Source organism: Mesobacillus subterraneus (genome assembly GCF_023715485.1).
GTDB classification, from domain to species: domain Bacteria; phylum Bacillota; class Bacilli; order Bacillales; family Cytobacillaceae; genus Mesobacillus; species Mesobacillus subterraneus_B.
The window spans coordinates 1-57,671 of sequence record NZ_JAMBOF010000020.1 but is presented as its reverse complement, the minus strand read 5'-3'; the positions used below and the strand labels follow the sequence as shown (position 1 = coordinate 57,671).

The following is a 57,671-nucleotide window of genomic DNA, read 5'->3' as shown; positions in this document are numbered from 1 at the left end:
GCCTTTCAGTTCTGCGCGGATATCGTCCCGATCTTCGGGAATGATTGCCGTCCTGACGCTGGAAATATCAATTGATATATTTTCAATATCATTTGAAACTTTTGCCGAGTCTTCACCTTTTGAAAAATTAACTCCATTTCCTTCAAATAAGTAATTCATCGCAATGTAGGCCCCGGTGATTATTAAAAAAATAACTAAAATCCGCTTGATCATTTCATTTTCCCCTCTCAAATTATCTATATCTAGAATAAGGCATCTCCATGCTAACCCCAATGCACCTTGGATTTAAAATTCGCTAAGACTTGAGGCGGATTTGTTTCTAGGCGTTAAACCTTCTGATAATTATTGGACAGAAAAAGAGCCAGATTCCGTTTGTGGTTAAAGTTGGGAATCTGGCATCTTGTTGTATATAGTTTATGCTTTTGCTTCAAGTAGCTTGGCGATTTCAACGATTGTTTCAACGGACCTAAGCATATTATCTACAGAGATGTATTCGAATCGGCCATGGAAGTTTTCTCCGCCTGTAAAAATATTTGGGGTCGGCAGCCCCATATAGCTTAGCTGCGAACCGTCTGTGCCGCCGCGGATTGGCTTCACGATGGGCTTGATGCCGAGATTTTCCATCGCCTCGTATGCAATGTCGACAATTTCTTTTACCGGCTCGATTTTATCTTTCATGTTGTAGTACTGATCGTTCATTTCAAGCTCAACGCGGTATTCACCGTATGTAAGTCGTAGTTCATTGGTGATTTTCTGCATTAAGTCCTTGCGCGCCTGGAAGCTGTCTCGATCGAAGTCACGGATTATATATTGCAGTGTTGTTTCCTCCACATCTCCGTTGATCGAACTGAGGTGAAAGAAGCCTTCATAACCTTCTGTGTGTTCTGGTGCTTCTTCGGCAGGAAGCTTGCTGTTGAATTCCATTGCGATTTTCGCGGAGTTCACCATTTTACCTTTTGCCGTGCCAGGGTGGACATTTTTACCCTTGAATGTCAGCTTTGCACTGGCTGCGTTAAAGCTTTCATATTCCAGCTCACCAAGCGGTCCGCCGTCAATGGTATAGGCGAATTTTGCATTGAACGCTTCTACATCGAATTTATGTGGCCCTCTGCCGATTTCCTCATCCGGAGTGAAAGCCACACGGATTTTTCCATGTTTGATTTCCGGGTGCTTGATCAAATAAGCCATCGCCGTCATGATTTCTGCGATTCCAGCCTTGTTGTCAGCTCCTAGAAGAGTCGTTCCATCAGTCGTGATCAATGTGTGGCCTTTATATTGAGGCAGCTCCGGAAAATCCGCAGGTGAAAGGATGATATTCAATTCTTTGTTCAGAATGATTTGGTTGCCATCGAAGTTTTCCACAACCTGCGGATTGACATTTTTGCCGGTAAAATCAGTGGCCGTATCGACGTGGGCAAGGAAGCCGATTGTTGGCACTTCTTTATCGGTATTGGCAGGAAGTGTCGCCATAACATATCCATTCCCGTCAATCGTCACTTCTTCCATTCCAATCGTTTTTAACTCCTCAACAAGCATGTTGGCAAGAGTAAGCTGGCCTTCTGTCGATGGAGTGGTTTCACTGTTTTCATTAGATTGCGTATCAACTTTTACATAAGAAGTAAATCTTTCAATGATTTCATTCTTCATTTACCTGCATCTCCAATTCATGAGTATATTTTCATATTAACATAAATTTGTCTGATGAGAATTTGATAATCAATTGAATACCATTATTTGGTGTATAATTAAAAGCAAGGAGGCGGTTTGTATGGGTTACGTTATTACGGCAATAGTTTTGATTGTGGTGATTTATTCTATTTACAAGGTTATCCGCTATGGCAAATTACCGAGCAACAACTACACTCCATTTGATGATCTAACAGAGGGGAAGGCTGATAAGGATGATTGATATAGGTATAGTAGTCGTCCTGATTTTGTTTCTATGGTCGTTAACGAAAACACTAGAAAAATTGGCTGATAGAATCATTGAAAAACAGGATCAGCAACAAAGATTATTAGTAGAAATCAAAGCCCTGTTAGAGAAGCAGTAATCCATTTTATACAGAATATAATTAAACCGCTTTACATATATAAAAGTTAAGGCTACTATGAAGCTAACTGAATATTCGTTGTACTACTAGGGGTGCCCTGTTTTGGGCTGAGAGAAAAACATTGAGTTTTTTGACCCTTTGGACCTGATCTGGGTAATACCAGCGTAGGAAAGTAGTGAGAGATGTTTCTTTTCTTACATTGCTTTTAAGCCAGGTCCTTTAAGGATCTGGCTTTTTTATATTTTAAGGAGGTTTTTTAGATGGATTTGAAAAATCAAGTGGTTTTGGTGACGGGCGGCAGCCGGGGATTGGGAGCAGAAACAGTAAAAGCTTTTGCGAGGGAAGGGGCGAGGGTTGTAATCAACTATTTTCAGAGTGAAGAAAAAGCAAAGCAGCTGGAAAAACTTATTGGGCTGAATGCACTTGCAGTCCAGGCTGACGTCAGGGATCCGGACCAGGTCCAAAGCATGTTCATCAAGGCTAAGGAACATTTCGGATCACCAGTCAATACGATTGTAAATAATGCACTTGTGGATTTTAAGTTCGACCCTGTGGAAAACAAGGATGCTTTTTTAATTGGCTGGGAGGATTATCACCGGCAGTTGGAAGGTGCGGTTCGCGGGGCATTAAATACGATTCAGGCGGGTTTGAATGATATGCAAGAAATACAGTTTGGGAGAATTGTCAACATCGGCACAAATTTGTTTCAGAACCCTGTGGTCTCGTATCACGACTATACAACAAGCAAGGCGGCGTTACTGGGATTCACAAGGAATATGGCGAATGATCTCGGAAAGTATGGCATCACAGTAAATATGGTCTCAGGTGGTTTGCTAAAAACGACCGATGCAAGTTCAGCCACTTCTGAAGAGGTCTTTCAACTCATTGAATCATCGACACCGCTTCGAAAAGTGACAGATCCAGCTGAGGCTGCAGACGCGGTGGTATTTTTTGCATCACGATGGGGGCGTGGAGTTACCGGACAAAATTTGGTCGTTGATGGCGGCCTGGTGATGGATTAAGGAGGAGGAGGAGTTCAAATGGAAACAAGAGAGATTGCTGGATTGCTTGAAAAGGTTAGAAAGGAAAATCCGCTTGTACATAACATTACCAATGTTGTGGTGACCAATTTTACCGCAAACGGTTTGCTGGCTCTGGGTGCATCGCCGGTGATGGCCTATGCGTACGAGGAAGTTGCCGAGATGGCCAGGATGGCAGGAAGCCTTGTCATCAACATCGGAACCTTAAGGTCTGCTGTGGTAGAGTCGATGATTATTGCCGGGAAGGCGGCAAACGAACAAGGAGTCCCAGTCATTCTTGATCCGGTTGGTGCAGGGGCAACGGCATACCGAACCGAAACTGCACGAAGGCTTATGGAAGACTTAGAGATTTCAATAATCAGAGGAAATGCAGCCGAGATAGCAAATGTTGCCGGGGAAAAATGGGAAATCCGCGGAGTAGATGCTGTTGAATCGAATGGAGATGTTATCGAGCTTGCGATTTCCGCAGCTGAAAAATTGCAGACTGTTGTCGCTCTGACAGGCAAGGATGATGTCATCACTGACGGGCAATCAGCTTATGTGGTTCACAATGGACACCCCATTCTTACGAAAGTAACCGGAACAGGCTGCCTGCTTACTTCTGTAATAGGAGCATTTACTGCAGTCGAGAAGGATTTGCTCAAAGCCGCAACTGCTGCAATCACCACCTATGGAGTAGCAGCAGAACTAGCTGCTGAAAAGTGTGCTGATCAGGGGCCGGGAAGCTTTCAGATCGAATTCTTAAATCAGCTGTACCGAGTGAATGAACAAGATATCTTGCAGAAAAGTTCTTTTAAAAAAGGAGGTAACTTGATATGAAGAAAGCACTGACAATTGCAGGTTCAGACAGCGGCGGCGGTGCGGGCATCCAGGCTGATTTGAAGACATTCCAGGAATTGAATGTGTATGGAATGTCAGCGCTGACGGCTGTTACCGCCCAAAACACCATTGGTGTCCAGGGCGTTTTTCCACTGGAGGCAGAGGCTGTCGCGGAACAGATTCACTCTGTTGGAGTGGATATTGGCGCTGATGCCCTGAAGACAGGAATGTTGTTCAACGCAAAAATCATCAGAGCCGTCGCTGAAAACATAGAGCAATTCCGATGGGAGACGGTTGTGGTCGATCCAGTCATGATTGCAAAGGGAGGAGCTCCTTTACTGCAGCAGGAAGCTGTTTCAGCATTGAAAAAGTATTTGCTTCCACTATGCCTCGTTATCACGCCAAACATCCCTGAAGCTGAAGTGCTGACTGGTATGTCGATTAGAAACAGTGATGAGAAAAGGGAAGCTGCCAAACGAATTCATGCGCTTGGAGCAAGGAATGTCATCATTAAAGGCGGCCATGATGAAGAGTCTCAGGAATCAGTCGATTTGCTGTTTGACGGACGAGAGTTTGCCTGCTTTTCGACACCGAGAATTGAAACGAGGAACACTCATGGAACCGGCTGTACTTTTTCCGCGGCAATCACCGCCGAGCTTGCGAAGGGGTCATCGGTATATGATGCTGTATCACTCGCGAAGGATTTTATTAACGCAGCCATTAGGGACCAATTGCATATTGGAAATGGACATGGACCAACCAACCATTGGGCTTTTAACAAGAAAAAAGAAAGCAGGCAGACATCATGGCAAGAATAAGCGCGGCTCAAATGAGAAGTTTTCTTAAGGTCTATTTTATAGCTGGAAGTACAAACTGTTTGAAAAATCCTGAAGAAGTTTTGAGGGAGGCCATTAAAGGTGGCATTACTCTTTTCCAATATCGTGAAAAGGGTGAAAGCTGCCTCGAAGGGAAGGAAAAGCTTGAACTGGGCAAGAAACTTCAATGGATTTGCAGGGAGAACGGGATTCCGTTCATTGTGAACGATGATATTGAGCTGGCGCTTGAACTGGATGCGGATGGAGTCCATATTGGCCAGGAGGACGAAGATGCAGCGCAAGTCCGCAAAGCAATTGGAGATAAGATTCTTGGAGTATCTGTCCACAACCTTAAGGAAGCAGAAAAGGCGAAGCGTGCCGGTGCGGACTATTTTGGTGTTGGTCCAATTTTTCCGACTCTAACAAAGAAAGACACGAGAGCGGTCCAGGGAACGGCTTTAATAGAGGAATTAAAAGACTTTGAGATTCCAATTGTAGGGATAGGCGGCATCAACGCTGATAATGCAGTTGTCGTAAGGGAAGCCGGGGCAGATGGAGTTTCCGTGATTACAGCAATCAGCCATGCAGACAATGTGAAAGAAGCTGCATCAAAGTTAAGAGAAAAGGTCTTTCATTAAAGTTCATTACTGGAGGTTACCATGAGAAATACACAAAAGCTTACGTTAACCGCAATGATGGTTGCAATAGGTACATTAACAAGCCACATGTTGTTTATCCCATTGGGAATTGTAAAGGTTTTTCCGGTGCAGCATTTCATCAATGTCCTGTCCGCGGTATTGCTGGGTCCATACTATGCCTTAGCCCAGGCATTCGGCATTTCATTGCTTAGGAATTTGATGGGAACAGGCACTGTATTCGCTTTTCCTGGAAGCATGATCGGCGCGTTATTGGCAGCTTATTTGTATAAGAAAACAAAGAAAGTGGGATTTGCCTTCGCAGGTGAAGTAGTGGGGACGGGGATATTAGGCGCGATTGCCTGCTACCCGATCGCCATACTCTTTCTTGGAAAAGAAGCAGCCTTGTTTGGGCTGGTTCCGGCATTTTTAGTCAGTTCACTAATCGGGGCGGCAATAGGGTTTATCCTTTTGAAAATTTTTATGAAAAATGCGGCAGGCAGATTGGAGATTAGCAGCAAGGTGTAAAGGGGCCACTTGGAAATGATTTCATCCTATTGTCTTTGGCTGGTCAGGAGTCGTTCCCTCCTATATGATATGAATAGAATCATATATTCAGCTGAAAAGGGTGACATTTTTGAGCAAAGAGAACAAGCTTGGATTGGTAGTGGACGTGGAGACAACTGGATTGGGTCCTGATTCAGATGAAATTATTGAATTGGCAGTTAAACTGTTTTCTTTTCACGAAGAAACAGGGGAAATCATCGACATCATTGATGAAGATTCCTATTTGAGAGAGCCGCTTTCTAAATCAGCACAAAGCAATTATGACAGGGCTTATCGAATTCATGGAATCCATTATGACATGGTCAGAGGCAAGACATTTTTTGATGAAAAAATCATGGAATATTTCAATCGCACGGATGCAATCTTTGCCCATAACGCATCATTTGACCGAAGCTTTTTATTCAGGATGTATCCGGAAGTCAATGAGATGAAATGGTATTGCACGATGAAGAACGTACAATGGAAAAACCACGGCTTTCCAAACAGCAAGCTGCTGACATTGCTGCAGGCGCATAACATCTCAAAATACCAGACACACCGGGCCATGGATGACATTACATACTTGACAGAACTGCTGAAGCAGCAAAATCCCAATGGCGATTATTACTTAAAAGAAGTACTGGAATACGGTCCGATGCGAAAATACCAGCCTGCTGCTAAACAAAGAAGACGCATGTATTTCTAGATCATAAAAAGGTGCCTGGGAACAGGCACCTTTTTATGATTTAGAAAGTATAAATTTCACTTCGAGAATTGTCCAGCTCCAGCGCCTAGCCCCTCGAGACGCTTCGGTCCTGCCTATGAAGTCAAAGAACGACTTCACTGTCAGGCCCTCCAGCGCTTGTCGGGGCTGACCAAGGCGCTTGCGCTTTTCTTAATGTCTATAACACATACAGATAAACGCTTAAGAAATGAGCAAGGCTTCCGAGCATGATGAAGATGTGGAAAATTTCATGGAAGCCCAGGTATTTTGACCGGAGGAATTCGGGCTTTAATGCGTATATGACTCCACCAATTGTGTACATAACTCCACCAGCGACGAGCCAGAAAATCCCTCCTGGACTTAAGACAGAGGATAGAGGGGAGACCACGAAAATCACCATCCAGCCCATCACTATATAAATGGATGTCGACAGCCATCTTGGGCTTCGGAACCAGATCATCTTAAAAAGAATCCCACAGATTGCAGCGAACGTAATGATCCCAAATAAAGTCCACCCTGCAACGCCATTCAAGCTGATCAGGCAAAAAGGTGTATAAGATCCAGCGATCAAAACAAAAATCATCGAATGGTCGATCCGTCTCAGGAAGGCAATCACCCGGTCCTTACTGATGACCATGTGGTAGGTTGCCGATGCAGCGTAGAGAAGGATCATGCTAAGGCCAAATATTGTGACGGAAGTAATCGCAAGTGCTGAACCCGTAGTAAGTGAAGCTTTAATTACCAAGGCAAGCAGGCCGGCAAAAGATAGCAATGCTCCAGCTAAATGTGTCAGGCCGTTAATAGGTTCACGGATATAACTATTCATTATTATACCTCCATGTGTTGTTATGTAGTTTTTATAACTACTTATTATAATATAACTGTTATATCATGTAGTCAATGTTTACGTTTTTATTTTTTTGCTCTATAATAAAATGGCTATGTTAGAGCTTAATGTTGATGGGGTAAGCCTGGAGCAGAAATCAACAGGCAACCAATAAAATAAAGTTAATGAGGGGTTCACGTTGAATAATTTAGCAGACCTGCTTGCCGAGCTAGGCCTTGAAAACAATATTGCACTTAAGGAGATTCCAGGCATCGACCTATATATGGACCAGGTCATCCAATTGTTCGAGAAGAATTTTGGCAGCTCGACTAGGAATGAAGATGAAAAAGTCCTAACGAAAACGATGATTAACAATTATGCGAAAGGGAAGCTTTTCTTTCCTATTAAAAATAAAAAATATTCGAAAGAGCATCTAATCCTGATCAGTTTGATCTATCAGCTGAAAGGTGGCTTGTCCATTCAGGATATTAAGCAAACACTCGATGGAATCAACAAAAGAGCAGAATCCGCGGAGTTTCCGCTGGATCAGTTTTATCAAAGTCATCTGAATCTCCATCAGAAAAATCTTGAGATTTTTAATGAAGATGTACTGAAAACAGAACAAGAAGTGAGAGAAGAAGTGAAGAAGTTGGACGCAGACGATCCTGAGGAGCTAGAAACGGTGCTGTTGATCGCTTCTTTGGTCAATATAAGCAATTTTTACAGAAGGACAGCAGAAAAGCTCGTTGACCAGCTTGCAGACAAAAATAACGAAAAAGGATGAATGGCGTGTATTTGACATTAAAGGAAGCAGCAGAATACTTATCAATGCCCGAACCGCAAATTGAAAATCTTATTTTTCAAAAGAAAATCAGGGCGATTCATGATGGCGATCAATATTTAATTTATAAAGACCAATTTAACACACATATGAAGCAGGTAGAGAAATATAAAATGCTGGTTGAGGAAATATTGAATGAACCAGTGCCTGAGGATATTGATATCAAAGATGAGGATTAAACTTGATCCTCGCATAGAAAAACGCGAGAGGACAACGAGTGTCCTTTCGCGTTTTTTTAGTTTGCTGACTGTTTGAGACCTTTAACTTTATCTTCATGTTTAATCGGTAATTGTACGATCACTTCAGTCCCTTTTTCAGGCTCGCTGTTGAACTTGATCGTACCATTGTGGGATTGGACAATTTTGAAACTGACTGTCATCCCGAGTCCGGTGCCTTTTTCCTTGGAGGAGTAGAATGGCTCGCCGATTCTTTCCATCAGTTCCTTCGAAATCCCTATTCCCTCGTCCTTAACCCGAACTATTACGTGATTATCGGAGCTTTGCAGCGATATTAACACCACATTCTCAGCTGATGAAGCCTCGATTGCGTTCTTCACTATGTTGATAAATAGCTGTTTGAGCTGGTTTGGTTCGCATTCCAGCATTACATGATGGTCTTGGACCTCAAATTCTATATGAATATTGTGAAGGCTGGCCTCCGTTTTTAAAAGTGAAATCACATCGTGTAAAATAACCTGCAAATCAGCTTCAGTGTATTTTATTTGCTGTGGCTTGGCCAAAAGCAATAATTCGCTGACAATATGGTTGATCCTGTTTAGTTCGTCGATCATGATTTGATAATAAAGCTGATGCTTCTCATCTTCCATTTGCAGCAACTGGACTAACCCCTTCAAGGAAGTGAGCGGGTTGCGGATCTCATGAGCTACACTCGCTGACAGCTCGCCGACTACCGACAGTTTATCAGTCCTCCGCAAGCGTTCCTCGGTTTGGCGCAATTCCGTTATATCCCTTGAGCTGCAGATGATTCCTGCGATTCGGTCATTCACAATAATAGGGAGCGTGGTGCTTTGCAAAATGATTACATTTCCGTTTTTATGCGGAATCTCAAGCTCAAACGTTTGAGGACAATGATGCTCAACAACCTTTTCTATTTTTTCTAAAAGAAGATCACGATGGTCTGCAGGCAGTAATTCGGTAATGCTTCTGCCGATATAATCCTCCGGTTCAAAACCAGTGATTCTTTTAAACTGTGGATTTAGATTCTTGATTATACCGTTTAAGTCAAGCATCGAAACGATGTCTGGACTATATTCGAATAATGACCGATATTGCTGACGGCTTTCTTCAAGCAAGGTTTCCACATTTTTTCGCTCGGTAATATCCCGGCCGATGATGACTAGTCCCTGCCGGCTGCCATCTTCATTATATAGAGGAACTTTTATCGTATCAAAAGTCTTGATGCTTCCATCTGGCTGGGGAAGGACTTCTTCGACACGGATGATTCCGCCCGCCTCCCACGCCTCCTCGTCAGATGTTTCGCAGTATCTTAATGCATCACTGAAAAAACCGCTGTATTCAGCTAACTCAGAGTCCTTTTTGCCCTTATAATCAACATTTTCGATGTCGAACAGCTTCAGCCCGAAATCATTTGCTTCTATCCATCTTCCTTCACCATCTTTGAAATTGACGAAGTCCACCATAGAATTGATCAGGGTGGAGAGACGCTTTTCCTCTTCCCTTGAAGCGTTCAGTTCTTCCGTTTTACCGATGAAAAAATAGAAAAACCAGCCTGCAAGGACAACATAAAGCACTTCTTTCGAATGTTCAACCAGTTCGATGAAAGGAGAAGGAGCATATAAGTTTAGCAGATAGTTTGTCCCAAAAATCCAAACTATGCTGAGAATAAAAAATATCAATAAGTACTTCATTTTCTTCATGTTCTGGCTCCTAAGTAAGCAATCGATGCTTAAGCAAATTTAAATCGAAGGATTACTTGTATATATTAGCATAATTCAGTCCACTAAAGATGCAGATTATTTTTAATCTTATCATCCTTAAAATTTGGAAACTTTATACTTTCAATAATGAGCTTTTCGTCTACCTTGGTGTTTTTGAATCAGAAGTAAACACCGAATGCTGGATTTTTTTGTTTTATATTGAATTGTTTACTCAGTTTCTTTCTATTAATATTTTTAGCAAAAACAGAATCTATCTAAAAACAGGACTGGAGATTGCCCAGTCCTGTACGGCTATTTTAAAAGTCCCCATCCGTAGCAGAGAAGGGAATGTTCAAACGGTTTTCAACTGTCCGAAGACGCTGGTTCAATCTGTTCAGGCGTCGAGTATGCCTTTCATCATTCTGGTTGAGCCTCGCGATTTCCTGGTTGATGCGTCCGATTTCCCTATTCAAGCGCGTAATTTCCCTGTTTTGGCGGGCGATTTCTTTATTCTGTCTGTCTAACTCTGTTTTCTGCACTTGAAGCTGGCGTTCAAGCTGGTTGACTCTGCGTTCTAGAGCAGGCTGTCTTTGAAAGTCAATGGGATCCTGCTGCTGTGCGGAATAATTAAAATCGTAATGAGTATAAGGGTCAAATTGTTGTGGGCTGTAATAATAATGATACGGATTCATACTGGCACACTCCTTATTATAAAAATTCGCCTTTAGGCTGGCGAATAAATTCTTTATAAAATATGTAGGTAAACGCGGAGAGTGAGGGCTATCGCCTAAAAGAGGAAAATACTGGAGTTGAAGAGAATGATTAGAGCAGGTGGTGAAGGATTATGGGAATGTCCAATTATTATAAGGATTTAAGAGAAAAACTTGGCGGAGATTTGATTTTCATCCCAAGCGTCGCTGGTGTCAGAAATGAAACTGGAGAAATTTTGTTCCAGAATAAGGGGAATGGCGAGAAATGGAGTCTGCCAGCAGGCGCAATCGAGCTAGGCGAAGCGCCTGCGGAGGCTGTTGTCCGTGAGGTATGGGAGGAAACAGGCTTGCATGTCGTTCCTGACGAATTATTAGGCGTATTCGGCGGCAAGAATTTCCGTTATGAGTATCCAAACGGCCATAAGGTGGAGTATGTTGTTTTTGTATTTGACTGCATCGTTAAAGGTGGAGAACATAATCCGATTGACAGTGAAACGGCTGAACTGCGTTATTTCAGTGTCGATGATATGCCACAACTTGCGCTCCCTTATCCTAAAAGTATTTTTGCAGAAAGGGAAAACCAGAAGACGGTGTTTCAATGGGATGGGAAATGAGTGAGGAAATTTCAAATGAGGAAGGGTTAAATGGAAATCGTCAAGTTTATAGAAACTGGTGAAATCTCGGACATTGCTGAAAAGGCGTATTGCCATAACAGAACGAGAATTCTGGAACTATTGCCAAAGGCGGATATACAGCATGTTGGCAGCACAGCTATTCCCGGAAGTATTACGAAAGGCGATTTGGACATCCAAGTCCGTGTAAGTTCTGAGGATTTCGAATATGCCGTGAAAGTCCTATCCACCCTGTATGAATTAAACAGAGGAAGCACGAGAACTGATTTTTTTACAGCATTTAAGGATGATTCCGCCGTACCTCAGCTTGGAGTCCAGCTGACGGTAGCTAACAGTGAGTTGGATATATTCTGGAAAATCCGGGAAGTACTTTTGGCGAATGAACAATACAGGGGAGAATATGACGAATTAAAAAAGAAGTACAACGGCCGAGAAATGGATAATTATCGAACAGCAAAGGATGAATTTTTCCGCAGGGTGATGAACTCAGCGGAGTTTGCCAGTTTATAGGGGAAGTTGGATTGTGGATTGTGAAGTTAGAAAAGGCACCATTCATTACGAAATTTTAGGGAAAGGCTTTCCGCTCCTGATCCTTCATGCAATGAGGACAGACCACCGCTCCATGAAAGCGTGGATTGCACCATTTTTAAAATAACTATTAGATAAATTCTCGAATTTCATATTTACTGTGTTGGATCTGGCAGGACATATGCTTCAAATCAAGAATCGCGACGCAGTGCAAGCATTGCAAAAGGATAGGGTAACTAATAATGATTAAAAAAGAGCGCATCATCTGCGCTCTTGATTTTTATCCTTTTCTAAGCTCTTCCAACACGACTTGTGCTTCATATCCTGCAGCAAAATCGATGATTGTTGCCTCTTCGCCTCTTAGAGCTTTTACAAGATTATCAATCAATGAATCTGCAAGGGAGCTGTCCAGCTCTAAAGGCAGGATTTCCTCGCCAAGTTTGCCGCCTTCAAGCTGGCCCCAGTTCAGTAAGGATAATGTTCCTTTAGTTCCGTAAGCAGTGAAAGTAATCTCTTCCTTGCCGGCAATCTGGCTCATTCCGTCAATCAGCACCGGAGTACCGTCAGAAAGCTCCAAAATTGCTAAAATAGCATTCTCGCTCGCTTTAGGATTTTCAGGGAACTGAATTTGTACATCCTTTACTCTCACTTCACCAAAAATCTTCTGCAGCTGCTGGATGAAATGGACGCCAACCTCCAAAACATAGCCGCCCTGTTCCTTGCTTGCAACCCATGCATTTTGCTGCCAGGGACGTGGCCATTCAGGGAAGTGCATCTTCAATTGAACCCTTCTCAGCTCGCCAACATAGTTATCATTGATCAATTTCTCAAATGACTTGCTCCCGGCACTATAATTCAGCGGGAAATTCATCGCATTCACGACGCCCGCATCCTGTGCTTGTTTCAACAGGCTTGCAGCTTCTTCAACAGAATTTGCCAGCGGTTTCTCACATAAAATATGTATTCCTTTCGCGAGGACATCTGAAGCAACTGCATGATGAAATTTTGGCGGCACAGCTACATATACAAGATCCAAATCTGTCTGTTCGAGCATGTTGTTATGATCATTAAATGCTTGGACTCCTCCTAGCTCCGTTGCAACTTCCTTTGCTCTTTCCTCAAAAGTATCGCAAACTGCCGCAATCACAGTATCCGGATGACCCTCAAATCCTTTTATCAAACGCTGGCCAATCGCTCCAAGGCCAATAACTCCAACTTTTAACATGGGGAGACCTCCAAAGTTATAGTTCTTTAATTCTATTATACAAATTATTGTAAAAATTAAATAGTTTAGTAAGTCTAAATTTTAATTTGTCGAAATATAGGGCTTAAATAACGCTTATTTAGGTAGCGTATGGAAGATAACTAAGTAATTTGTATAATAATTTGATAATTAATAATATTGTAAATAGTTAGTTTAATTGGTAAGATAACATTGCACTAAATTTTATATGACTTTATTAATGGAGAGGGGTAGGAATTTGAAGAAAAATCTAGGTCTTAAGGTCCTGTCAAGCATTACGATGACTGCAATGCTTGCAAGCACGTTAACCTTTGCGTCTGCTGGACCAGCATCAGTACAAGCGGTTGGAAAAAAAGCAAGTTTTCAAGCCAAGGGCGCAGCACCAATCGATTTAGGCATCGCGAATGATGAAAGATTGATAGAAATGCTGAAGAAAAATGGCACCATTGCTAAAAATGCAACTCCTGCAGAAGCGGATAAAGCATTACAGAAATATTTGCAGAAAAGGGCTGCTGGGGCTTCGAAAGAGCAAGGGGAGCTACATAACCATGAGAAAGAATTAAGCAGTTCATTGAAAGAAAAGTTGAACACTACAGGCCTTGTCAATGGTAATGGAAATAAGGTTGGACATACAAAGGGGACAAGTGTTGATCCAGTACAGGAAGAAGGCTGGAATGGGGGACAGCGGGAAGATAATGTCCTCGTGCTGTTGATTGAATACCCTGATTTCAAGGCTACAGATATTAAACCGGGCGAAACGGATATGTATTATGATGAATACTTAAAAGAACATTATACAGATATGATTTTCGGGGACAACGGCTATAAGGGGCCAGATGGAAAGGATCTAATCTCTGTAAAGCAATACTATGAGCAGCAATCAGGCGGAAGCTATACGATTGATGGCCAGGTGGCAGGGTGGTACATGGCTTCAAACCCAGCTGCATATTATGGCGGCAATAATTCCTCTGATAACGACTCAAATCCTCGAGCCTTAGTACAGGAAGCATTATTGGCAGCTGCTCAAGATCCTACTGTTAATCTATTGGACTATGACCAGGAAGACCGATATGATTTGGATGGTGATGGTAATTACCGTGAGCCAGATGGTTTGATTGACCACCTGATGGTCGTCCATTCTTCAGTAGGTGAAGAAGCTGGAGGGGGACAATTAGAGGGTGACGCAATCTGGTCTCACCGCTGGAATCTTGATGGAGTTTATCCAATCGCAGAATCCCCAACTCCAGAAGTTGATTATTGGGGAGTAGGAACTATGTACGCATACGACTACACCATCGAACCAGCTAACGGGGCAGCAGGTGTATTCGCTCACGAATACGGCCATGACCTGGGACTTCCAGATGAATATGATACTGCCTATAGCAGTGCTGCAGGAGAGCCAGTTGCTTACTGGTCCATCATGTCAGCAGGAAGCTGGGCAGGAAAAGTTCCAGGAACAGAACCTACAGGGTTCAGCCCATTCGCAAGGGAATTCCTGAATGCTTCTATGCCAGGCAGCAACTGGTTGACTGGGGCAACCGTCGATTCTGATGAGGTAACAAAAAAAGGCACGGAAGTATTGCTTGACCAAGCTAACTCTAAAGGCACAAATAACGATGCTGTTAGAGTTAATCTGCCTGATAAAGTAAGGGTCATCAACACGCCTGCATCAGGTGAGTGGGAATATTTTGGTGGTAATGGTGATGAAGCCGATCACCAGATGGTTACTGAAGTGGATTTGACTAATGCATCAAATGCGACATTAGACTTTGATGCATGGTATAAAATTGAAGAAGATTGGGATTTTGCGATGGTTCAGGTTTCCACTGATGGCGGTGCAACATGGCAATCTCTATCAACTGCAAATACTAAATCTACTCTTGTTGAAGATGGATATCCTGAAATTAAAGAGAACCTTCCAGGATATACTGGATCAAGTAATGGCTGGATTCGCGAAACAGTTGATTTAAGTGAATATGCTGGACAAGAAATTCAGCTGCAATTCCGTTATATGACGGACTGGGGTTCAAACTTGGAGGGCTTCTTTGTTGACAATGTGAAGGTTACGGCTGATGGTACTGAGCTAGTTAATGATGGTGCCGAAGGTGAATCTGTATTTGCTTTGCACGGCTTTAATAAGCATGAAGGGCAAACTTCCACTGAACATTACTATTTGTTGGAGTGGAGATCACACAACGGTGTCGATGAAGGACTGAAGAACATCCGCCGCGGTGCCAGCCTCATGACTTATGATTCTGGTCTGGTTGTCTGGTATGTAGACAATGCATATGATAACAACTGGACAGGAGTTCACCCTGGAGACGGTTTCCTTGGAGTAGTTGATGCTGATCAAACAGTTAACAGATGGAGTGATGGTGGACTTGCATCATCTCGCTACCAAGTACATGACGCAGCGTTCAATCAAGGAAAGACTGAAAACATGTATCTTGACTATAAGAATTTATTGGGAATTACTTTGAAAGACAACGCAACGCAAAGCACACCAATCTTTGATGACAGTTCTAAATATACTTCTCCTGTTCTGCCGCAGTCTGGCCGCAATGTTACATCATACGGCCTGAAGTTCCGTGTACTTGGACAAAGCGATGATGGAACTGTGGGTAAAGTATTAATCTATAAGTAAGATGGTTACACTGACACTGCTGATTTTCTGGCAGTGTTTTTCTATGAAATAAGCCTTTCCCGCGAAGGAAAGACTCTTATTGCTAATCAATATCAGGCTGGAACCCGATCAACTTCGCTTTCTTATCAGCCTTAGGATCGGAATCCGGGAAGGTAATAACAGAAGCAATGTAATCCCAGCGCAGGAAAAGATGGGTCGTGCACGTTTCTTCTACTTGATTCTCTGCAGGAATTGCGGTCCCATCCTCTTGCTGGACCGGTGTTCGCTTGTAGCAAGGATTCTCGACCCAAATCCCCATATTCTCAGCATGCACCAATTTTACGAGATACCATTCATCTGGCTGGAAGATTCCCGTAACATCCCCGATCATATCCTCAGGAAAGTTTCTCAGTTTCACTTGAACTTTTTGATTAATATAAGCATCTAAAAACATTAGCAGTCTCCTTTCATAGATCACTCGTCCTTTACCTACTTCCTTTTTCAGCAAAAAATAAACATGAAAAAAAGGCCAATTAAGGCCTTTATAAAAATAACACCATCAATTCTTCATCAAAATAAGTATCCCCGATTTTGAGAGCTCTTTTATCCACACCGAAAACCTCGAAGCCAAGAGAAGAGTAGAGCTTTTTGGCAGGCTCATTGCTGGCGGTTACAGTCAGGTATACTTGTTCGATTGTTTCAAGTTCCGTCGCCTTTTTGATTGCCGTTTTCATCAGGAACTTTCCGATTCCTTGGCCGCGATGTGCCGGAGTTACATACATGGCGTATATATTGGCCCGATGCTTCATTTTCCGCTTACCTTCAGGAACAAGCGTGACCACGCCAATCAATGATTCACCTTCAATTGCACCGAAGGTATAGGCAAATTCACTTTCAAGCCTATAGCGATATTCAGGCTCATCGTATAGAATTTCCTCTTCATAGCTTGAACCAAATGCTTCAGGGTTCAAACGCAAGCCTTCGTGCCGGATGATTCGATACTTTTCAGCATCCTGTCCCTTCAATCTCCTAATTTCCATTTTAGTCACCTCTGAAAAAAATTCACTGAATACATTAGTTCAATATTCTTGTCCAGATTCCTTTTTTACCTTAGTTAATTTTCCATATTCTATTACGAATAGTAAATCTGCCATAAGATATCATTCCAAACGAGTTCTAATTAATTTAGTCCAGAGTCTACAGATTATCCCCAATCATCTATTTCCACAAAAAAAAACTCCCCGAAAAAATCCGGGGAGATCATTTATCCACATCTTAAAGCTTAAACGAGCTTTTCAGAGATACAATGCGGTTAAATACCTTTTTGTCTTCTGTTGTGTGCTTTGGATCGACATTGAAGTAGCCGTGCCGGAAGAATTGGAATTTGTCCTGAGCCTTGGCGTCCTTCATGTTTGGCTCGATGAAGCCATTCAGGATTTCTAATGATTTTTCATTTACATAGTCCAGGAATGATTTGTTGTCTGCATCATCAGCTTCTTCTTCTTCACTGTCCAGAATAAGCGGTTCGTAAAGGCGGAATTCTGCAGGCATTGCATGTGCTGCATCAACCCAGTGCAGGGTTCCTTTTACCTTGCGGCCCGTAAAGCCTGATCCGCTCTTCGTTTCAGGATCGTATGTGCAGCGAAGCTCAACTACTTCGCCATTGTCATCTTTAATCACTTCTTCACACTTGATGAAGTAAGCGTGCTTAAGGCGGACTTCATTGCCAGGGAAGAGGCGGAAGTATTTCGCTGGCGGGTTTTCCATGAAATCGTCCTGCTCAACGTAAATCTCACGGGAGAATGGAATCTTGCGCATGCCCATTTCCGGGTTCTCAGGATTGATCTCAGCATCAAGCCATTCGACTTCGCCTTCAGGATAGTTCGTGATGACGATTTTCAATGGACGAAGCACGCCCATTGTACGTGGAGCCTTTAACTTTAGGTCTTCACGTACGAAGTGCTCAAGCATTTGTTCATCAACAACAGAATATCCTTTGGAGACGCCAGCTGCTTTTACAAATTCCTGGATGGCTTCAGGTGTAAATCCGCGTCTTCTCAAGCCGGAAATTGTCGGCAGGCGAGGGTCATCCCAGCCATCGACATATTTTTCTTTAACGAGCTGCTTCAGTTTGCGCTTGCTCATGACCGTGTTTGTCAGGTTCAAACGGCCGAATTCGATTTGCTGAGGTGTTGCTTGCATTTCACATTCTCTGACAACCCAGTCGTAAAGCGGACGCTGATCCTCGAACTCTGTTGTACACAAGCTGTGGGTAACACCCTCGATTGCATCTTCAAGCGGATGGGCGAAGGCATACATTGGATAGATGCACCATTTATCGCCGGTGTTATGGTGTGTTGCATGGGCGATACGGTAGATGACCGGGTCACGAAGGTTGATATTCGGTGACGCCATATCGATCTTGGCGCGCAGTACCTTTTCACCATTGGCGAATTTTCCATTCCGCATATGCTCGAACAACTCAAGGTTTTCCTCAATAGATCTGTTGCGGTATGGGCTTTCTTTTCCGGGTTCAGACAAAGTCCCGCGATATTCACGTATCTCATCAGCCGATAAATCATCTACATATGCTAAGCCTTTTTTGATCAACAGGACTGCACGATTGTACATTTCCTCGAAATAATCGGAAGCAAAGAAAAGACCGTCCCACTCATAGCCCAGCCAGGCGACGTCTTCTTTGATTGAATCGACGTATTCCTGGTCTTCCTTCAATGGGTTCGTGTCATCGAAGCGAAGGTTCGTCTTGCCGCCGAATTCATCTGCAAGGCCGAAGTTGATAATGATTGATTTTGCGTGCCCGATATGTAAATAACCGTTCGGTTCAGGAGGGAATCGGGTCACGACTTTATCGCGCTTGCCGCTCTCCAAATCTTCTTTAATGATCGTTTTTATAAAATTAGAGTTCTCTTCCAATTCGTATCAGCCTTTCCTTTGATCAGTCTCATTATGTCTATTTTAATGATTACTATAATATATTTCCACTGAACTATATAGTAATAAGAAAAAGGCGGAAAAACAAGAGGGTTTAACCGTACTCCAATATAAAAAGGCGCCTTTCGAAAAGGCACCTGGATTTTATTTAGATAAAACGTTTTGAATGACTTCGTTCGTCAGGTTTGGGACAATTTCCAAAGAGTAATCCAATTCCATCCGTTCGTAACGTTTATGTGCGTCAAGCCCATATGGACCAATATTGATTACGGGTACGTTTAGTTCGCGGATGTCCTGATAGTCCACATGAAATTTCGACCCCCAGCTGGGATTGTTCCGGGAAGCGGCATCCAATGCCTCATCATCATCGCTTAAGGCAACGAAGCTCATATCTGAAATGTAAGGGAAGAAGCTGCGGACGACGATAGGCTCGTCATATTCAGGCTGCACCGTTACAACCGCTTCCTCTAAGGCCTCAATTAAATTCCGTTCGTCATCGGTTTCACCGGTAACTTCAATTCTAGGTGAATAAAGGGAAGAATAGAACACGATAATCGCAGGGCTCTGGTCCGGCATCCACTTCCAAGCCTCTTCTACGACTCTTGCTGCATACATCCTTAAATCCAGGCTGGCATCAAGCAGCAGATTATCCTTGAATTCAACCATATGCGCCGTATAATCGTAGCCATGCGCTTTGATCAGTTCCGCTTCCATTTCCTCATAAGTCATTATCCGAGGCTGCCATGCGAGCTCCTTGCAAGGCTCGCCGCTGATTTTACAAAAACGCTCATACCGTTCATGGTACAGATTCAAGGCATTTTCAAAAGCAATATGAGCATGTTCCTTCAATTTTTCCAAAACGTCCTTAGGTGTCCAGGAGTGGATGAAGAAATTGTAATAAACATAGGCTGCCAAGGCTGTTTGCACGGTATAGTTTGGCTTGAGGTCCATCTGCTTCAGCGAGACTGGCGGCATCGTGATTTCTCCGAAGGCTTCATTGCAAAGGTCAGGATTGTAATCGATCTGCCTTGTCAGTTCCGCTGCAATCAAGTTTGGGTCTAAACCTTCAAAGGTCGAACCGACATGTGTTTCAGCGCCTGTTATGAAAAAGGAGGGCAGCAGTTTACCTACTGTACCTTTATAGATATAGCGATTCTTGTCACCTTGGTGTCGGGGTGCGACAAAATCACTGTTGACCGCGGCGACATACTCGAAGCCATACTCTTGCTTCCAGGCGTTTAAATCTTTGACTGCAGAAAGGATGCCATATGAGCTATCTTCCTCATCACATTCCGATAAAAAGACTAGATTACCCTCAAGCTCTTCTGGATGTTCAGAATAATACTTCAGCAAATAAAGGTGGGAGGCAACGCCGCTCTTCATATCCAGCACGCCGCGGCCAAACATCCATTCACCGGATTCAGCATGTTTTTTGACGAGAGGAGGGAGGTTCTCCTTTTTTAGCTCAACAAGTAATGTATCAGGATCAAAGGCTAGGTCTGCAAGCTGTGTAAAATCATCGATCCCGACTGTATCAAGATGGCCCATCAAAATGACCGTTTTGTTGCTGTTCCCCTTCGTGCCTTTTACAAACGCCAGTACATTATAGCGCTCAAGCACATCATTTTGGGTTTGAGGTTTGATAACGTGGGTCGGATTTTCTATAAAATAAGGAAAGGAAGAAATCATCGTATATAGGGCCTGAGCGATTTCTTTCTCTCCGTTCGTATTGACAATGCTCCCGATTTTCACAAGCTGTTTTGTATAAAATAAAACCTCATCGCGGCAATCAAGCATCTAAAAGATCCCCTTTCGAAATATTCAGGTTTTTACTATCAACCTAACGTAAATTGAATGGAATTACAATGCCTTTTGGGTTGAAAATAAGAAGAAGAGACAGCTGCTGTCTCTTCACATTTCACTTTATATTTTAAATTTCCTAACCGATTCTTGCAGTTCTTCTGCCATATAGGAGAGTGAAGCAGCAGATGCAGCAATTTCCTGCATTGATGCTAATTGTTCTTCCGTTGCAGCAGAGACTTCTTGGCTTTCTGCATTCACTCCAGCCGTTATTTCCTCAATCCTGCTAACGAATTCTACTATTTGTTTTGCGCCATGTCCCATTTCTTCCATAGAAGCTGATACTTCATGGATCTGGTGACTTACATTGTCAACAAATGTCTGGATCTTTCGGAAAGAGGTACCTGCATGGTCAACTATTTGGATACCTTTTTCTACCTCATCTGATCCTTTTTCCATGGAGACTACTGCCTGGTTTGTATCTGCTTGTATAGATGCAATCAGATGGCGGATACTTTCAGTAGATTTCGCAGACTGCTCAGCCAATTTTCGTACTTCGTCTGCTACAACTGCAAAGCCTTTACCATGTTCACCAGCCCGTGCTGCTTCAATTGCTGCATTTAATGCCAGCAAATTCGTTTGGTTTGCGATTTCTGTAATAACATTCACTATTTGGCTGATTTCATTTGAACGTGTTCCTAATGTGTGAATGACTTGGCCCAGGTCGGCTACTGTTTCATTAATATTTTTCATTTGCTCAATGGATTTCTTGATGGATTGTTCACCCTCAGTAACTACTTCGTGTGCTACTGCAGCGGTTTCGGCAACTTGTTGGGCATTTTCCATAATTTTATCGATGCTTTCAGACATTTCGGTTACGACCTCGGTACTCTGATGAACCATATTTCTCTGGTTCTCAGTACCAGAAGCCACTTCCTGTATTGCATTTGCAACCTGCTCAGTAGCATGATTGTTTTGTTCGGAGCTGGCATTAAGCTGTTCGGATGATGAAGCAAGCTGGTCGGATTTTTCACCTACCTGATGGATTAAATCTTTCAATGCAAATATCATATTATTGAAGCTTGTACCTAATTTGCCGACTTCATCATTTCTCTTGATTAGGTATAATTTTGTCAAATCCCCGTTAGCCACAAGGTCGGTGACGACACGTAGTTCTCTAATTGGCCGTGAGATGGATTGAATAATAAAATATGACAATATTGCCCCGACTATAACAAAGATAGAAATCACAGCTAGGGTTGCTGTTAATATTGGCTGTGCTGCCTCATCTATTTCAGTTAAATCCATTGAACCGATAATCTTCCATCCTGTTAATTCATTAGTGTAAAAATCCATCTCTTTATCAATACCATTAAACTGATATGAAATATGTCCTTTTTCGCCGCCGAAGACCTTACTTACCCAGTCACCTTCAGCCTTATCGCCAGGTTTTTCAGAAGGATGGACAATGTAGCTTCCATCAGTTCCTAAAATCGCTGGATATCCTCTATCACCAATTTTAATTCCGTCTGTTATTTCTTTTAGCTCATTTAAGCTGATATCAATGCCAAAAACACCAGAGCCATCATTTACAACTTGAGCAACTGTAACTAACAGGTCGCCAGTTGCAGCATCAACATATGGGTTAGTAATAATGGGTTTTCCGTTACTGGAAATTGCATCCTGGTACCAAGGCCGCTGACGTGGATCAAAACCTTCTGGCAATTCTTGCTTCGGAAATAACAGCATTTCCCCGGTTTCTGTTCCCACGTATACAGAAACTGATTCTTCGTGAAGGTATTTGTATTGTTGGAATTTATTTAGGGTATTTTGAAGCTCTTTTTCAGAATATGATTTTCTGTTTAAAACTTCAGTGAAATACGCAGTATCAAACAGTTTAGGCTCGATTTTACTGTTCAAAAACTTGTTTAACAATTTTACATTTTCTTCAGAGCTTAATAGAATCTTCTTCTTAATTTCATCTTTTGAGTTTGTGAAGGACATGAATCCTACCATTAGCGTGGGTACGAGTAAGATAATTAAAAATGAAATAATTAACCTGTTTTTAATTGAGAGTGATTTTTTCTCCGTTATTGTTTTCTCTTCTTTAAGATCTGATTTCTGCCTGGTATTCATAAATGTTCTACTTTCCTTTCGTGTAGAATTTCCTGATGGGGAGATTTGTTGTTTTGCTGATTTTTATATCGGTTGGAGTGTTAAGTAATTCACTGGAAAAACAATACAAACAAAAAATCCCCCTCAATTCATTGAGGAGGATTCCAACTTTACTTTTTCTTTGCATTATTCGAAAGGACAGTAATTGTGCCGGCAGCAGCAGCTTCAACTGCTTTATACGCATTCACATAGCCTGCGCCTGCTTCGTGAAGCTGATACCCAGCCATTTGGTCAGCGGTCTGCACCATAAGGTCAAGTGCCATATCTGGTGTGAGGGAAGGGTTGGCTTCTTTCATTAATGCAATGACTCCTGAGATATGAGGCGTCGCCATGCTCGTTCCGCTTGAAGTTGTATAGAAAGGAAGGTGGAGCGGATCGATATAGGTCGCATCCGTTACCGTTCCGAGTACGTTCATCACAAGTCCTGTGGATGAACGTGTTGCAACGATATCAACCCCTGGCGCTGTAATGTCCGGGTGAAGATACTCATCACCGGCAACACCTCGTGATGAGAAGTCAGCTAGCTGCTTATCCTTCGTTCCTGCAGCAACACTGATTACCCATGGTGCTGCTGAATAAGGATTAAGGGTATTATCCTCCGGTCCTTCATTTCCAGCTGCGAAAACTACTGTCATTCCTGAATCATGTGCTTTTTTGGATGCAACATTAATTGGATGGTCAGGGGAATATTCGCCTGTTGAACCCCAACTGTTACTAATGACATCAATTCCGTATTTCTCTTGATTCTTGATTGCGTAATCAAAAGCTTCAAGCGACCAGAGGATATTGATTCCCTCGCCAACTCCCAGTCCGACTAATTTTGCTTCTGGGGCAACACCTTTGTAAAGTCCATCACTTGCCGTGCCGCTGCCAGCAATTGTTCCGGCAACATGGGTGCCATGGCCTGATGAGGTATCAGTATTCAGCTGGTTTTCAAGGTACAGCGGTTCATTGCCAAAAAGGTCGCCAACAACGAATTTCACGTTTTGGATGACCTTTTCGCCGTATTTTAAATCTTGGTGAGTAGCATCAATACCGCTGTCAATTACCGCTACAGTAACTCCTTTTCCTGTATAGCCAAGGTCGTTCCAAACGCTTTCCGCACCAATAAGCGCCCTGCTGTCACGAAGGAAATACTGTAAATCTTCATTTGAATAGATTGAAAGAATGTTCGTTGTAGTAAGCAATAGTTGATTGAGCAGGCTTACTTTTCCCTTGGCTGCTACCATAGGGAGTTCGCTGAACGCTTTTGTTTCAAATCCTAATGTCTCCAGGAGCTTAATATCTGAAAGCAAAGGCATATCATTATAAGTGATGATTACTTCGACCTCTTCAGAGCTTAACGGGTTGCTGAGCAGGCTTTGCAACTTCGGATCCAAGTCAACCGAAAGAAAGGCCGCCTTAGTAGTGGTGAAAGATGGAGATAGAATTAGACCGAATAACATAAAGGCTAATGCAATAACACTAAACTTTTTCATAACTTCCCCCTTAAATGTTAGAAAATTCTCACACCTATATTTATCCAAAGCAAGTTAGCGAGAAACACAATATTGAGAAAATATAGTTGGGAAAATTTTAAATGGTTTTATTATTGAAAGATCAGGTTTTCACAAACCCTTCAAAACAAATTGAACCTTCTGTGTCATTGGCGTTCAGGCAAAGGATTTATCAAAAAAAGAAGGAAAATGAAAGTGTAATTAAAAAGGAGGGAATACCATGCCAAAAGAAGTGTTCAAAGCCACAGCGGTTTTACAGGAAGGGTTAAAGGTTGACGTACAGGCGAGAAATTTTCACCTCACGATTGACGAGCCGCCAACTTTGGGCGGTACCGATGCGGGAATGAATCCTGTTGAACTGGTCCTAGGAGCTTTAGGAGCTTGCCAGTCAATCGTTGCCAAATCATATGCAAAAAAGTTTGAAGTAGAATTGGATGATTTTCGCGTGGAACTGGAGGGCGACCTTGATACCGACGGATTCATGAACAAATCGGATGTCCGCAGAGGGTATTCTGATATTCGCTACACATTTTACATCAAAACTTCTTCTCCAAAAGAAAATGTTGAAGCATTGATCGACTTTCTTGAGAAAACATGCCCGGTTGGGGATACAATCGCCAATCCAGTGAATGTTGCCAGGGAAAAAATAGTGATTGAATGATTGGAATCAGGCATTCCTGATTCCTTTTTTATATCGGAAATTTATAAAATTAAAGCCAGATTTCTTTGAAGAGCTTACTAAATCCAATAAGCAGCACAATCCGGAATATCAGTAAAAATCACATTTTTTTCCTTTTATTTATCCTGTATCCTGTGCTATTATTTAGTAATCCGAAATATGATTAATTGAATCTTCTGGTTCAGAAGATTTTTTTCTTTTAAAATGGATAGCAGTGAGCAGTAAAGGGGAGAAACAAATTTGTCAAAAATAAAAGAACCTTTATGGACTTCGTCCTTTATAAAATTGATGATAGGGAATCTTTTCATCTTCATGTCATTCCAAATGCTGATTCCAACCTTGCCACCATATATAAAATCAATCGGTGCCAGTGGAACAGAGATTGGCCTTGTTACAGCTCTGTTTTCAATCGGGGCGGTACTAAGCAGGCCGTTCATTGGGTTTATGCTAGAGTACAAAGCGCGAAAACCGCTTGTCTTGATTGGAGCATTGTTGCTTCTATTGATAACATTCTTATATCCGCTATCTCAGGTGGTTGTGATTTTCTTGGCTTTCCGGCTGTTGCACGGTCTTGCCTGGGGATGGTCGACAACGGTCAATGGAACTGCCGCAGTAGATGTAGTCCCCAATTCCCGGCTTGGTGAAGGAATGGGCTACTATGGTCTTTCAATTACAATCGGTATGATTATCGCGCCAAGTCTAGGAATATTTTTATTCCAGGTCACGTCATTCCAAAACTTGGTCTATATTTCAGGTGCGCTCGGTGTCGTCGCGTTAATCTTGCTCGGGACTGTTCATTATCAAACTCCTGAACTCGTATTGAACACGAAGAAAGAAGATTTAAAGTTCTCTTACATTGGTTCATTGGTTGATAAAGCCGGCAGTTTCCCGGCACTTGTTACTTTAATGATTTGTTTGGGATACGGAGCCATTGTCACTTTCATTGTTATTTTTGGTGAAGAGCGTGGAATCGACCAAATATTTTTATTCTACCTGACCAATGCAATTATGGCTTCGATTTCCCGCCCGATTGCCGGAAAATGGTTTGACCAGAAAGGGCCAAGAGGTCTAGTACTTACAACGATCTCTATTACTTTTATAGGGATGTGGGTGCTGTCTTTTGCCCATTCTAATCTAATGATTGCAGTTGCAGGAGTGCTATTTGGCGTTGGGTTTGGTTCTTTGATTCCTACACTCCAGTCCTGGACATTGTCTATGACAGCGCCGAATCGCCGTGGAGTCGCAAACGGCATGTTCTTTTCCTCGATTGACCTTGGAATTGGCATAAGCGGATTTGTTTTCGGCGTGCTCGCTCAGTATTTCCCGATTGCTTCTCTGTTCCAGATTTCCAGCTTTTTTATGGTCGTAGCCCTGATCCTGACAATTTTAGAGGGGCGCCGGACAAAAGAAGTCCGCCAGCCTAAGGAAGCCATTTGATAATAATAAGCTGAACAGCCAGTCCCTTCCAAGTGACTGGCTGTTTTTCTATTGTTGCTATTAGACTCTCTTTTGATTTAAACTGGTAAAGAAATTTATACTGTACGGATTGGTAAGTGAGGACAATTATGGAGAATCAGGATCAAACATTTGAAGTGATGCGGGCGTGCCTGCTCGCGGGTAAAATAATGCTTCAGAGCGGCGCTGAGACGTATCGGGTAGAGGACACGATGTCAAGGATGGCCTCGGCGTTCGGAATCGATAAGACCCACAGTTATGTGACGCCAACAGGAATCATTTTTTCAGTAGAAGGGGTAGGGCCCGAAAGGACAAAGCTGGTGCGGATTTCCGACCGAACAACGGATCTGAGAAAAGTGGCAATGGTCAACAGCGTTTCGAGGAAAATAAGCAGTGGCGAGGTTGGACTGGAAGAAGCTTGCAGGCTTCTTGGCGAACTTGAACAAGCCAATCTGACCTTCTCGTTTTATTTGCAGCTGGCTGCAGCAGCGATTGCGAGCGGCTGCTTTACAATCATGTTCCAGGGCAGCTGGCTTGATTTCATTCCGTCGATGGCAGCTGGCGGAATTGGCTACTTCCTGGTCGTTTATTTTCACAGGATTGTCCCGGTAAAATTCTTTGCGGAGTTCCTGTCATCCTTCTTTATTGGGATGGTATCATTCTTTTTTGTGAAATTTGGACTCGGGCAAGAGCTTGATAAAATCATAATCGGGTCTGTTATGCCACTTGTACCGGGATTGCTGATTACCAACGCAGTCAGGGATTTGATGGCCGGGCACTTAGTATCAGGATTGTCAAAAGGAGCAGAGGCGTTATTGACGGCGTTTGCGATTGGCTCCGGGATTGCGGCAATTTTATCTTTTTTATAGGCAGGAGAACAAGCCATGATATATATAGAACAGCTAGTAACTAGTTTTATCGCATCTGCTGCGTTCGGTATCATTTTTAACGCGCCTAAAGAATCCTTGATCAAATGCGGAGTTTCCGGGATGATCGGCTGGATTGTCTATTTCGCTCTTGATATCAATGGATTCGGAACGATTTTTGCCACACTGATGGCGTCATTCCTGATTGCCGTGGTCAGTCAGGTGTTTGCGAAGGCATATCGTACGCCCATCATTATTTTCAGCGTAGCCGGGATTATTCCATTAGTGCCTGGAGGACTAGCATATGATGCGATGAGGAATTTCGTTGAGAATGACTATAGTATCGCCATTGCTTTGGCTGCAAAGGCTTCGATGATTTCAGGTGCGATCGCAGTCGGGCTTGTTTTTTCTGAAGTAATCAACCAGGTGATCAGGCGTTCCAGTCTTGGTCCGGTAAAATAGTGGAAAGGCTCGTATGAAAATGCGAGTCTTTTTTCATGTCTAATCAAAAGGTGTTTTCTTGAAAATACAGAATTAATTAGATAGCCTTATATGAAAAGAGATGAGTATATGGAAATTTTATTAATTAGACATGGTGAATCAGAAGGGGATATCCTTCGTGTTCATGAGGGGCGTGCGGACTTATTGCTGACTGACCGCGGCCGCATGCAGGCAAAGGAAATGGCAAAAGTAGTAAAAGAGAGATATATGCCTGAAGTCATTTGGGCAAGCACATTAAAAAGGGCGAGGGAAACGGCTGAAATCTTAAGCCAGGAAACGGGAATTAAGGTAGTAGAAGATGATGGTTTACGAGAATTCAATAATGGAGTATTGGCAGGATTGCCATATGCCGAAGCGAAAATCCGCTATCCTGAACCAGAGGGCGGAAGGAAGCCTCATGAAGCGATTGAGGATGGGGAGTCTGAATTGGAATTCCGCTTCCGCGCTCAAACAGTATTTTCAAAGATTCTGGCCGAGAGTGAAGGCAGGAAGAGAATCGCGATTGTCTCCCATGGAGGCATGATTTCTAATTTGTTAAGAGCCTTCTTAAATCTTCCAGTGCTTGCTGATACCAATTTTCCAACTGGGGATACTGGTATCCACTTGCTAAAGATAAACGGAAACCAGAAGGTAGTTATGTTCATGAATGACTGCGGCCATCTGGCAAAGGTAGATTCGGAATTGATGGTATAACATAAATAAAGGCTTGTTTTCGCTTAGATTGTTGTTTTTCGAACTACGTTTTCATACCGTATAATTCTTCACCTCGTGCTCTTTTCGAGGAGGTTTCTGAATAGGGAACGCGATATAAAACCCGTAAAAATCCAAATGCCGATTTATACTTTTGGTTGGGAATCTTCAAATTTTACGAAAAGAGCCTAACTAAATTTAGCAAGAGCCCGAATCGTCCGGAATTCGGGCTCTTGCATTTATATTTTCACGATTGTACGCCCGCGATTTTCACCTTTTAAGATACTGGAAAGGACTTCAGGCAGTTCTTCTAAGGTCACTTCATTTTGGATTGTCTCTAGCAGACCCTCTGGTTTCAAGTCTGTAGCCATTCGCTGCCAAAGAATCTTTCTTGTTTCCATTGGACAATAAACGGAATCGATTCCAAGCAGATTAATTCCGCGGAGGATGAATGGGAAAACAGTTGTGGCGACATCTGTTCCGCCAGTCAGGCCGCTGACTGCCGCGGACCCGTTATAGTCAAGCTTGCTGAGAATCGCTGACAGTGTTTTGCCGCCGACGGGGTCAACTGCCGCTGCCCAAAGCTGCTTATCAAGCGGCTTGACTTTTTCTCCGACGAGATCTTCCCGGCTGATGATTTCCGCAGCGCCAATTTCCCTTAAGTAATCATGCTCCGTCTCTTTTCCAGTGCTGGCGACCACATGATAACCTCGCTTTGCCAGCATCGCAACAGCCACGCTTCCGACTCCGCCGGTAGCTCCGGTCACGAGGACCTTGCCTTTTTCGGGAGTAAGCCCATTTTCTTCGAGCCTGTGTACGGACAATGCTGCGGTGAATCCGGCTGTTCCGTATACCATTGCTTCTCTCAAAGTTAGCCCATCAGGCAAGGGCACGATCCAGTCTCCAGGAATTCGCGCGTATTCACTGAAACCGCCATAGTGGGAAACCCCTATTTCATAGCTAGTGGCGATTACCTCGTCTCCTTCTTTAAAACGGCTGTCATCTGAACGGACTACAGTACCTGCAAGGTCGATGCCGGGTACGAAAGGATATGACCTGACAATTTTTCCATTCGGGATGCTGGCAAGTCCGTCCTTATAGTTGACGCTTGAGTAAGCGACCTTGATGGTCACCTCTCCTAAAGGCAAATCCTCTAGATCAATCGTTTTTACCACTGCTGAAAAATCATCTTCTGTTTTGTTCACCATAAAAGCTTTGAAATTGTCCATAACTCCCCAACCTTTCTAGGCATGATAGCTTAAGTATAGGCAAAAACAACCCGGAATTCTAATAACTTAACTTACTCAAGGCTATCATTCTACCATTAATGAAATAGGCTTAATATGACTTTCGTTGCTGACAAAATACGAGGTATATCAACTACAATGGATTAATTCGCAGTGCAGTGGGACATCCATAGGGATAATTTGCGGATAAACCAAGGCTTCCATCAATTATCGTCACATAAAAGGGAATTATGTGACGATAAATCAAGACGTCCATCAATTATCGTCACATAAAAGGAAATAATGTGCGGATAAATCAAGGTGTCCATCAATTATCGTCACATAAAAGGAAATAATGTGCGGATAAATCAAGGTGTCCATTAATTATCGTCACATAAAAGGAAATAATGTGCGGATAAATCAAGGTGTCCATCAATTATCGTCACATAAAAGGGAATAATGTGCGGATAAATTAAGGTGTCTATCAATTATTGTCACATAAAAGGAAATAATGTGCGGATAAATCAAGGTGTCCATCAATTATCGTCACATAAAGGCTACCAAGCGTCCATTAACGAGAAAGAGTCTGCTAGTTGTTAAGTCCATCACGAATTTATTACGATTTTGTGTCCAGTTATTCTGGTGTGACGGACTTCACATATCTTTTATTCTGCCTCCCTTAAGATTTAGGTAAGTAAGGTTCATAGTGGAGGTTAGTGTTCGAAACGTTATCAAATCAATTTTTCACTATTCACAAAGTGTTTACATTTCAACCCATTTTTGACTGTTTTTCCATGATAAGATGAATTTTGAAATCGGAAACGATTTACAGGGAGGTAGCAAAGTTGTACAAATTCGAGAAATCCTTTTATTCAAAAACTAGCATGTATTCCTTTGGCGTTGTGCTCATTTTATTCTTCTCAATGTGGGTTTCGACTTCTAAGTTTGTCCATATAGATATGGCGCTCCTGGGCTATGCGATCTCATCTGCGATTTTTGCGATCGGGCTGACAATCAGGATGAGCTTCTGGATGTGGCGCAAAGCCACGAACAGGGTGGCAAAACGAAGCGTCAACAACCTTTTTAATAAAGAAAGATTGAAACGAAATTCAAAAGCTATTGTTATAACTTTTATCGATAATATCGTCTTGCAAAAATTCATATTCCAGCGTAGTTTGTACCGCGGTATCCAGCACTTCATGATTTCATGGGGCTGCATCATTTCCTTCGGGATCACATTCGGGCTTACGTTCGGATGGATGCGCTTTGATCTGATCGACCCTGAAACTTACCAAATCATCGTCTTCAATGTCCCGACGATGAAAATGGCGGCACACGGACTATTCGCTGAAATCGTCTATAACGGACTGAATATCGGCGCAATCATGGTATTGATTGGGGCAGCAATGGCGCTATACCGACGAATCACAAATTACGATGTAAAAGTTACCCAGCGGTTTGAATTCGATATTTTACCATTGTTGATTCTTCTGGCAGTAACTGTTACAGGCTTGATCCTGACTGTGCTTTATACATTCCTGGATGGCTGGATGCACCACTATATGTCGCTGATCCACCAGGTTACAGTCATTGTGATGCTCGTTTACTTCCCATTCGGAAAACTGTTCCATGTACCAATCAGGCCGCTGGCAACAGCCGTTCCAATGAGTTATCAAGAGGTGGTCAAAGTGGATACGAAAGCATGTAAAAGCTGCGGGCAGCCATACAGCAATGAAGACCAGATTGCAGATGTCCAGGCGATTTTAAAGAGCCAGAACTTCGACTTGCAGCTTTCAGACGGAACATACCTTTCAGATTACTGTACAGGGTGCCGCAGACGGATGCGTGCTATGAAACAAATGAACCTTGAAGCGCCAAAAGGCAACCCGTACGGACCAGTCAGTACAAATAACGGAATTCATATATCAGGCTTTAGCAAAAAACGCTCGGAAGATTTTTACGGAATAGACCAGGATTCGAAGGAGGAAACAGAGAATGAGCCAGTTTCTCGTTAAAGAAGGCGTGAAAAACCAGATTCGCAAAGGCGAAAAATTAGTCACAACACATTGCTGCTACTGTGGAATGCAGTGCGGAATGCACATCCGTGTCGATGAAAAAACCAATAAGGTTATGGGTGTTGAACCGCGTTATGACTGGGTTCTGACTAAAGGGAAAATGTGCCCGAAAGGCGTAACGGCTTATCAGACGATTGATCACCCGGATCGCATCAAGCGCCCTTTAATCAAGAAAAATGGCAAATTCGTAGAATCCTCTTGGGAAGAAGCGCTTGATTTAATCGAAAGAAAGTATAAAGAAATCCAGGGAACATACGGGAAGGATGCGCTTGCGGTATATGGCGGCGTATCCATGACAAACGAAAAATGCTACCTTGTCGGAAAGTACGCTCGTGTTGGGCTGGGAACTCGTTATATCGATTATAATGGCCGCTATTGCATGAGTTCTGCAGCAGGCGGATTCAATAAGACGCTTGGAATTGACCGTGGATCCTCGCTTCCATGGACTGAGCTCGAGCATAGCGACTGCTTCTTCATGGCGGGGTCTAACACGGCAGAATGTCACCCGACTAGTATCCAGTGGTTCTGGAAAGCCAAGGACAAAGGCGCGAAGCTCATTGTTGCCGATCCGCGTGAAACTGCAACTGCAAGAGTTGCCGATGTACACCTTGACCTTCTTCCAGGAACAGACTCAGCATTGGCTAACGGCATCATGCACCTTTTGATCAAGCATGATTATGTCGATCATGAGTATGTACAGGAACGTTGCAACAATTTTGAAGAATTGAAAGAAATGACTGCTAAATTCACGCCAGAATATACATCAAAAATTACGGGTGTTGCTGCTGAAAAAATCATTAAAGCGGCACACATTTTCGGTAAATCACCTCGCTCTGTCGTTATGTTCGCACGTGGTGCTGAACAGCAGACAGCAGGTGTAGATAACGTAAGTCTTTACACATCAATGGCTCTTTTAAGAGGACAAATCGGCAAGTTCGCTTCAGGTGTTGCCACTTTTACAGGACAGGGAAATGGCCAGGGTGGACGTGAACATGGTCAAAAAGCAGATTTGCTTCCAGGTTACCGCAAACTTACAGATCCAAAGGCAGTTGAGTATATTTCAGGAGTCTGGGGAATCCAGCCTGAAGAAATGCCGCAGCCAGGGGTTTCAGCATATGAAATGTTCCACCTGATGGAAGCCAAGACTATTCGCGGTTTACATGTCATTTGCTCAAATCCAGTAGTATCATCACCAAATATAAACTATGTGCAAGAACAACTTGAAAATCTCGATTTCTTAGTCGTAAATGATTTCTTCCTTTCTGAAACAGCTGAGCTTGCAGATGTTGTCCTTCCAGCGACAACATGGGCTGAGGACGAAGGGACGACTACGAATACGGAAGGCCGAATCATCCACATCCGTAAAGTGGTGGATCCGATCGGTGAATCAAAACCAGACTGGGAGATTATGAGTCTGATTGCTGAACGTCTCGGTAAAGGCCAGCACTTCCAATATAATGAGCCTAGAGAAATTTTTGATGAACTTCGTCTCGCATCAAAGGGCGGCAAGGCCGATTACTATGGTGTCACATATGAAAAAATTGATGAGCAGGACGGCGTCTTCTGGCCAGCACCTTCTTTAGATCACCCGGGAACACCTTCTATGTTCAAAGAAAGGTTCGCAACTGAAGATGGCAAAGCAAATCTTGCGGTATGTGACTACAGAGGACCTGCGGAAGTGCAGTCAAAGCAATACCCGCTATGGCTGACAACCGGCCGTGTCGTATTCCATTACCTTTCCGGGAACCAGACAAGACGCGTCGACTTCCTGAAAGAGCAATGCCCTGAGCCATTCGTCGAAATGCATCCCGAACTGGCAAGCCAGTACCAGATTGAAAACGGCGAAAGAGTGAAGCTTTCAACTCCGCGTGGCGACATGATCGCTCCGGTAAAAATAACAAAAGCGATTCGTAAGGATACGATGTTTGTCCCTTACCACTGGGGCAAAAAGCTGGCGGTCAACCAATTGACCAGCCCGGCACTGGATCCAATCTCAAGGATGCCTGAATTTAAAGTCTGCGCTGTAAAGCTCGAAAAACTGACTAAATAGGAGGAACGGCTATTATGAATAAAATTATGTACCTGGAATTTGAACGCTGTATAGGATGCCGTGCCTGCCAGGCAGCCTGCCGAGAGTGTGGAGACCATGATGCAAAAGAACGTAACTATGTAGAATATGTTGATTTTACCGAATCACGCCAGACCTTCCCGATGCTGTGCATGCAATGTAAAGACCCAGCATGTGCGCGTGTCTGCCCGGCCAACGCCATCCAGATCACGGAAGAAGGCGTGGTGCTTTCAGCGATGGAAGAAAAATGTATCGGATGCCGTAACTGTACATTTGGCTGCCCATTCGGTATCCCTAAATTCGATTTCGAAACGAACAAAATGTACAAATGCGATATGTGCTATGACAGAACACGCCACGATATCGCGCCAATGTGTGCGTCTGTTTGCCCGAGTGACGCAATTCGCTTCATCGATTTTGATGAAATGCAGCAATTGCGCAGAAAACGTACCCAAATGAACCTGGTTGAAGGCAAAAAGCCGCAAGAGGGCAATAAATGGGATTACGTACCTGAATTCTTCGGCGTTTATACTGATTCACAATCATAATTAAATGGAGCCGGCCGGAAAAGAGCGCTAAGTTCATTAGGGCCGGCTCTGTTTTGTTAAAAGGTAAGGAATTTAGCGAAAATGAGAATTTAATAGCGAAAATTTCATTTTTATAGCGAAAATCCAAATAATATAGCGAAAAACAATTTTTTATAGAGAAAAATTAAATTATATAGCGAACTGGAAATTCCCAACGATTTTTTCCAGTTTGGTTTCAACTAATTTCATTAAAGGTAGGGATTAATAACCCATCCAAAAAAAAGAGGTGCGTTCAAATGTTAAAAGGAAATGTACTGGCAATCACAAGCGGAAAAGGCGGAGTAGGGAAATCTTCTTTATCCGTAAACCTTGCGCTGGCATTGCAAAAGCTTGGCAAGTCAGTTGCAATAATCGACCTTGATATATACGGATTCAGTGTACCGAAAATCCTTAATATAGATTCAAAACCAAAAACATTTAACGGAAAAATCATCCCGGTAGAAGCGAACGGTATCAAGGTAATGTCCATGGGCTTCCTCGTGAAGGATAACGAGCCGATTGTGTGGCGCGGACCGATGCTTGGAAAAATGATTCAGCATTTTACCGAAGATGTGCTGTGGGGAGAAATGGATTATTTCATTCTGGATATGCCTCCTGGCACAGGGGATGTTGCCCTTGATATGCACCTGATGATTCCGCAAAGCAAGGAAATCGTCGTGACGACTCCGCATAAAGCAGCATCTTTCGTAGCAGAACGTGCCGGCGCAATGGCAATCAAGAGCAAGCATGATGTCATCGGTGTCGTTGAGAACATGTCTTACTTCAAACCTGAAGACAGCGAACAACAGTATTTCATTTTTGGAAAAGGCGGCGGCGAGGAGCTGGCAGCACAATTAGGTACGGATTTGCTGGCACAGCTGCCTATCCAGGAAGCGGATGAAAACAGTGAAACACCAGCGATTGCCGCTGAAAACAGTGTGCTTTTCAAGGAATATCTTAACCTGGCAGAAAAAATTGATGCTAAGTTTTAAAATAATGCAATGAACTCTATGAGCAGGAGGATTTGGCGATGACTGATGATAAAAAACAGACGCATCATGAAGATGACAAGGATATGATCAAGCTGATCGATAATCTGAACAGGAAAGATGATGTCCATTTAAATAGAAGGGCATTCTTGAAAGCTTCCTTTGGAGCCACTGTTGCAATCGGCCTTGCAACGACGCCATTTGGAATCTTTACATTCTTGCGTGATGAAAACGGTGAAGTGAAAAGAGTAGAAATCACCGATATCGACGATTTGGCAATCGGTGAATCGAGGAACTTTAATTACCCGACAAAGAATGAGCCGGCAATCCTGGTCAGAACACCAGAAGATAAATTCGTCGCATACAATAATAAGTGCACACATCTGCAGTGTCCTGTCTTTTATGAGCATAAGGAAAATGTGTTGCTGTGCCCTTGCCACAAAGGCTACTTCAATGTAGACAGCGGCCAGCCGATGGCGGGTCCGCCGCAGCGTGAACTGCCAAAAATCCTTCTTGAAATCAAAGATGGTAAGGTATATGCAGTTGGGAGGGAAGTAAGACATGGATAAAAAACGAGCAGCATTCCTTTCGATTTTCCTGTTCATTGCCGTCAATGTCGTTTCCCTTTCAAATGCGATTGAAGGGTATTACGGACATGAGGATGAGCGTGTGTATGCAGCGGTAACGGTAGCGCTGGTTTCAACCATCCTTGCAACCGCAGCATTTTTCATCTGGAAAAAAGCAGAATACAAAAAGTAGAAAGCAGCGGGCCATAGAACCCGCTGCTTTTCCATTAGCTAAACTGATTTGTCGGCACTATTCTAATGTTTGCTCCTTCAAATTTTCTCTCACCGAACAGGGTTATCAACGTGCAGCTGGTGATGCGAAACGGAGTAGTTGTGATTTCATATTCAGCGAGCAGCCCGGAGCCGAGCTCTTCGCCAGCTCCATTCAGTGCCTGCACATTCTGGCCTTCAAGTGTTCTTAGTTTTGCTTTCATCAAAAATGCCTTCCACTCATCCCAGTTTTTGATTAAATAAGCTTTCTCGCCATTCTCCAGGTAGCCTAGCTGGCATTCCCTCTCATCTATTGCAGCTTCATTTCCATAACTTAGTTCCATGATGATGTTTCTTAAAAACTGAAATTGGTCAAGGTCCAGGTACGGGTCAATCTGGAATTCGACTTCGTTTTCTGTTCCCTTAATTGTAGCTATTGTTTTATTGCCGCTGATGACGGAATATGTGCTGCCGCTCTTTTTAATATGTTCAGATTCTATATGTTCAATGGGAGTACCCATAATTCTTAAAGTAAGCAAAATAATCTCCTCTTTCGATTCCGGCTTATACCCATAATTATAATGCTATTACACTATCAACGGTGTGACAAACTTCATTCCATCCCCAGAAATTCGAGTTATAGTTCGAAAGATATAGTCAGTTCCCTTATTCGACTGCAATTGGCAAATTTATGGTTCATATATTAAAAAAGTTACAAAATTTGCAGCTGTTGTAGCGTAACTGAAAGCTTGCTGAAATATTGAATGTAAAATTGTTTGATAGAATACAATGATAAGGTTTGAAGGCAATAGCCTAGAGGAAAAAGTAAATGTTAAGAAGATTAATTTATTTTGCCAGAAGGAGCCTGATGGCTCTTTTTATGGATTCATATTCTTATAAGGTCGGAGGAAGGACATGACATTTGAAGGGCAACTAATCAAAAAGTCGTATTTTGAAACATATATGGATTCGGGAGAACGGGTACACCCAATACGCGTACTTGGAGAGTTATACCTTGCAGAACAGAAGAATGATATGCCAGATCTTTCTTACATTCGTTTTGCGCAAGGTGAGGTTTACTTTCACAATAAAGATTACGAGGCTGCTATTTTTAAATGGGAGAACATCACGAATGAGCTTGAACCTTGGGCGAAAAAAAACATGGGTGACGCGTTCCTTGAGCTAGGCCTGCTTTCTTCAGCAGAGGATCTGTATCTATCTATCGAGACTGAAAGCAACGTCCTGAAAATTGAGAGCGGCCTGCAGTTGTTATCCCTTTACATAGAGCAGGGAGAGCTTGACAAGGCGGTCGCGGTTACCAAGAAATCTGTGTCGCTGGATCCGGATTATCCAGGCGTGACGGAAATTGCTCGTGCCTTCTTCGAAGAACACAATGACTGGGACAATGCTGTTGAACTGGCAGTCAATGAAGGAGTCCGCACCGGTTCGCCAAAATGGTTTGATGTGTTGAAGCAGTATGTGGACCACGGGCATACCCGTTCATTTGCGCCGGAATATTTCAATGAGGCGTTATCAATCTTATTCCAGGTAGACAGGAGCCGCTTTGAACAGCTTGCTGTTTCTCTATGGCAAAGCTATAAAGACCACAGTGCTTATATGACTTGGCTAAAGGAATTCAATCATTTGTTCAGCGGTATGGATGGAAATAGAAGAGACGGCTGGAACATGCTATCAGCTGTCTACCAGGATTCTTATTTCGAATTGATTAATGGTGACCGGTTAATCAAGGAGATTTCATCTTTAATACCAGAATTGCTCACAAATTGGCTGAAAATCACTACACCCTCAAACAGTCTTGTATCAGCTTCATCCATCATTGCCTGGAACGAAGTTTTTCCTGGCTCAATCACTCCAGCCGCAATTCATGATGCAGAAACGCTTGTCTTGAATTCGCGCGAATATCATGAAGGCTATGAGGATAGCATGAACCTGTTCCAGTCGATCATCAATTGGGCTGAAGAACATGAGATTGAAGTCGGAAACAGGATTAAATGGATGGTTCAGGAGCTTAATGAATCCAATTCCCATAACCTGTTGGTCGCAGGTGTTTCCGGCAATGGGAAGTCCACTTTTGTGAATACGATTATTGGGGAAGACCTGATTACAGCGCCGACTGCGGCTGTCATCCGGTTTAAGGACCAGGAGAATACTGAAATCCATGAACTAAATGATACTGACGTACGCCAAATTACAGATATTGAAGGTTTTCAGGAGGCGGCAGGTGTACGTCGCCAAACGCATAAACATGAAACAGTTATTGATTTCAAAGCACAGTTTCCATTTTTGCGTGACCATGGACTTGCTCTGATTGACACTCCAGGAGTCAACCGCAACAACTATGATAAGCATCCGCTTTTCAATTATTTGCGTTTTGCGGACAGTGTATTGTTCGTGTTGAATGCGAGCGATCCATTCACTGAAAAGGAAAGGGATATCTTATCAAAAATAACGGAGTATTTCCCGAATCTGCCGATCCACTTCCTGCTTAATAAAATGGATGTCATCTACAGTCAACAGGAAGCGATTGAAGTATTCGATAATAACTGGTCAGAAATCAGTCAATATTATCCGGAAGCCAAAATGTTTGCGTTCTCTTCAACATATGATAAGCAGCAGCAGCTGAAAGATTTCTCTGATTTTATCAATACAAACAAAAGAGCAGTCAATATGGAGGAAGAACGTACGGCTAAACTGCAATTCTTTGTCAGAAGAGCGATTACCTATTTACTTGATAAGCGCATTGAATTAGAGAACAACCACATGGAGTCTATCAGCTGGAATGATGAAATGGTTGTTAAGCTAACTGGCGCAATCAATCAGCTGGGAGATATTGAAGAGGAAAAATCACGCTCAATCCAAAAGTCCTTCCGCAAGATCAAGGATGATACTCGTGCTGAAATGATCGAGAAAATTCCCGAAATACTGCGCGGGTGTTCTGATTTAGTGACAGAGGACAGCGATTTCGGCAAGCTTCATGATGAAATGGATGCTGAAATGAATAAAAGAATCCAGGAATATCTCGACGGCACGGTACTGCCTAAATTCCATGAATCCTTAGAAGGCTGGGTCCAATTTTCCAAGGATGAATTTGGCCATAGCCAATCCTACCTGGATGAAATGGCCGAAGGTTTCAATTCCATGTATGGAGATGAGCGGATTAAGCTCGAATGTGACTTCAAGGTGCTCGATGACTGGCGTCGTGATGCAGACCGCCTGACGAATGGAGTCTACTATGAGAAGGTCAATATTATGCACCGCTCAACACCGCAGCAGTTCTTTTTGAAAAGTGCAGGCAAGCTGCTCGGAGTACTGCCGCAAAACAATGCCATGCTGTACAACCGTTATAAAACATATCTTGAGACAGAAGATTATTATGAGATCGCTGTTTCGATTGCGAAGAGATTCCTTCAGCAATTTGAGATTTTCGAAAAATCGATTGAGCGCGATGTGAATCTGTTCTTTAAGCAGCCATTTATTGCACTTGAGCAGGCAGTTGAAGATGCTCGTTCAGAAATTGATTACGGCAAGAATGAGCTGGAAAAAATGAGGATCAACCCTGAACTGTACCGCGATCCATTGACACTGTACGAGGTGAAGCTTCGCCAGTACGAATGGATGACTGCTGCGGGCCGAGGGTAACGTAGGAAGGAAGATCCCTGAAGAAGGGATCTTCCTTCTTCTTTTGAGAATAAAATTTAATTTTCTAAATAATATTGACAATATGAGTATAGGAGATTAAAGTAAGATTTATCGATTTGCATCATTAACTTAATAAAGAAATTCTCTTATCAAGAGTGGCAGAGGGACTGGCCCTGTGACGCCCGGCAACCGTTCCATACGGAATTGGTGCTAAATCCTGCAAAACATTAATTGTTTTGAAAGATAAGAGAGGAATCCGTCTGTTTTATTATGCTGAAACCTCTCTTTTCTGGAGAGGTTTTTTTATTGGGTTAAATTCAGCAGATAATAAAGGGGGAAAAGAAATGAGAAAAAGAAATGTAAGAAATGTGTTTGTATCAGCGATTGCGGCTGCACTTTTGCTGACTGGGTGCGGCGGCGGAGAAACGAAGACTGCAAGCGGTCCGGTTGAAGGGGTTCCCGAGCGATTCGCTAAAGGGGAAGAAGTAAAAATCAAAGTTATCCGCAAAATTGGCGGAGATGACCATACTGCACAGTATTTAGCTGGAGCGAAAGCAGAGGGAGAAGCGTTGGGCTTCAAGGTTGACGTATTTACCGCTAATGGAGATACAGCTAAATTCCACGATGCGATTAACCAGGGACTTCAGCAGGACTATGATGGGTTCATCATTTCCCATGGGGATGACGCTGCTACTGTTGATGATGTCAAAAAGCTTGTTGAGAAAGGCAAGAGCGTTGTTACCTTCGACTCTAATCCAGATTTGGCACAGGTAGAGGGAGTCACACTGACATCCCAGGATGATGAAGTGCTGGCAACGCAAGCCCTTGACCAGCTTGTGAAGGACCACAATGGCGAAGCGAATATTGTTTACCTATGGGTGGATGGCTTCCCGCCGATGGTTAGAAGAAATAAAGTTTATCAGGAAACTCTGAAGGCAAACCCGGGAATCAAAGAGGTTGAGAGATTCGGAGTTGCAGCGGCAGATACGAGTGTCCAAACTCAAAATGCTGTAGCCGCCATGCTGAATAAGCATCAAAAAGGCGAGATTGACGCGATCTTCGCAACATGGGATGCATTTGCGATTGGAGCTGCCCGAGCAATAAAGGAAGCGGGCCGCGATGAAATCAAGATTTATGGAATTGATGTCTCTAACGCAGACCTCCAGGAAATACAAGGGGAAGGCAGCCCGTGGAAATACACCGCTGCGGTTGATCCAAAGCTGATCGGTGAAGTGAACATGAGACTGCTTGCGAAAAAACTTGCTGGCGAAGAAACCCCGGCAACATATGATCTTGAAGCATCCCTGATTTCACAGGAACAGCTTCAGGAGTCAAAAAATCCTGTAAATATGGTCAATCTTGCTGATATCATCGAAGGCTGGGGAAAATCCGATGCATTTGAGGAAGATTGGATCAAGAAATTGAAGGAGCATTACAAGAAATAACGTTTTTAAGGCAGATAACAATGCCCAAAAACGGACTTGCAAATTTTAATAGCGAAAAAAATATTTTTATAGCGAAAATCTCTTTTTTATAGCGAAAAAAATATTTTTATAGCGAAAATCTTATTTTTATAGCGAAAATGAAAATTTTATAGCGAACTGGAAATTCCACTTGATTTTTTCCAGTTCAATAAAAGAAAAAATCCATAAGCAGGCACTCTCAACCCAAGAGAGTGTCTGCTTTGCAGATTGTTAGGAGAGGAGGATCCGAAATGTCGGCTAAGAAATTGAAAATGAACAACATCACCATTGATTTTCCAGGCGTACGCGCTCTGAACGGTGTTGATTTTACCGCGGAAACTGGGAGAATCCACGCACTTATTGGTGCGAACGGGGCAGGGAAGTCGACTTTGATGAAGGTGCTCTCCGGCGCTTACGGCCATTATACGGGTGATATTACCCTGGATGGGGAGAAAATCGAGATCACGACGCCTGCCGATGCGCAAAGGTATGGAATCCAGACGGTTTACCAGGAGGTTGATACCGCAATCATCCCTTCATTGACGGTGGCCGAAAATATCATGTTGAACCAAACTGTCCAGTCGATGGAAAATAAGCATTGGATTAATTGGAATCGGCTGTTCAAACAAGCGGAAGACATTCTTTCTGGAATGAATCTTTGCATTCCTGTTAAGAAGCTTGCCGGAGAATTGACGCTTGCAGAAAAGCAGCTAGTGCTGATTGCAAGGGCAATCTCAAGCAATTGCTCCATCTTAATTCTCGATGAACCGACTGCACCTCTAAGCCATACGGAAACGACAGAGCTGTTCAGGATTGCCAGGGAACTTGCACAAAAGGGTGTTGGCATCATTTTTATTTCACACCGGATGCCGGAAATTTTTGAGCTATGTAATGAACTGACGGTCATGCGCAATGGAGAGTTTATCGTGAAGAAGAACACTTCTGAGGTCACCCCAAACCAGGTTATTGAATATATGCTTGGGAGGAAGCTGGAAGATCAGTTCCCGTCAAGAGTCAGCCCGTACGGTGAAACTCTCCTTGACGTGGAAGGCTTAACGGATGGAGGTAAAGTGAAAAACACCTCACTCCATGTAAAAGCAGGAGAAATTGTTGGCATTGCTGGCCTGGTCGGAGCAGGCAAGACTGAGTTGTGCAAAGCCCTGTTTGGGGCAGTGCCGCATGTTACAGGTACAGTAAAGCTTAATGGAAAAAGCCTAAAGCTGACCAGTCCGCATTCAGCCGTTAAAAGCGGGCTCGCCCTCGTGCCGGAGGAAAGGCGGAAGGAAGGAGTGCTCGTATCCGAATCAGTCACTTCAAACCTGACCGCTGTAAATCTGAAAAAATTCACTGGATTCCTAAGTTTTATAAACAGGCGCGCAGAAAAGAAGACTGCGCTCGAATACATAAGTGCCCTTGGTATCAAGACATCCTCAGAAACAAGCAGAGTGGAGAACCTTTCAGGCGGGAACCAGCAGAAGGTGGCGATTGGCAGATGGCTGATTGCTGATGCAGAGGTTTACATTTTTGACGAACCGACAAAAGGAGTGGACGTAGGAGCGAAACGGGATATTTTTGAGTTGATTGCCCAACTCGCAGCTCAAGGGAAGGGTGTAGTTTATGCATCCTCGGAGCTGTCAGAAATCGTCGGCATCACGAATCGTGTTTACATGCTCTATGACGGTGAACCCGTCAAGGAGCTGGAAACCGCAAAAACAACAGAAGAAGAACTTTTATTCTATTCAACAGGAGGAAGATAGGATGGACGCAAAACTCCCATTGCAGCAAGAAACATCGCCGAAAAAAGCATTCGAACTGTTCCAGTTCCTATACAAATACGGAACAATCCTGACAATCTTTGTCCTAATCGCTATTTTTGCGGCTGCCAATCCTTCGTTCATTAACGGTGATAACTTAATCAATATTTTAAGATCGATTTCCATCGTCACGATCATTGCGATCGGCATTACGATTTCCCTTACCGTAGATGGCTTTGATTTGTCTGTGGGTTCAGTTGCATCGTTATCGAACGCGATTGTCATTTCGATGTTCGTCTGGTTTTCGCAGAACACACTGATTGCGATTTTTTCCGCGCTAGCAGCTGCCCTGATTGTCGGGGCAATCAACTCATTCATGATTGTGAAGCTGAAAATTCCTGATATGCTGATGACGCTGGCGATGATGTTCATCATCCAGGGAACCGCGCTTACCTATACAAAGGGAGCCACTGTTTCTGAAAACATGATCATGCCTGATGGCAGTTTTTCAACAGGAACAATCAGCGCGTTGTTCGCAAAAATCGGCCAGGTACCATGGATTATCTTGATCATGGCCGTAGCGGTCATAATCGTCCACATTTTCCTGACCTATACAAAGCATGGGCGCTATATGTATGTGATTGGCGGTAATAAAGAGGCAGCCAGGCTGTCAGGCATTCCAGTCAACCGCTACAAGACAGCAGCCTACCTTTTATCTGCTTTATTCGCGGCGATTGGCGGGATTGTACTCGCTTCCCGCGTCATGACCTCGGAAATCAGTGCGGGATCTCCTTATCTGATGGATTCGGTAGCCGCGGCATTCATCGGCTTTTCCGTTCTCGGAGCAGGCAAGCCAAATGCGTTCGGAACTTTTGTCGGTGCGGTGTTGATCGGCATCCTCCAAAACGGTCTCGTTATGATGTCAGTCCCTTATTATGCAATGGATATCGTGAAAGGGACCGTGCTGGCATTTGCACTTGGTATCACCTATTACAAGCAAAGGCATTAAGGTGAAGTGAGTCCGATTCAGGTGGAATGACCTTCTGATTTTGCACCCATAAAAGTGTCAAATTAAACAAACAGCTTTGTATTTTTGAAACATAAGATGATGCAAAGTATCAGAAAAAGCAGCTTCCATTGTGGAAATATACAATGATATGCCGGATATAGCAGATGCTGTATCCGGTTTTTTTGCAAAAAAAAGACAAAACCGTTTTGGTTTCATCTTCTCAGTTTGTTCTTTAGTCTTCAAAAAACGGCTTATTCGCATAATAGTACATCCAGCCCATCATGATCCCGCCTCCGATCAGATTGCCGATTGTAACTGGAATGAGGTTGTGAATCACACCGCCAAATGTAACGGATTCAGGCTGGTCAAGCACCAGGCTGATAGCAAAAGTACACAGATTCGCGATGCTGTGCTCATATCCCGAAATGAAAAAGCAGAAGACAAAAAACACCATGGCGAACATCTTTGCTCCGTCTCCCTTCATCGACATCGGCAGAAAGAACGCAAGGCAAACGAGCCAATTACAGAGAATTCCCCTGAAAAACAGTTCCATTGTTGGTGCGAGTGTCTTTTTTTCAGCTACACTTAACAGGAACCCGTGCACCGAAGGATCATCGAATAATCCCGTCGTATAAATCAGGAAGGCGAAGGCGGCTGCGCCAATTATATTGCCGAGATAGCTGTATCCCCACATCCTCACAACCTGAAGCCACGCCATCTTTTTCCTCAGCGCGGCAAACGTATAATAAAATGTGTTTCCCGTGAATAAGTCGCCGCCTCCATATGCGATCAGGATAATCGCGGCACCGAACGTGATCGCGGCGATTGGATAGGCAAACGGTGAATGCTCCAGGTAAAAGAAATTCCCGGTTTTGAACGCGACAATCACACCGAACCCAATGAACATCGAGGCAAGTGCCGCCCTCGCCAAATACCTTGTTTTGCTTTGCTTAAAGATTTTATGCTTTTTTAAGGCCAGTTTTTCGACCTCCTTCAATGCTTGTACTTCCAATTTAAATCACCCGATCTGCATTATGTAATATGAAGTGTATTCTACCACAAACTTTTATTCCTATGTAATTGTTCCCTATGCTGAAGGTCAAAAACCAGGAACAGGTATATTAAAAGAACTTGAAGCAATGTTGAGTGCTTTTGAAAGTATCAAAACGTTTTTTTTCCTGACGGTAATTTAGCTCGAGTTTATTTTGTTGCGAAAAAATGCACTAAGACTAAAATCATAAAAATGATCCAGTCTTAGTGCATTTTTAAAAGGTATCCTTAACATACTGTGGATTTCTCTGCATCGAGCCGTACAGGACAATCCCGCTTATTAAAAGCAGTCCGCTTGTCACAATGAATACAGATGTGAACCCGTAAAATCCCGCGAGAAACCCGCCGAGTACCGGTCCAATAATATTTCCGAAAAAACGGAGACTGGTATTGTAGCCAAGCACCTCGCCCTGCATCGCGACTGGAGCTTCCTGCCTGATATAGGCAACTCTCACGGGGATGATGCCGCCAATGGTGATTCCGAGCAGGAAACGAATGATCACTAGCTGCCAAATGTTATCGACGAATCCTCCTGGCAGATAGACAATTGCTGATAAAAACAGGAGGATGACGAGGATTTTTATATAGCCGACCCGATCAGCGATTTGGCCCCACTTTCGCGCCATCATCAAATTGCCGAGCCCGGCTGCGGAAAAGGCGATTCCGGAGTAAAATGCCAGATTTTCAGGGCCATGCAATTCACCGACATATAACGATAAAATCGGCTGGATGCTGAAATGGGCGACCTGGACGAGCATCGACATCAGCAGGACATTGACCATAATCGGGTTTTTAAGTATATGCTGAAGAACCTCTTGGCGGCTGTAATTGGTCTTCGTCCCCTTCTTGATATCAACCCTGTGTTCCTTGACCATGAATACTAACAGTCCGGACAGGATAATGAAAGCTGCCGTAGATTGGAAGGTGGTTGCATAGCCAGAAGCATCGGCAAGCACTCCGCCAATCATGGGCCCAAGGAGTGAGCCTGTGATGCTGCCTGTCTGCAGAGTCCCTAACACTTTACCTGCATGTTCCTTTGGTGTCTGTGTTGAGATTAGTGCCTGGGAAACAGGGATGAACCCCGAGAATAACCCCATGAACATCCTCAGTAAAAATAATTCCCAGACAGATGAGGCAAATCCTAGCAGGAAGACGGATAATCCCATCCCGAACGCCATGAAAATCAGGATTCTTTTCCTTCCGAATCGATCACCCATCCGCCCGATGACAGGTGAGAAGAGAAATGCAGTCACAAAAGTAATGCTGAACGTCAGACCGGACCAGTTCTGGACATATGTTTCAGAAAAATCACCGAATGTTTCAATGTACAAGGAGAGAAAGGGCATCACCATTGTCATGCTGCCGGCGATGAAGAAACTTGCGAACCACATGATGATCAAGTTGCGTTTCGCCTTTTGCTGCTGGGTCATACCATCAACACTTCTTTCTCAGTACGAATATTTCGCTTTTCTAAATATTATACCAAAATTCAGCTCGATTGAAAACCAATCGAGCAAGCAAGTACACATATAGAAATTTCGTTATGTAAAAAAGACAAAAGTCTTTTTAGTCCATCCACTCGAGCAATTCAATTCTATTACCAAATGGGTCATGGACATAAATACGGTTTGCCCCAGGCAGTTTTTCGTCTTCAATGTATTCAACACCTGAAGAAGCCAGATGCTGTTTCAATCCATCAATATTCTCGACGGCTAAGGCTGGGTGCGCCTTGCGCGCTGGTACAAAAGGTTCCTCAATGCCAATGTGAATCTGGCAGTTTCCATATTGGAACCATGCACCGCCACGTTTCTTCAACTCAGCTGGCTTTTCGATTTCTTCAAAACCTAATATTTCTCCGAAGAATTTCCGTGCATCGTTTTCTGAACCCTTTGGAGCCGCTAGCTGTACGTGATCAATCTCCTTAAATTTAAACGACATATGAATCCCTCCCTTCTTTTATTTTAATGCAGAAGGAAAGATAAGGAAATTACCGATTGTCTATTATTAGAGATAAGTTTTTCTTATCAATTTATACAGGTAATACAAGCCTGCTCTCCTACATATAAATTATTAAAAGTTTCGGCCCGTTTTATATAGTTTTTTAGCTTTTACACTAAAAACGTAACAATCAATGTAAAACAGCCTTAATGAAAAAGAGGGGGAAGCAAGGATGAAAAAGAGATTTTTGGCCATTGTATTGATGACAATCACGGCGCTGATTGTGTCGGCATGCGGAACAAGCAAGTCAAGCGAAACGAGCGGCACAGGTTCGGATGGGCAGAAAAAAGAACTGAGGGTCGTGACTGATGCCGCCTATGCGCCATTTGAATACATGGAAGGGGATAAGATTGTAGGATTCGATATCGACTTCCTGAAAGCAGTCGCAAAAGAAGCAGGCTATGAGTTGAAGATTGAAAACGTCGGATGGGATCCGATTTTCGTTGAAATCAAGAGCAAACGTGCGGACTTAGCGGTATCTTCCATCACAATCAACGATGACCGCAAGCAGACCTATGACTTTTCACTGCCATACTTCCTGTCAACCAATAAAATTTTGGTTCGTGAAGATAGTGATATAAAAAGCGCTGCCGACCTGAAAGGCAAGGTTGTTGCAGTCCAGAATGGAACGACTGGCCAGGAAGCGATGGATAAGCTGCTTGGCAAGAACAGCAAGGATATCAAAAAATTCGATAACAACAATCTGGCGATCATGGAAATGCTGAGTGGCGGAGCAGATGCAGTTGTAGCTGATAACGGAGTTGTTGAAGTTTACGCGAAAAACAATCCAAAGGAACAACTGAAGGTCATTGAAGACAGCGGCAGCTTCGAGGCTGAATTCTACGGTCTCCTGTTCCCGAAAGGAACTGAGCTGAAGGCAGATTTTGATAAAGCGATCAAGAAAGTTTTCGAGAATGGCACTTATGAAAAAATCTATCAGGAATGGTTCGGCCAAAAGCCAAACATGGAAAAGCTGAAGGCAGAACAAGAAGCATCAAAATAAACCTGAAATCAATCAGCCTGCGAAGATGCGTAACTCTTGAACTAGCGTTACGCATCTTTTTTAAGGCTCGGTATATGTTTAATTAAATTTTCCTGGAAGCCGGTGAGAACAGCCTTTTGAAAAAAAGTCTGCTCCAGAGCCTGGGAGCTTTCTAAACTGGAGGGCAAACTATGGATTTCCGTTTTGACATTATAGTTGAGTATTCTCCTTATCTATTAAAAGGTACGTTATTAACGATCGGACTGTCATTGGCCGGGATTGCAATTGGGACAATCCTTGGTTTGTTTATCGGCCTTGGCAAGATGCAGCGCCGGAAACTGCTGGCCTGGCCATTTGACTGGTATATTACTTTTTTCCGGGGAACACCGTTGTTCGTGCAAATTTTATTGATTCACTTTGGAGTCGTGCCGGTGTTCCTCGGGCAAACGAATGGGATTGTCGCGACTATTATCGCCCTGTCGCTGAATGCTGCGGCTTATATCGCTGAAATTTTCCGGGCAGGAATCCAGTCGATCGACCGGGGGCAGATGGAAGCAGCACGATCGCTTGGAATGAGTCACGTCCAATCAATGAGATATGTCATCTTACCGCAGGCATCCAAGCGAATGATCCCGCCGCTTGGCAATGAATTCATCGTCTTGATCAAGGAATCGTCGCTCGCTGCGATCGTGGCCACTCCGGAAATCATGTACTGGGGCCGTTCGATGGCGGGTCAGTACTACCGGGTTTGGGAGCCATACCTTACAGCAGCGGTGATTTATCTTATCCTGACTCTTTCACTTAGCTTTTTATTAAATCTCCTTGAAAGAAGGCTGAAAACAGAATGATTAAAGTCGCTAATCTGCAAAAGTCATTTGGCAGCCACAAGGTGTTGAATGGAATCGATGTTATCGTGCAGCCACAGGAAGTTGTTGTAGTCATCGGTCCATCAGGATCCGGAAAATCAACCTTCCTGCGCTGCATCAATTTGCTCGAAACGATAACGGACGGGCATGTGCTGATCGAAGGCATGGATATTACTGACAAAGGAACGGATATCAACAAAGTGCGCGAGGAAGTCGGGATGGTCTTTCAGCATTTCAACCTGTTCCCGCATAAGACGGTAATCGAAAATATCATGCTGGCGCCTTTAAAAGTTCGTGGCATTGATGAAAATCAGGCGAGGGCAAAAGCCATGGAACTTCTGAAAAAAGTCGGCCTTGAGGATAAGGCCGAAGCCTATCCTGCTTCCCTTTCCGGAGGGCAAAAACAGCGCGTTGCCATCGCGCGGGCACTTGCGATGGAACCAAAAATCATGCTTTTTGACGAACCAACATCAGCCCTCGATCCAGAAATGGTCGGTGAAGTGCTTGAGGTAATCAAGCAGCTGGCTCGTGAAGGAATGACTATGGTCGTCGTCACCCATGAAATGGGCTTTGCCAAGGAAGTAGGGGACCGGGTCATTTTCATGGACAGCGGGCTGATCATCGAGGAAAACCAGCCTAAAGAACTTTTTGAAAACCCACAGCACGAGCGTACTCAAGCCTTTTTAAGCAAGATTCTATAGGAATTTTTAATAAACCTGTTGTTGCAGACAGCCTAATCCAATCAAACGTTTGATTAAGCGGAAACCACCTGTTTGTGTGGTTTCCTTTTTATTTGGTTGAAAATACACGAACCCAAACCGGAAATAAAATTTATCAGCTTGGTCCTCAACCCACACTTCATTGTAAATCCGCCATAAAATTGATCTTAAAATGCATTCAGAAAAAAATTATTAAATTTATCCACTTTATTATTGCTAAAACTAATGTCATTAGTTAATATAAAACTAACGATATTAGTTTTAACGGGAGGCAATAAAAATGAGAGTGATTAAAGACGGGTACTTATATCAATTAACATTTATGCCAAAGTTGTTTCCGGTAAATTGTTACTTTGTTGAGGAAGAAGATGGACTCACTTTGATTGATGCTGCACTGCCAAATAGTGCAAAAGCGATTATCGAGGCGGTTGGACAAATCGGGAAGCCAATCAAGCGAATAGTCCTGACCCACGCGCACGGAGACCATATCGGGGCGCTGGATAAATTAAAGGAGACTTTGAATGTACCTGTTTATATCTCAGCACGTGATTCCCGCCTCCTTGCCGGAGACACATCGCTTGATTCAGCTGAACCACAGACACCAATCCGCGGCGGAATCCCGAAGAAAATCGAGACAAAACCTGATGTTCTCCTTAAAGATGGAGACTCAATCGGTTCCTTGATTGCGTATACAACTCCCGGCCATACACCTGGTTCAATGTCATTCCTTGATAAAAGAACAAACGCGCTGATTGCAGGTGACGCTTTTCAAACAAGGGGCGGGACCGCAGTATCAGGAGTGACAATCCCGTGGTTTCCTTTTCCTGCTATGGCTACATGGGACAAAAAAACAGCGGTACTAAGCGCGAAGAAAATACATGAACTGAAACCAAGCCTGCTGGCAGTAGGGCACGGAGAATTACTTCGTTCTCCAGAATCCCAAATAGAAAAAGCAATCAATAAAGCCGAAACAACTTTTACAAAATAAAGGAGCTTATTAAAAATGTCACCAAGACCAAAAGTAGCACTCGACAAAAACACGATTATCATCGCTGCAGCTGAGCTTGCGAACGACCATGGAATCGATAAAGTGACGCTTGCTTCCGTGGCAAAGAAGCTCAACATAAAATCACCGTCATTGTATAACCACTTTGAAGGTCTTCCAGGGATCAAAAGAGAGCTCGCTATTTATTCATTAAATAAACTGTACGCTTGTTTAGCGGCTGGAGCATCAGGAAAGCAGCCTGGAGGAGAAGCTGTGCTGGCATTAAGTGAAATGTATTTAACCTTTGCGAGAAAGAATCCAGGGTTATACGAGTCTGCATTATCTGCTCCCAATCCTGCTGATGAAGATGTATATCAAGCCGGAAAACAAATTGTGGCTCTGGTCGTATCAGCAATCGCCCCTTTTGGATTAAAGGAAGAGGAGGCCATCCATGCAGTAAGGGGGTTGAGAAGCATTATGCACGGCTTTGCCTCACTGGAACAAAAAGGAGGTTTTGGACTGTCACTTGATTTAGACGAGAGTTATAGGCTGTCAGTCAAAGCGTTTCTTGGTGGATTAAGCAAATAGGTGTCAATATAAAAAAAGACTCGGTGCTGAGTGCTATTTTAAATATTCCTGCCAGTTTTGAAAAGTAGTCACATACATATATATAGATGCTACTTTAGAAAGAACAGGAGGAGCGCTATGGATATATATGTGAGAAGGGGAGATTCCTTTTGGTATTTCAGCAATGTTTTCAATATCCCTCTTCAGCTGATCATAGATTCCAACAGTAATTTGAATCCGAATGCACTGCAAGCGGGGCAGACAGTGAAAGTCCCGGGTTTTGCGGCAGTGGACTATCGAATCCGTGCGGGCGATACACTTTGGGGAATTGCCCAGAGAAGGAATATCCAGGTTGATGCCTTGCTTTTGGCAAACCGGAACATCAATCCAAACGGGTTGTTTATAGGCCAGATGATCAAGATCCCTTTGAGGGTTACTTGGAGAATTGTCCAGGGGAAAAAGAATTATGATTATGATGCCCTTATCAGCGATTTAAGGCGTTTGGAGAATGTCTATCCATTCATGAGGGTGCCGTCAATTGGTAATTCAGTTTTAGGAAAACGGATTCCTGAAACCCTGATCGGAAATGGCAATAAACGTGTCCATTATAATGCCTCTTTCCATGCAAATGAATGGATCACGACTCCAGTAATTATGACTTTCCTGAACGATTACCTGCTTGCACTAACGAATAAGTCTTCGATCCGCGGCTTGTCAATGTTGAATTTTTACGGTCAAACAACCTTGTCAGTCGTGCCGATGGTGAATCCAGATGGGGTGGATCTTGTGCTCAATGGACCGCCTGAAGCTGAGCCATGGAATGAAAGTGTTGTCGAGCTTAATAAAGGAAGCAGAGACTTCACAGGCTGGAAAGCAAACATCAGGGGAGTGGACCTGAACGACCAATTCCCGGCCAAATGGGAGCTGGAAAAGGAACGGAATCCAAGCAGTCCTGGGCCAAGGGATTATGTAGGAGAACGTCCATTATCCGAGCCAGAAGCCATTGCCATGGCAGAACTGACACGCCGGCGCGATTTCTCTCGGGTGCTCGCCTTCCACACTCAAGGGGAAGTGATTTATTGGGGCTTCGACAACCTTGAACCTCCCGAATCAGAAGCCATGGTCAATGAATTCGCCAGGGTAAGCGGCTACCAGCCGGTAAAAACAATTGAGAGCTATGCCGGCTATAAGGACTGGTTCATCCAGGACTGGCGCCGGCCGGGTTTTACGGTCGAGCTGGGCTTTGGAATCAATCCGTTGCCATTGTCGCAATTTGATGAGATTTATGAAGAAGCATTGGGGATTTTCCTTGCAGGACTATATCTATGAAAAAAGCAGATCACCTGTAAAATGGTGGTCTTTTTCTATATTATTATTTGGATTTATCTGGTAAAATAGGAGTGCGAGGAGGCGAACTCAATTGACCTATTCAGGAAAAATGTCCAAGAATATATTGTATGCAATACTTTTCATAAGTGCGTTCATCCTGCCTAACTTAAACTGGTTCATAAAGCTTCCAATTACTTTTGTCGCGCTAATGATTATCTTACATCAACTCCAATTGACGATTACCTCAGATCAGCTTGAATATAAAATTAAGCTTTTTAAATTTACGATTTACTATAAAATTCTGACGCCAGACAAAATAAAAAAAATAAAGTTCGGCCGGATTGGCTGGACGACGAAGAATGCAGTGGTTAAGGTAAAGAGAGGGTTAAATTTCGGAGTTGCCTACTTTTACAGCGAACAGCTAATTCGCGAGCTCGAAGAATTCGCTTTGGCTAACCATATCGAGATTCAAAAAACTAGGGATTATCACCTTTTGGAAAGATACTATTCACATAACTAATAAAAGCATCGGGCAAGAGCCCGATGCTTTTATCATTCTTATTTTTCGAAAATGCTGTTGGAAAGAAGTCGGAACAAGTAGTCGGTATGATCGCGGAAGCCTGCTTCGAGACCAATAAGAGTTACGTCCTTATCTTGTTCTTTCACGATGACTGCCTTGCCCTGTGCAGCAGTATTGTCTTTCCAGTGGCCAGCAACGAAGAAGTCGCTGTTGTCGTCGAATGTCGCGTAAACCTGGTCGTTATCTGTATTTTCATACCATACAGGGCGATACACGAACCCAAGGTCATCCGCACTGTAGCCTGCAGTGACACCTGCTCCAGTGTAATCCACCTTAGCAATACCATTGCTGTTGTAGTCCGCGACAACAACTTTGTCATCTGTAAGACCTAATGTTTTAGTCGCAAGGGATGCACCGGCACCCACTGCGATATATTTACCGCCAGCAGTTAAAAATTTCTCCACATTCGATTTGAAGCTGTTGAACTGGCCTGGATTCTCGAAACCGAATTCCTTATTTCCCGTTCTTGGCTGGGTAGGTGCAATCAAACCTTCCGTTCCGCTGTAGACAAAAACATCGAAACCAGAAAGGCCTTGTTCGGCAACTTCAACTGGAGTGACTTCTGTAACGTTGAAGCCAAGACGCTTAAGTGCCAACTTTGTACCTGAATGTGATTGAGCCTTATTCATGCCGCCGTCCTTCAGTATTGCGACCTTCAGATTGGATACCTCTACTGCATCTGCAGGAACCTTTGCGGATTCAATGTGCAGACCAGATTGTTTAACTGCTGCTGAAATCGTATTTGCGGCTGCTTCAGTGTAAAAATTGCCTTCAGCATCCCGTTTTACAGGTACCCCTTGCTGTAAAAGTGTGTTCACTAGGTTCACGGCTTTAACAGAACTGTTTGGAATTATGAATGGACCTTTACCACCCACAGACCCCTGCTCCTGAATTTGATTCACTTTCGCTGCAGTCACATCGAATTCATCTTCTACGGCGATGGCTTCAAAGCCCCAAAGTTCAGGAAGGCTCCATGCGGAAATATCGTACATTGCATCTACATCTTCAGTGATATCCTCGCCATCCCAAAGCATAGTATTGGCCAGGCCTGCTTTTGCTTGATCCAATTTTACAATATACGTACCTTTAGGATAAGATTTTCCATCTGCAGTAAACGCTTTGGATGCCTGAACTACTTCAATGTCATTTTTCTGAAGATGGGCTACAGCTTTTTGCGTCACAGTTGGGTCCTCAGAATCGACCGGCAGCACATAGGCTGTAGGGAAGAATCCTTCATCATGGAACGGGTGGTCGAAGTTGATCCCGCGCTTGAACATTTCGATTTGGTCTTTGATCATTTCTTGTTTGTTATCCGTTGCATATTGCAGTGCGCCCATGATTGCGTCATACATCCAGCGTACGCCATCAAGGTCATTCGTTGGTGCCTCAAGCGTGTGGCCGTATGCTCCATGGTACATCGCGTACATTGGAGTGAAAATTGGCGGGTAATCATCCCAGCCCTCTGCGTCATCACGCTGAGGAATATAGCTTCCTACCATTGATTGATAGAGGGTGCCAGTATATTTTTCTTTGTTGGACATGATTTGGGCTTCCATTGCTTCCGCCTGGTTCATTGCCCATTTTTCATAAAGATCGTATTCGTAATTAGGATTGTGCGGAACTGTACAAGGCTCAAGAAGACCCTGCTTGTTCGGCGCGTAATTTTTTACATAACCATGAGTATCAAGGAAGACCATAGGATTCCATTCCTTAATCAATGCAACTGTTTCCTGTGTTTCCGGCTGTGATTGCGTGATGAAGTCACGGTTTAAGTCGATTCCTTCTCCGTTGAAGCGAGTGGCATCGATACGGCCATCAGGATTTTGAACAACGTTGAATATCAAAATGTTATTCTCGAGAATTTCCTTCGTTGTATCATCATTCTCAAGTGCGAAACGTTCAATCAGCTGCATAACTGCGTCACTGCCGACAAACTCTGTGCCGTGGATTGAACCGTTGATCATCACGGGTACCTTGAAGTCAGGATTACTTTCAATCCAATCCTGTGCTTTTCCAGGATTCTTGAACATTTGCTTTCGTAGAGACTGAACCTTGCCAAATTTACCTTGAGTATCGGGTGCTGCGATTGTCACGACGTAGAGAGGCTGGCCAGTTGAGGATTTTCCTTTTACTTCAACTTTCACACGATTCGATTGCTTTTCGATTTCTGCAAGCTTTACGCCAATTTCCGAGAATTTCATAAAGTCATAGTTTTCGCTGTTGAATAAGCTGCCGTCCTGATCTTCATTCACATTAACATTAGTCCATTTAAAAGACTCCGCAAGCGTTGGAGTCCAGGGAGAAGCAGCCAGCAAACTTGCTGCCACCACACCCGAGATGATTTTTCTATGCTTCATATATGTATTCCTCCATATTATTGATTGTATATTTATACATAATAATAATTAATTATTATTTCGACAATCGTACAAAATGCCTAAAAGTTGAGCTGGAGTTTGGAAGCCGCACTAATCAATGGTTTCTAGGATATTGGGAAAATAAATGGAAGAAGGAATATAGGAAGATAGTCACTTAGCATGACAAAATGAAAAAACAGGGCTCTCGGCCCTGTTTATTGTGGCTGTGCTGTTCGATTGCGGCGATTTCGTTTCCATTGCCTTGCTTTATACTGGCGTTCAAGAGCAGCAACAGGTTTTGCTACAAGCGCATTCTTGAAGACAACCGGGGTTTGTTTTACCGAAAAAACGACCGTATTGACAGCTTTTTTCTTCTTTTCAAAGTCTGTCATCAGCTTCTGCTGTTTAAATGTAAGTAGATCTGTTTCTTCTTTGATGGCATCCGTTTTAGCCTGGACGCGTGTTGCCGTTTCCTGAAGGCTTTCGATGGTTGGCTTGGATTCTTTAAAAGTTTTAAAAGCAACAAATCCAAGGTAAGCAAGGGAAGCCACAATGACAGCGATACTAATATAGACAATGATCATGATTTTAAGCCTCCTTCATTTTACTCCTTGAATAGTATTTACCCACAAAAGCATGAATCTAACAGGGGAAAGACATATCACATGATGAGATATATTGGAAATGGTATAATGAACCGGAAATCCATTGTGATCGGAGACTTGATTTTGAGTATATTTGTCGTATTCCTAAAAGACAAGAGGACGAGTGAGCTTAATGCGAGCCTTTTAACAAGGCATATAGAGCATCTCAGGCATTTAAACCAGGAAGGAAAACTGATGGTGGGTGGCCCGTTTAAAAACAACGAAGAGGCCATGATCATCCTAAATTGTGGAGACATCGATGAGGCAATCAGTATTGCAGAAAGCGATCCATTCATAAAAGAGAAATACTTTAATACATACGAAATCAATGAATTAATCGTCGTAAACGAAGAGAATAACTGGTTAATGGACAGCCCCCAAACCAATGGAAATCTAATTCACTAATTGCCCCAATAAAGAAGGACTTCCACGTTAAATGGAAGTCCTTTTCTTCAAGGTTATTAGAACCTATTATTTTGTTTCAGCATCAACTGTTACTTCTTCAGTCACTTCTTCAGAAGCAGTTTCATCAGCAACAACCTCTTCACCGGCTTCTTCATCAGAAACTTCAACAGCAGCAAGTACAGCAGAGATCAAAGCTGCAACTTCCTTTGCAATTTCACTTGCATGAACACTTGCTTTAGCATCAGCTTTATTAGCAGCAGATGGAGATACTACAGCTTCTTCTTTTACATCTTCTTCAACCGATACTTCATCAGTAGTTTCCTCAGAAGCAGTTTCATCAGCAACAACCTCTTCAGTTAAAGCAGCTTGTACAGCAGAGATTAATGCAGCAACTTCCTTAGCAATTGCACTTGCATTTACACTAGCTTTAGCATCAGCTTTGTTAGCAGCAGAAGGTGATACAACTGTTTCTTCATTTACATCTTCTTCAACTGATACTTCATCAGTAGTAGTTTCTTCAGTAGCTACTTCTTCAGCAGCTTCCTCTTCAGTCACTACTTCTTCAGTAGCTTCTTCTTCAGTCACTACCTCTTCAGTAGCTTCTTCTTCAGTTACTTCTACAGACAAAGCAACAGCTGAGTTTTCGTTAGCTTTCTCTTTAGCAGTTGCGCTTGCGTTGAAAGCTTTAGACTTCATTTTGTTAGCAATAGAAGGAGATACTTTCGTTTCTTCTTCAGTCACTTCTTCTTCAGTTACTTCTTCTTCAGTCACTTCTTCTTCAGTCACTTCTTCTTCAGTTACTTCTTCTTCAGTTACTTCTACAGACAAAGCAACAGCAGAGTTTTCGTTAGCTTTCTCTTTAGCAGTTGCGCTTGCGTTGAAAGCTTTAGACTTCATTTTGTTAGCAATAGAAGGAGATACTTCCGTTTCTTCTTCAGTCACTTCTTCTTCAGTCACTTCTTCTTCAGTCACTTCTTCTTCAGTCACTTCTTCTTCAGTCACTTCTTCTTCAGTCACTTCTTCTTCAGTCACTTCTTCTTCAGTCACTTCTTCTTCAGT

The 57,671-nt window shown here is 43.2% G+C and carries 56 protein-coding genes, 1 pseudogene and 2 riboswitches (1 of these 59 running past the window's edge); of the genes and pseudogenes, 37 read left to right on the top strand and 20 right to left on the bottom strand.

Annotated features, from left to right (window positions below; all coding sequences use genetic code 11):
- Together liaG and pepT are read right to left on the bottom strand one after the other, a co-directional pair.
- Positions 1–213 carry the beginning of a LiaG family protein gene (gene liaG / locus M3204_RS20780; RefSeq protein ID WP_251487236.1) on the bottom strand. The gene continues 654 nt to the left of window position 1, outside the view, so only the first 213 of its 867 coding nucleotides appear in the window; it begins with the start codon at positions 211–213; its stop codon lies beyond the left edge, outside the window.
- A gap of 201 nt (positions 214–414) precedes the next feature.
- On the bottom strand, positions 415–1,647 hold the full coding sequence (pepT, locus tag M3204_RS20775; RefSeq protein ID WP_251487233.1) for a peptidase T: 1,233 nt from the start codon (positions 1,645–1,647) through the stop codon (positions 415–417).
- Between the two features lie 121 nt (positions 1,648–1,768).
- Between pepT and M3204_RS20770 the strand changes: the two genes are divergently transcribed.
- The 8 genes from M3204_RS20770 (at position 1,769) to M3204_RS20735 (ending at position 6,612) form a co-directional block, all read left to right on the top strand.
- Complete coding sequence (locus M3204_RS20770; RefSeq protein WP_251487230.1) at positions 1,769–1,909, top strand: hypothetical protein; 141 nt, start codon at positions 1,769–1,771, stop codon at positions 1,907–1,909.
- The gene (locus M3204_RS20765; RefSeq protein WP_251487227.1) at positions 1,902–2,051 is read left to right on the top strand and encodes a hypothetical protein; all 150 of its coding nucleotides are present in this window, start codon (positions 1,902–1,904) and stop codon (positions 2,049–2,051) included. Before M3204_RS20770 ends, M3204_RS20765 begins: the two co-directional genes overlap by 8 nt.
- Positions 2,052–2,129: 78 nt before the next feature.
- A riboswitch (TPP riboswitch) is annotated at positions 2,130–2,239 on the top strand.
- A gap of 72 nt (positions 2,240–2,311) precedes the next feature.
- The gene (locus M3204_RS20760; RefSeq protein ID WP_251487224.1) at positions 2,312–3,073 is read left to right on the top strand and encodes a 3-oxoacyl-ACP reductase; all 762 of its coding nucleotides are present in this window, start codon (positions 2,312–2,314) and stop codon (positions 3,071–3,073) included.
- A gap of 18 nt (positions 3,074–3,091) precedes the next feature.
- Positions 3,092–3,910: a hydroxyethylthiazole kinase gene (gene thiM / locus M3204_RS20755; protein ID WP_251487220.1), complete on the top strand. Its 819-nt coding sequence runs from the start codon at positions 3,092–3,094 to the stop codon at positions 3,908–3,910.
- Positions 3,907–4,728: a bifunctional hydroxymethylpyrimidine kinase/phosphomethylpyrimidine kinase gene (gene thiD / locus M3204_RS20750; protein ID WP_251487217.1), complete on the top strand. Its 822-nt coding sequence runs from the start codon at positions 3,907–3,909 to the stop codon at positions 4,726–4,728. Before thiM ends, thiD begins: the two co-directional genes overlap by 4 nt.
- Positions 4,716–5,363: a thiamine phosphate synthase gene (thiE, locus tag M3204_RS20745; RefSeq protein WP_251487214.1), complete on the top strand. Its 648-nt coding sequence runs from the start codon at positions 4,716–4,718 to the stop codon at positions 5,361–5,363. The genes thiD and thiE overlap by 13 nt, the downstream gene beginning before the upstream one ends.
- Positions 5,364–5,384: 21 nt before the next feature.
- Entirely contained in the window at positions 5,385–5,888 is a 504-nt protein-coding gene (gene thiW, locus M3204_RS20740; RefSeq protein WP_251487211.1) for an energy coupling factor transporter S component ThiW, read from the top strand.
- A 109-nt stretch (positions 5,889–5,997) separates the two neighbouring features.
- Complete coding sequence (locus tag M3204_RS20735) at positions 5,998–6,612, top strand: exonuclease domain-containing protein (RefSeq protein ID WP_251487209.1); 615 nt, start codon at positions 5,998–6,000, stop codon at positions 6,610–6,612.
- 196 nt (positions 6,613–6,808) lie between these two features.
- Here M3204_RS20735 and trhA read toward each other — a convergent pair whose 3' ends face one another.
- Positions 6,809–7,456: a PAQR family membrane homeostasis protein TrhA gene (gene trhA, locus M3204_RS20730; protein ID WP_251487205.1), complete on the bottom strand. Its 648-nt coding sequence runs from the start codon at positions 7,454–7,456 to the stop codon at positions 6,809–6,811.
- Between the two features lie 199 nt (positions 7,457–7,655).
- Here trhA and M3204_RS20725 point away from each other — a divergent pair, with 199 nt between their 5' ends.
- Positions 7,656–8,240 (top strand): DUF1836 domain-containing protein, encoded by a 585-nt coding sequence (locus M3204_RS20725; protein WP_251487201.1) that lies wholly within the window; start codon positions 7,656–7,658, stop codon positions 8,238–8,240.
- On the top strand, positions 8,237–8,476 hold the full coding sequence (locus tag M3204_RS20720; RefSeq protein WP_251487198.1) for an excisionase family DNA-binding protein: 240 nt from the start codon (positions 8,237–8,239) through the stop codon (positions 8,474–8,476). The genes M3204_RS20725 and M3204_RS20720 overlap by 4 nt, the downstream gene beginning before the upstream one ends.
- 56 nt (positions 8,477–8,532) lie before the next feature.
- Here the strand turns inward: M3204_RS20720 and M3204_RS20715 are convergent, their stop codons facing one another.
- Together M3204_RS20715 and M3204_RS20710 are read right to left on the bottom strand one after the other, a co-directional pair.
- Positions 8,533–10,194 (bottom strand): PAS domain-containing sensor histidine kinase, encoded by a 1,662-nt coding sequence (locus M3204_RS20715; RefSeq protein WP_251487195.1) that lies wholly within the window; start codon positions 10,192–10,194, stop codon positions 8,533–8,535.
- A 317-nt stretch (positions 10,195–10,511) separates the two neighbouring features.
- Positions 10,512–10,886 carry a hypothetical protein gene (locus tag M3204_RS20710; RefSeq protein ID WP_251487192.1) on the bottom strand — a complete coding sequence of 125 codons (375 nt, stop codon included), beginning with the start codon at positions 10,884–10,886 and terminating at the stop codon, positions 10,512–10,514.
- A gap of 152 nt (positions 10,887–11,038) precedes the next feature.
- Between M3204_RS20710 and M3204_RS20705 the strand changes: the two genes are divergently transcribed.
- The 3 genes from M3204_RS20705 to M3204_RS20695 are packed head-to-tail and all read left to right on the top strand — an operon-like array spanning position 11,039 to position 12,191.
- Positions 11,039–11,518, top strand: coding sequence for an NUDIX hydrolase (locus M3204_RS20705; RefSeq protein ID WP_251487189.1), 480 nt, complete (start codon positions 11,039–11,041; stop codon positions 11,516–11,518).
- A 30-nt stretch (positions 11,519–11,548) separates the two neighbouring features.
- On the top strand, positions 11,549–12,046 hold the full coding sequence (locus tag M3204_RS20700; RefSeq protein ID WP_251487186.1) for a GrpB family protein: 498 nt from the start codon (positions 11,549–11,551) through the stop codon (positions 12,044–12,046).
- 13 nt (positions 12,047–12,059) lie between these two features.
- Positions 12,060–12,191, top strand: coding sequence for a hypothetical protein (locus M3204_RS20695; RefSeq protein ID WP_285857011.1), 132 nt, complete (start codon positions 12,060–12,062; stop codon positions 12,189–12,191).
- A 153-nt stretch (positions 12,192–12,344) separates the two neighbouring features.
- Here the strand turns inward: M3204_RS20695 and M3204_RS20690 are convergent, their stop codons facing one another.
- On the bottom strand, positions 12,345–13,289 hold the full coding sequence (locus M3204_RS20690; protein ID WP_251487182.1) for a Gfo/Idh/MocA family protein: 945 nt from the start codon (positions 13,287–13,289) through the stop codon (positions 12,345–12,347).
- Between the two features lie 298 nt (positions 13,290–13,587).
- Between M3204_RS20690 and M3204_RS20685 the strand changes: the two genes are divergently transcribed.
- The gene (locus tag M3204_RS20685; RefSeq protein WP_251487258.1) at positions 13,588–15,951 is read left to right on the top strand and encodes an immune inhibitor A domain-containing protein; all 2,364 of its coding nucleotides are present in this window, start codon (positions 13,588–13,590) and stop codon (positions 15,949–15,951) included.
- Between the two features lie 82 nt (positions 15,952–16,033).
- On the opposite strand, the gene M3204_RS20680 is transcribed toward M3204_RS20685, so the two are convergent.
- The 6 genes from M3204_RS20680 to M3204_RS20655 all read right to left on the bottom strand — a co-directional run bounded on the left by M3204_RS20680 (position 16,034) and on the right by M3204_RS20655 (position 24,335).
- The gene (locus tag M3204_RS20680; protein ID WP_251487179.1) at positions 16,034–16,384 is read right to left on the bottom strand and encodes a hypothetical protein; all 351 of its coding nucleotides are present in this window, start codon (positions 16,382–16,384) and stop codon (positions 16,034–16,036) included.
- Between the two features lie 88 nt (positions 16,385–16,472).
- On the bottom strand, positions 16,473–16,970 hold the full coding sequence (locus M3204_RS20675) for a GNAT family N-acetyltransferase (RefSeq protein ID WP_251487176.1): 498 nt from the start codon (positions 16,968–16,970) through the stop codon (positions 16,473–16,475).
- A 235-nt stretch (positions 16,971–17,205) separates the two neighbouring features.
- Positions 17,206–18,864 carry a glutamine--tRNA ligase/YqeY domain fusion protein gene (locus M3204_RS20670; protein ID WP_251487173.1) on the bottom strand — a complete coding sequence of 553 codons (1,659 nt, stop codon included), beginning with the start codon at positions 18,862–18,864 and terminating at the stop codon, positions 17,206–17,208.
- Between the two features lie 162 nt (positions 18,865–19,026).
- Positions 19,027–20,679: a M20/M25/M40 family metallo-hydrolase gene (locus tag M3204_RS20665; RefSeq protein ID WP_251487170.1), complete on the bottom strand. Its 1,653-nt coding sequence runs from the start codon at positions 20,677–20,679 to the stop codon at positions 19,027–19,029.
- A gap of 126 nt (positions 20,680–20,805) precedes the next feature.
- Complete coding sequence (locus M3204_RS20660) at positions 20,806–22,818, bottom strand: methyl-accepting chemotaxis protein (protein ID WP_251487167.1); 2,013 nt, start codon at positions 22,816–22,818, stop codon at positions 20,806–20,808.
- A gap of 149 nt (positions 22,819–22,967) precedes the next feature.
- Entirely contained in the window at positions 22,968–24,335 is a 1,368-nt protein-coding gene (locus M3204_RS20655) for a S8 family serine peptidase (protein ID WP_251487164.1), read from the bottom strand.
- Positions 24,336–24,573: 238 nt separating this feature from the next.
- Between M3204_RS20655 and M3204_RS20650 the strand changes: the two genes are divergently transcribed.
- The 5 genes from M3204_RS20650 (at position 24,574) to M3204_RS20630 (ending at position 28,547) form a co-directional block, all read left to right on the top strand.
- Positions 24,574–25,014 (top strand): OsmC family protein, encoded by a 441-nt coding sequence (locus tag M3204_RS20650; protein WP_251487159.1) that lies wholly within the window; start codon positions 24,574–24,576, stop codon positions 25,012–25,014.
- A 267-nt stretch (positions 25,015–25,281) separates the two neighbouring features.
- Positions 25,282–26,469, top strand: a complete 1,188-nt coding sequence (locus M3204_RS20645; protein WP_251487255.1) for an MFS transporter — start codon at positions 25,282–25,284, stop codon at positions 26,467–26,469.
- A gap of 128 nt (positions 26,470–26,597) precedes the next feature.
- Complete coding sequence (locus M3204_RS20640; protein WP_251487156.1) at positions 26,598–27,356, top strand: threonine/serine exporter family protein; 759 nt, start codon at positions 26,598–26,600, stop codon at positions 27,354–27,356.
- 15 nt (positions 27,357–27,371) lie between these two features.
- Positions 27,372–27,815, top strand: a complete 444-nt coding sequence (locus M3204_RS20635; protein ID WP_251487153.1) for a threonine/serine exporter family protein — start codon at positions 27,372–27,374, stop codon at positions 27,813–27,815.
- A 108-nt stretch (positions 27,816–27,923) separates the two neighbouring features.
- On the top strand, positions 27,924–28,547 hold the full coding sequence (locus M3204_RS20630) for a histidine phosphatase family protein (protein ID WP_251487150.1): 624 nt from the start codon (positions 27,924–27,926) through the stop codon (positions 28,545–28,547).
- Positions 28,548–28,783: 236 nt separating this feature from the next.
- On the opposite strand, the gene M3204_RS20625 is transcribed toward M3204_RS20630, so the two are convergent.
- Positions 28,784–29,773, bottom strand: a complete 990-nt coding sequence (locus M3204_RS20625; RefSeq protein WP_251487147.1) for an NADPH:quinone oxidoreductase family protein — start codon at positions 29,771–29,773, stop codon at positions 28,784–28,786.
- Between the two features lie 842 nt (positions 29,774–30,615).
- Between M3204_RS20625 and M3204_RS20620 the strand changes: the two genes are divergently transcribed.
- From M3204_RS20620 to M3204_RS20595, 6 genes are all read left to right on the top strand, one after another.
- Positions 30,616–31,785 carry an MFS transporter gene (locus M3204_RS20620; protein ID WP_251487144.1) on the top strand — a complete coding sequence of 390 codons (1,170 nt, stop codon included), beginning with the start codon at positions 30,616–30,618 and terminating at the stop codon, positions 31,783–31,785.
- The gene (gene fdhF / locus M3204_RS20615; RefSeq protein WP_251487141.1) at positions 31,766–33,895 is read left to right on the top strand and encodes a formate dehydrogenase subunit alpha; all 2,130 of its coding nucleotides are present in this window, start codon (positions 31,766–31,768) and stop codon (positions 33,893–33,895) included. Before M3204_RS20620 ends, fdhF begins: the two co-directional genes overlap by 20 nt.
- A 14-nt stretch (positions 33,896–33,909) precedes the next feature.
- Complete coding sequence (locus M3204_RS20610; protein ID WP_251487136.1) at positions 33,910–34,461, top strand: 4Fe-4S dicluster domain-containing protein; 552 nt, start codon at positions 33,910–33,912, stop codon at positions 34,459–34,461.
- A 275-nt stretch (positions 34,462–34,736) separates the two neighbouring features.
- Positions 34,737–35,471 (top strand): Mrp/NBP35 family ATP-binding protein, encoded by a 735-nt coding sequence (locus tag M3204_RS20605; protein ID WP_251487133.1) that lies wholly within the window; start codon positions 34,737–34,739, stop codon positions 35,469–35,471.
- A gap of 38 nt (positions 35,472–35,509) precedes the next feature.
- The gene (locus M3204_RS20600) at positions 35,510–36,037 is read left to right on the top strand and encodes a ubiquinol-cytochrome c reductase iron-sulfur subunit (RefSeq protein WP_251487128.1); all 528 of its coding nucleotides are present in this window, start codon (positions 35,510–35,512) and stop codon (positions 36,035–36,037) included.
- Positions 36,030–36,227 (top strand): hypothetical protein, encoded by a 198-nt coding sequence (locus M3204_RS20595; RefSeq protein ID WP_251487125.1) that lies wholly within the window; start codon positions 36,030–36,032, stop codon positions 36,225–36,227. The genes M3204_RS20600 and M3204_RS20595 overlap by 8 nt, the downstream gene beginning before the upstream one ends.
- Before the next feature lie 34 nt (positions 36,228–36,261).
- Here M3204_RS20595 and M3204_RS20590 read toward each other — a convergent pair whose 3' ends face one another.
- Positions 36,262–36,783 (bottom strand): hypothetical protein, encoded by a 522-nt coding sequence (locus M3204_RS20590; protein ID WP_251487122.1) that lies wholly within the window; start codon positions 36,781–36,783, stop codon positions 36,262–36,264.
- Positions 36,784–37,159: 376 nt separating this feature from the next.
- Here M3204_RS20590 and M3204_RS20585 point away from each other — a divergent pair, with 376 nt between their 5' ends.
- The 4 genes from M3204_RS20585 (at position 37,160) to M3204_RS20570 (ending at position 44,130) form a co-directional block, all read left to right on the top strand.
- Positions 37,160–39,904: a dynamin family protein gene (locus M3204_RS20585; RefSeq protein ID WP_251487119.1), complete on the top strand. Its 2,745-nt coding sequence runs from the start codon at positions 37,160–37,162 to the stop codon at positions 39,902–39,904.
- 143 nt (positions 39,905–40,047) lie between these two features.
- A riboswitch (SAM riboswitch) is annotated at positions 40,048–40,154 on the top strand.
- A gap of 94 nt (positions 40,155–40,248) precedes the next feature.
- Entirely contained in the window at positions 40,249–41,349 is a 1,101-nt protein-coding gene (locus tag M3204_RS20580; protein WP_251487116.1) for a sugar ABC transporter substrate-binding protein, read from the top strand.
- Between the two features lie 269 nt (positions 41,350–41,618).
- A complete protein-coding gene (locus tag M3204_RS20575; RefSeq protein ID WP_251487113.1) occupies positions 41,619–43,124 on the top strand; it encodes a sugar ABC transporter ATP-binding protein in 1,506 nt (501 codons plus the stop codon).
- A 1-nt stretch (position 43,125) separates the two neighbouring features.
- Positions 43,126–44,130: an ABC transporter permease gene (locus M3204_RS20570; RefSeq protein ID WP_251487110.1), complete on the top strand. Its 1,005-nt coding sequence runs from the start codon at positions 43,126–43,128 to the stop codon at positions 44,128–44,130.
- Between the two features lie 232 nt (positions 44,131–44,362).
- On the opposite strand, the gene M3204_RS20565 is transcribed toward M3204_RS20570, so the two are convergent.
- From M3204_RS20565 to M3204_RS20555, 3 genes are all read right to left on the bottom strand, one after another.
- A complete protein-coding gene (locus M3204_RS20565) occupies positions 44,363–45,142 on the bottom strand; it encodes a formate/nitrite transporter family protein (protein WP_251487107.1) in 780 nt (259 codons plus the stop codon).
- 253 nt (positions 45,143–45,395) lie between these two features.
- Positions 45,396–46,610, bottom strand: coding sequence for an MFS transporter (locus M3204_RS20560; protein WP_251487104.1), 1,215 nt, complete (start codon positions 46,608–46,610; stop codon positions 45,396–45,398).
- 136 nt (positions 46,611–46,746) lie between these two features.
- Positions 46,747–47,118 (bottom strand): VOC family protein, encoded by a 372-nt coding sequence (locus M3204_RS20555; RefSeq protein WP_251487102.1) that lies wholly within the window; start codon positions 47,116–47,118, stop codon positions 46,747–46,749.
- A 232-nt stretch (positions 47,119–47,350) separates the two neighbouring features.
- Between M3204_RS20555 and M3204_RS20550 the strand changes: the two genes are divergently transcribed.
- From M3204_RS20550 to M3204_RS20520, 7 genes are all read left to right on the top strand, one after another.
- A complete protein-coding gene (locus tag M3204_RS20550) occupies positions 47,351–48,181 on the top strand; it encodes a basic amino acid ABC transporter substrate-binding protein (RefSeq protein ID WP_251487098.1) in 831 nt (276 codons plus the stop codon).
- 170 nt (positions 48,182–48,351) lie between these two features.
- Entirely contained in the window at positions 48,352–49,008 is a 657-nt protein-coding gene (locus tag M3204_RS20545) for an amino acid ABC transporter permease (protein ID WP_251487095.1), read from the top strand.
- Positions 49,005–49,727, top strand: coding sequence for an amino acid ABC transporter ATP-binding protein (locus tag M3204_RS20540; protein WP_251487092.1), 723 nt, complete (start codon positions 49,005–49,007; stop codon positions 49,725–49,727). Before M3204_RS20545 ends, M3204_RS20540 begins: the two co-directional genes overlap by 4 nt.
- A 298-nt stretch (positions 49,728–50,025) precedes the next feature.
- Positions 50,026–50,733 (top strand): MBL fold metallo-hydrolase, encoded by a 708-nt coding sequence (locus M3204_RS20535; RefSeq protein ID WP_251487089.1) that lies wholly within the window; start codon positions 50,026–50,028, stop codon positions 50,731–50,733.
- Between the two features lie 15 nt (positions 50,734–50,748).
- On the top strand, positions 50,749–51,318 hold the full coding sequence (locus M3204_RS20530) for a TetR/AcrR family transcriptional regulator (RefSeq protein ID WP_251487086.1): 570 nt from the start codon (positions 50,749–50,751) through the stop codon (positions 51,316–51,318).
- A 117-nt stretch (positions 51,319–51,435) separates the two neighbouring features.
- Complete coding sequence (locus M3204_RS20525) at positions 51,436–52,626, top strand: M14 family metallopeptidase (RefSeq protein ID WP_251487083.1); 1,191 nt, start codon at positions 51,436–51,438, stop codon at positions 52,624–52,626.
- A gap of 91 nt (positions 52,627–52,717) precedes the next feature.
- Positions 52,718–53,146: a hypothetical protein gene (locus M3204_RS20520; protein ID WP_251487080.1), complete on the top strand. Its 429-nt coding sequence runs from the start codon at positions 52,718–52,720 to the stop codon at positions 53,144–53,146.
- A gap of 38 nt (positions 53,147–53,184) precedes the next feature.
- On the opposite strand, the gene M3204_RS20515 is transcribed toward M3204_RS20520, so the two are convergent.
- Together M3204_RS20515 and M3204_RS20510 are read right to left on the bottom strand one after the other, a co-directional pair.
- The gene (locus M3204_RS20515; protein WP_251487076.1) at positions 53,185–55,563 is read right to left on the bottom strand and encodes a M14 family zinc carboxypeptidase; all 2,379 of its coding nucleotides are present in this window, start codon (positions 55,561–55,563) and stop codon (positions 53,185–53,187) included.
- A gap of 215 nt (positions 55,564–55,778) precedes the next feature.
- Entirely contained in the window at positions 55,779–56,147 is a 369-nt protein-coding gene (locus tag M3204_RS20510; RefSeq protein WP_251487073.1) for a DUF948 domain-containing protein, read from the bottom strand.
- An 81-nt stretch (positions 56,148–56,228) separates the two neighbouring features.
- Between M3204_RS20510 and M3204_RS20505 the strand changes: the two genes are divergently transcribed.
- Positions 56,229–56,612, top strand: a complete 384-nt coding sequence (locus M3204_RS20505) for a YciI family protein (protein WP_251487068.1) — start codon at positions 56,229–56,231, stop codon at positions 56,610–56,612.
- A gap of 66 nt (positions 56,613–56,678) precedes the next feature.
- Here M3204_RS20505 and M3204_RS20500 read toward each other — a convergent pair.
- A pseudogene (locus M3204_RS20500) lies at positions 56,679–57,671 on the bottom strand (hypothetical protein); the annotation flags it as partial.

Excerpts from the sequence above, each read along its gene's own strand:
- pepT (WP_251487233.1), bottom strand. The coding sequence starts at position 1,647 with ATGAAGAATGAAATCATTGAAAGATTTACTTCTTATGTAAAAGTTGAT.
- M3204_RS20770 (WP_251487230.1), top strand. The coding sequence starts at position 1,769 with ATGGGTTACGTTATTACGGCAATAGTTTTGATTGTGGTGATTTATTCT.
- M3204_RS20765 (WP_251487227.1), top strand. The coding sequence starts at position 1,902 with ATGATTGATATAGGTATAGTAGTCGTCCTGATTTTGTTTCTATGGTCG.
- M3204_RS20760 (WP_251487224.1), top strand. The coding sequence starts at position 2,312 with ATGGATTTGAAAAATCAAGTGGTTTTGGTGACGGGCGGCAGCCGGGGA.
- thiM (WP_251487220.1), top strand. The coding sequence starts at position 3,092 with ATGGAAACAAGAGAGATTGCTGGATTGCTTGAAAAGGTTAGAAAGGAA.
- thiD (WP_251487217.1), top strand. The coding sequence starts at position 3,907 with ATGAAGAAAGCACTGACAATTGCAGGTTCAGACAGCGGCGGCGGTGCG.
- thiE (WP_251487214.1), top strand. The coding sequence starts at position 4,716 with ATGGCAAGAATAAGCGCGGCTCAAATGAGAAGTTTTCTTAAGGTCTAT.
- thiW (WP_251487211.1), top strand. The coding sequence starts at position 5,385 with ATGAGAAATACACAAAAGCTTACGTTAACCGCAATGATGGTTGCAATA.
- trhA (WP_251487205.1), bottom strand. The coding sequence starts at position 7,456 with ATGAATAGTTATATCCGTGAACCTATTAACGGCCTGACACATTTAGCT.
- M3204_RS20720 (WP_251487198.1), top strand. The coding sequence starts at position 8,237 with ATGAATGGCGTGTATTTGACATTAAAGGAAGCAGCAGAATACTTATCA.
- M3204_RS20715 (WP_251487195.1), bottom strand. The coding sequence starts at position 10,194 with ATGAAGAAAATGAAGTACTTATTGATATTTTTTATTCTCAGCATAGTT.
- M3204_RS20710 (WP_251487192.1), bottom strand. The coding sequence starts at position 10,886 with ATGAATCCGTATCATTATTATTACAGCCCACAACAATTTGACCCTTAT.
- M3204_RS20705 (WP_251487189.1), top strand. The coding sequence starts at position 11,039 with ATGGGAATGTCCAATTATTATAAGGATTTAAGAGAAAAACTTGGCGGA.
- M3204_RS20700 (WP_251487186.1), top strand. The coding sequence starts at position 11,549 with ATGGAAATCGTCAAGTTTATAGAAACTGGTGAAATCTCGGACATTGCT.
- M3204_RS20690 (WP_251487182.1), bottom strand. The coding sequence starts at position 13,289 with ATGTTAAAAGTTGGAGTTATTGGCCTTGGAGCGATTGGCCAGCGTTTG.
- M3204_RS20685 (WP_251487258.1), top strand. The coding sequence starts at position 13,588 with ATGACTGCAATGCTTGCAAGCACGTTAACCTTTGCGTCTGCTGGACCA.
- M3204_RS20680 (WP_251487179.1), bottom strand. The coding sequence starts at position 16,384 with ATGTTTTTAGATGCTTATATTAATCAAAAAGTTCAAGTGAAACTGAGA.
- M3204_RS20675 (WP_251487176.1), bottom strand. The coding sequence starts at position 16,970 with ATGGAAATTAGGAGATTGAAGGGACAGGATGCTGAAAAGTATCGAATC.
- M3204_RS20665 (WP_251487170.1), bottom strand. The coding sequence starts at position 20,679 with ATGCTTGATTGCCGCGATGAGGTTTTATTTTATACAAAACAGCTTGTG.
- M3204_RS20660 (WP_251487167.1), bottom strand. The coding sequence starts at position 22,818 with ATGAATACCAGGCAGAAATCAGATCTTAAAGAAGAGAAAACAATAACG.
- M3204_RS20655 (WP_251487164.1), bottom strand. The coding sequence starts at position 24,335 with ATGAAAAAGTTTAGTGTTATTGCATTAGCCTTTATGTTATTCGGTCTA.
- M3204_RS20650 (WP_251487159.1), top strand. The coding sequence starts at position 24,574 with ATGCCAAAAGAAGTGTTCAAAGCCACAGCGGTTTTACAGGAAGGGTTA.
- M3204_RS20640 (WP_251487156.1), top strand. The coding sequence starts at position 26,598 with ATGGAGAATCAGGATCAAACATTTGAAGTGATGCGGGCGTGCCTGCTC.
- M3204_RS20635 (WP_251487153.1), top strand. The coding sequence starts at position 27,372 with ATGATATATATAGAACAGCTAGTAACTAGTTTTATCGCATCTGCTGCG.
- M3204_RS20630 (WP_251487150.1), top strand. The coding sequence starts at position 27,924 with ATGGAAATTTTATTAATTAGACATGGTGAATCAGAAGGGGATATCCTT.
- M3204_RS20625 (WP_251487147.1), bottom strand. The coding sequence starts at position 29,773 with ATGGACAATTTCAAAGCTTTTATGGTGAACAAAACAGAAGATGATTTT.
- fdhF (WP_251487141.1), top strand. The coding sequence starts at position 31,766 with ATGAGCCAGTTTCTCGTTAAAGAAGGCGTGAAAAACCAGATTCGCAAA.
- M3204_RS20610 (WP_251487136.1), top strand. The coding sequence starts at position 33,910 with ATGAATAAAATTATGTACCTGGAATTTGAACGCTGTATAGGATGCCGT.
- M3204_RS20605 (WP_251487133.1), top strand. The coding sequence starts at position 34,737 with ATGTTAAAAGGAAATGTACTGGCAATCACAAGCGGAAAAGGCGGAGTA.
- M3204_RS20600 (WP_251487128.1), top strand. The coding sequence starts at position 35,510 with ATGACTGATGATAAAAAACAGACGCATCATGAAGATGACAAGGATATG.
- M3204_RS20595 (WP_251487125.1), top strand. The coding sequence starts at position 36,030 with ATGGATAAAAAACGAGCAGCATTCCTTTCGATTTTCCTGTTCATTGCC.
- M3204_RS20585 (WP_251487119.1), top strand. The coding sequence starts at position 37,160 with ATGACATTTGAAGGGCAACTAATCAAAAAGTCGTATTTTGAAACATAT.
- M3204_RS20580 (WP_251487116.1), top strand. The coding sequence starts at position 40,249 with ATGAGAAAAAGAAATGTAAGAAATGTGTTTGTATCAGCGATTGCGGCT.
- M3204_RS20575 (WP_251487113.1), top strand. The coding sequence starts at position 41,619 with ATGTCGGCTAAGAAATTGAAAATGAACAACATCACCATTGATTTTCCA.
- M3204_RS20570 (WP_251487110.1), top strand. The coding sequence starts at position 43,126 with ATGGACGCAAAACTCCCATTGCAGCAAGAAACATCGCCGAAAAAAGCA.
- M3204_RS20560 (WP_251487104.1), bottom strand. The coding sequence starts at position 46,610 with ATGACCCAGCAGCAAAAGGCGAAACGCAACTTGATCATCATGTGGTTC.
- M3204_RS20555 (WP_251487102.1), bottom strand. The coding sequence starts at position 47,118 with ATGTCGTTTAAATTTAAGGAGATTGATCACGTACAGCTAGCGGCTCCA.
- M3204_RS20550 (WP_251487098.1), top strand. The coding sequence starts at position 47,351 with ATGAAAAAGAGATTTTTGGCCATTGTATTGATGACAATCACGGCGCTG.
- M3204_RS20545 (WP_251487095.1), top strand. The coding sequence starts at position 48,352 with ATGGATTTCCGTTTTGACATTATAGTTGAGTATTCTCCTTATCTATTA.
- M3204_RS20540 (WP_251487092.1), top strand. The coding sequence starts at position 49,005 with ATGATTAAAGTCGCTAATCTGCAAAAGTCATTTGGCAGCCACAAGGTG.
- M3204_RS20535 (WP_251487089.1), top strand. The coding sequence starts at position 50,026 with ATGAGAGTGATTAAAGACGGGTACTTATATCAATTAACATTTATGCCA.
- M3204_RS20530 (WP_251487086.1), top strand. The coding sequence starts at position 50,749 with ATGTCACCAAGACCAAAAGTAGCACTCGACAAAAACACGATTATCATC.
- M3204_RS20525 (WP_251487083.1), top strand. The coding sequence starts at position 51,436 with ATGGATATATATGTGAGAAGGGGAGATTCCTTTTGGTATTTCAGCAAT.
- M3204_RS20515 (WP_251487076.1), bottom strand. The coding sequence starts at position 55,563 with ATGAAGCATAGAAAAATCATCTCGGGTGTGGTGGCAGCAAGTTTGCTG.
- M3204_RS20510 (WP_251487073.1), bottom strand. The coding sequence starts at position 56,147 with ATGATCATTGTCTATATTAGTATCGCTGTCATTGTGGCTTCCCTTGCT.
- M3204_RS20505 (WP_251487068.1), top strand. The coding sequence starts at position 56,229 with ATGATGAGATATATTGGAAATGGTATAATGAACCGGAAATCCATTGTG.